We start from the raw sequence: 56,245 nt of genomic DNA on the forward strand, positions 1-56,245 counted from the left end.
TACCTGACCGCCACCCTGGTGGGGGTCACCGGCAGCTTCTGGCTGGCCGTGCTGGGCGCTGTGCTAGGCACGGCCCTGATCGGGATGCTGCTCGAGCTTAGCGTGCTGCGCCAGCTCTACCGGCGCGACCACCTTTCCCAGGTGCTGGCCACCTTCGCGCTGATTCTGATCATCAACGAGGTGGTGCGGATGATCTGGGGCTCCCAGCCCCTGCTGCTCTCGGCCCCGGAGGCGCTTTCGGGGCCGGTGGAGATTCTTCCCGGCCTGTACTACCCGGCCTTCCGGCTGGTAATTATCGGGGTGGGGCTGCTGGTGGCGCTGCTTTTGTTCTGGCTGGTAAACCGCACCCGGGTGGGTATGTGGCTGCGGGCCGGGGCCTCCAACCGCGAGATGGCCCAGGCCATGGGCGTCCCCATCAAGCCCCTCTTTACCCTGCTGTTTGGGGTGGGGGCCGGGCTCTGTGCCATTGCGGGGGCCTTTTTAGGGCCCATTCTGGCGGTGCAGATCGGGATGGGCGAGAGCATCCTGATTCTGGCCTTTGTGGTGATTGTGATTGGCGGCATCGGCTCTATTAAGGGGGCCCTGGTGGGGGCGTTGCTGGTGGGCCTGGTGGACACCGCTGGCCGGGCCTTCCTGCCGCTTTTGCTCTCGCGGGTGGCCCCGCCGGAGGTGGCTTCCAACCTGGGGCCGGCCCTGGCCTCAATTCTGATTTATCTGCTGATGGCGGTGGTTCTGTTCTTCAGGCCGCAGGGGCTCTTCCCGGCCCGCACCTAGGGGTAGTGGTGATGCGCTGGATTTTCCCGACTGTCCTGCTGGGCCTGCTGCTGGCCTTCCCCCCCATTGCGGCGGCGATGGGCCTCGAGTTCTACCAGGGCCTCCTGACCAAAATTATGATTTTCGCCCTGGCCGCCAGCAGCCTCAACCTGATTCTGGGCTACGGCGGCATGGTGAGCTTCGGGCATGCCGCCTACTTTGGGCTGGGGGCCTACACGGTGGCTATCCTGATGCGCGAAGGGGTAACCTCGGGCTGGGTCATCTGGGCGGTGGCGGTGGGGCTCAGCGCGCTCCTGGCCCTGCTGATTGGGGCCATCAGCCTCCGGACGCGGGGCATCTACTTCATCATGATTACCCTGGCCTTCGCCCAGATGATCTACTACCTGGTGGTCTCCTTCAAGCAGTACGGCGGCGAGGACGGCCTCCGGGCCCGGCGGCCCGAGTTTGGCCTGTTCGAGCTGAACGACACCACCCTGTACTACCTGACCCTGGGGGTGCTGCTGGCCGCGCTGTACCTGCTCTACCGGCTGGTGCACTCGAGGTTCGGGCGGGTCTTGCAGGCCATCCGGGAGAACGAGGCCCGCGCGCTGGCCCTGGGCTACCCGGTCTTCCACTTTCAACTGGTGGCCTTTGTGCTGGCCGGGGCCCTGGCCGGGCTGGCCGGGGTGCTGATGGCCCACTACACCCAGTACGCCTCGCCCAACCTGCTGGCCTGGCAGCAGTCGGGCCACCTGATGATGATGGTGATTCTGGGCGGGGTGGGCCAGTTCTGGGGCGGGGTGCTGGGGGCGCTGGTGCTTTCTCTGGTGGAGGAGATTCTGCAAGACCTGACCATCCACTGGCAGCTTGGGGTGGGCCTGATTCTGCTCTTCATCGTGCTTTTTGCCCCCAAGGGCCTGGCCGGGCTGATGCGGAGGGGATCGTGAGTCTGCTGGTGCTCGAGGGCCTCAGCAAGCAGTTCGGCGGCCTGGCCGCGGTGAACAACTGCAACCTGTGCATCGAAGCGGGTGAAATCCATGCCCTCATCGGCCCCAACGGGGCCGGCAAGACCACCCTGATCAACCTGATTGCAGGGATGCTCCCACCCAGCCGGGGGCAGCTTCGCTTCCAGGGGGAAAACATCACCCACCTGCCGGCCCATCAGCGGGTGCACCGGGGCCTGGCCCGCACCTTCCAGATCACCAACCTGTTCAAAAACTACACCGTGCGCACCAACCTCGAGCTGGCCGTGCAGGCCCGCGCGGGCAGCAGCTTCCGCTTCTGGCAGCCGGTCGCACGGGAAAAGCACCTGACCGAAGCCGCCCTGGCCGTGGCCGAGCAGGTGGGGCTGGCCGGGCGCTTCGAGCGGGTGGTGGGCCAGCTCTCCCACGGCGAACAGCGCCAGCTCGAGGTGGGCCTGGCCCTGGCCTCCCGGCCCAGGCTGCTGCTCTTAGACGAGCCCATGGCCGGCCTGGGGGCCGAGGAGTCGGAGCGCATGGTGGCGCTCATCGCCCAGCTCGCACAGCACCACACCATCCTGCTGGTCGAGCACGACATGGGGGCGGTTTTCCGGCTGGCCCGGCGCATCTCGGTGCTGGTCTACGGGCAGGTCATCGCCTCGGGCAGCCCCGCGGAGATAAGGGCCAACCCCGAGGTGCACAAGGCCTACCTGGGCGACGAAGGGGGTGCAAAGTGAGCGCCTTGCTGGAAATTGAGCAGCTCGAGACCTTCTACGGCCCCAGCCAGGTGCTGTTTGGCATAAGCCTGCAGGTGGAAGAGGGCCAGGTCGCCACGCTGCTGGGCCGCAACGGCATGGGCAAAACCACCACGGTGCGTTCGATTATGGGCCTGACCCCGGCCCGCAGGGGTCGGATTCGCCTGGCCGGGCGGCCCATCGAGGCCCTGGCCCCCGAGCAGATCGCGGCTTTGGGCGTGGCCCTTGTCCCCGAGGGGCGGCAGATCTTCCCCAACCTCACGGTGGAGGAGAACCTGATCGCCTTTGCCGCCAACCGCAACCAAAGCCCCGAACCCTGGACACTGGCGCGCATCTGGACGCTTTTCCCACGCCTGAAAGAGCGCCGCAACAACCTGGGATACCAGCTTTCCGGCGGCGAGCAGCAGATGCTGGCCATTGGCCGGGCCCTGATGACCAACCCCCGGCTCCTGATTCTGGACGAGGCCACCGAGGGGCTGGCCCCCCTTTTGCGGGAGGAGATCTGGCGGGTTTTGCGACTGCTAAAGGAAAACGGCCAGACCATCCTGGTGATTGACAAGTACCTCGAGCGCCTCTTGCCCCTGGCCGACCAGCACACCATCCTGGAGCGGGGGCGGGTGGTCTGGCAGGGCGACTCCCGCGCCCTGGCCCAGCGGCCTGAGGTATGGAAGCAGTACCTTAGCGTCTAAGGAGGCGCCTTGGCTATGCCCGAACCCGCCTGGTATGAGCAGCAGTACAACCCCCGGCTCTCCGTCCCCAACTTCGCCGATTTCTTCCAGCGCTGGGCCCAGGAGGCCCAGCAGGCCCGCCAGCACCTGGAATACCAAACCCTGCCCTACGGCCCCGGCCCCAAGGAAACCCTCGATTTATTTCCCGCCCCCCACAGCCGAGCGCTGCTGGTCTTCATCCACGGCGGATACTGGCGGGCCTTCGACAAGGACGACTTCTCCTGGATCGCACCCCCGCTGGTACGGGCCGGCTTCAGCGTGGCGGTTATCAACTATGCGCTCTGCCCCAGTGTGAGCATCGCCGAAATTACCGAGCAGTGCCGCCGGGCCGTGGCCTGGCTCTACCGGGCGCACCCCCAGCCGCTGATCATCAGCGGCCACTCGGCGGGGGGGCACCTGACGGGCGAGATGTTCGCCACCCCCTGGGCCGACTACGGCCTGCCCTCCAGGGCCATCGTGGGCGGAATTTCCATCAGCGGCCTCTTCGATCTGGAACCTCTGATTCAGGTATCGTTCAACAGCGACCTGCAGCTCGATGCCGCCAGCGCCAGGGCCTGCAGCCCCGCCTACAAGCAACCAACCGTCCAGGCACCCCTGGTGCTGGCGGTGGGGGCGCTCGAGTCGGATGAGTTCCACCGCCAGAGCCGCCTGCTCAAGGAGGCCTGGCCGGCGATCTGCACAGAGGTTATCGCCCTGCCCAACTGCCATCACTTCAACGTGCTGGACGCGCTCACCGACACCAATAGCCCGCTGTGGGAGCCCTTCCTAAGGCTTTGAGCCCAGCCGCAACTCAGAACGGCACCACCGGCCCCTGGTCGGGCCCCTTCTGGTTTCTAAAGCCGTTGCCCTCGGTCGGTTTGCCATAGCCCAGCAGCATCTCGCGGTCGGGGATCAGGCGGGCCTCGAGCCAGTCCAGATCCTTCAGAACCGGCAGGGCCTCCTCGGCGGCCCGCACCTCCCGGGCCTCCACCAGCGCCCAGCCGCCCGGCCCCCGCACCTTGAGCTGCACCGGCAACGGCCCGGCCACCTCGTCGAGCCGGCTGCGCAAGTCCAGGAGTTTTTCCTCGTCGAGCAGGGCCATGTCCAGCTCGAGCTCCAGCACCTTGGGCAGGCCCTCGAGCTCGTGGTAGGGAAACACCTCCTGGGCCACCACCCGCAGGGTCTCACCCTCGCCATCGGGCTCCACCTCCACCGCCACCAGCACCGCGGCATCCTCGGCGATGCGCGGGGATATTTTGTCGTAGGCCCGGCCAAAGGCCACCACCTCCACCGCGCCGGTCTCGTCGGCCAGGGTAAAGCGCACCAGCATCCCCCCCGACTTGGTCGGCTTGCGCACAATGCCCTCCACCATACCGGCCAGCAGCAGCCGCGCACGGTTGCGGTTTCCCTTGAGTTCGGCAAAGGCCTGGGGCAGCTCCTCTATCGTGCAGCTCGCGGCCTCGCGCAGGCCCTGGTAGCGCGAGAGGGGGTGCCCGGTCACGTAAATACCCAGGGCCTCTTTCTCCATGCGAAGCTGGGTGATGGCGTCCAACTGGGGCACGGCCGGGATCACCGGCTCGAGCGACTCGCCAAACAGCCCCATCATCCCCGACTGGGCCTGTTCGCGCTCGGCCTGGGCCCACTTGAGCAGGTCGTCGAGGGCGGCCAGCATGGGGCCTCGAGGCCCAAAAGCATCGAAGGCCCCGGCCTTGATCAAGGACTCCACCACCCGCTTGTTGGCCACGGTGCCATCGAGCCGCCGCAGGAAGTCCGGCAGCGATTTGTAGGGCCCGCCCCGCTCGCGTTCCCGCAAAATGAGCTCGGTGGGGGTCTCGCCCACGTTCTTAACCGCCGAAAGCCCAAACAGCACGCTCTTTTCCAGGGCCCGGAAGCTAAAACCCGACTGGTTGATATCGGGGGGCAGCACCTCCACCCCAGCCGTGCGGGCTGCCCGGATGTACTCCGCCACCTTGTCGGAGTCGTGGCGTTCCACCGTGAGCACCGCAGCGAAGAACTCCACCGGGAAGTGGGCTTTTACATAGGCGGTCTGGTAGGTCAGGATGGCGTAGGCCGCGGCGTGGCTCTTGTTGAAGCCGTAGTTGGCGAAGGCCTCGAGCAAATCAAACAACCGGTCGGCTTCCTCGGCGGGGATGCCGTTTTTGGCGGCCCCTTCCTTAAACTGCGCCCGCTGCTTGACCATCTCCTCCATCTTCTTTTTGCCCATGGCCCTGCGCAGCAGGTCGGCCTCCCCCAGGCTGTAGCCGGCCACCGCGGTGGCAATCTGCATGATCTGCTCCTGGTAAACCGGAATCCCGTAGGTCTCCTCCAGGATGGGCCGAATGAACTTCTCGGCGTTGGGGAACTGCGGGTAGCTCACCTCCTCCCGCCCGTGGTGGCGGCGGATGTAGGTGGGGATGTTCTCCATGGGGCCGGGCCGGTACAGCGCCCCCAGGGCGATGATGTCCTGGATGCGGCGCGGCTTGAGCCCCCGCACCGCGCTGGTCATGCCGGCCGAGTCGAGCTGGAAGACCCCCTTGGTCTCCCCCCGGCCCAGCAGCTCGAAGGTTTTGGCGTCGTCGATGGGCAGGTTGTCGTAGTCGAGCTCGACCCCCTTGGACTCCTTGATGATGCGCTTGCACTCGTCCAAAAACGAGAGCGTGCGCAGACCCAGAAAGTCCATCTTGAGGAAGCCCAGGGCCTCCACCGAGCCCATGTCGTACTGGGTGACCTTGGCCCCGGTATCCCCGGCCCGCATCAGGGGGATGTAGTCGCGCAAAGGCACGTCCGAGATGACCACCCCGGCGGCGTGTACGCTGCTCTGGCGCGAGAGGCCCTCGAGCTTCTGGGCCACCTCGAGCACCCGCTTCACCAGGGGGTCTTTTTCCATCTCGGCCCGCAGGTCGGGAATGGTTTCAATTGCCTTGTCCAGCGGCATCGGCTTGCCGAAGGTCACCGGGATGAGCTTGGCCAGCTCGTCGGCTTTTTTGACCGGCAGGCCAAACACCCGCGCCGCATCCTTGATGGCCGCCTTGGAGGCCAGCGTGCCGAAGGTGCCGATCTGGGCTACCATCTCGTCGCCGTAGCGCTGGCGCACATACTCGATCACCTCGCCCCGGCGCACGTCCGAGAAGTCGGTGTCGATGTCGGGCATGGAGACCCGGGCCGGGTTGAGGAAGCGCTCGAACAGCAGGTTGTACTCCAGGGGGTCGATGTTGGTAATGCGGGTGGCATAGGTCACCAGCGAGCCCGCCGCCGAGCCGCGGCCCGGCCCCACCGAGATGCCGTTGTTCTTGGCCCAGTTGATGAAATCGCTCACGATGAGCAGGTAGCCCGGAAAGCCCATGCGCTCCACCACGGTCAGTTCGTAGATGGCGCGCGAGAGAATGGCCCAGCCATCCCACTGGATGCCTTCCCTGAGCTCGGGCAGGTGGGCCCGGGTGGCCTCGAGGTCCTCGATGCGGGCCAGCTCGAGGGCCAGCACCTCCCCATCCCCATGCGGAACCGGTCGGCCTAGCTTGCGCAGGAATTCCCGGTAGAGCTCGGGGGTCACCCGGTCGGGGTAGCGCTTGAGCAAGCCATTAAAGGTGAGTTCGCGGAAGTAGACCACCTCGGTGCGACCCTCGGGCAAAGGGTACTTGGGGATGCGGTACTGCACCTTTTTGGGCACCAGCTCCACCTCGCACATCCGCCCGATGTTCACCGAGTTGTCGAACAGCTCATCCATGCGGCTGCCCCAGAGGTTTCTTTCGTCCTCGAAGGTCTGGCGCATCTCCTGGGGGCTCTTGACGTAGAACTCGTCGCAGGGAAACTTCCAGCGGTTGGGGTCGTCCCAGGTGGCCTTGGACTGCACCGCCAGCAACACCGCGTGGGCCTCGGCGTCGTCTTTCTTGACGTAGTGTCCGTCGTTGGTAGCCACCAGGCCCAGGCCGTACTTATCGGCGAACTCCTTCAGAACCCTGTTCACCTTGTGCTGCTCGGCCAGGCCGTGGTTCTGAATTTCGATAAAGTAGCGTTCCGGGCCGAAAATCGCGAGGTACTCCTGCAGGCGTTTTTCGGCGTCTTCGAAGCGCTCCTGCAGGATGAACTGGGGAATCTCGGCCCCCAGGCAGCCCGAAAGCGCGATGATGCCGGCGTTGTGTTCGCGCAGAATCTCGCGGTCGATGCGGGGTTTGCCGTAGAAGCCCTCGAGGTAGGCCCGGCTGGCCAGGCGGGAGAGGTTCTGGTAGCCCTCCATGTTCTGCGCCAGCAGCGTGAGGTGAAAGTAACCCCCATCCAGCCCCTTGCCCTGCTTGCGGTCGAAGCGCGACTCCGCCGCCACATAGGCCTCGTAGCCGATGATCGGCTTGACCCCCAGCTCGGTGGCGTATTTGTAAAACTGCACCGCCCCAAACATGTTGCCGTGGTCGGTCATGGCCAGCATGGGCTCCTCGGGCGAGACCTGCTTGACCCATTTCAGTAGGTCTTTGAGCCGGGCCGCCCCATCCAGCAGGCTGAACTGGGTGTGCTGGTGCAGGTGGGCGAATTTACAGGTTGGACAGGCGTTGGGATCGTGCGATTGCCCGGATGAATTAAGCTCGGTCGCCATTATGCGGGCATCATAACGTAAACCGAGAACCCAATGGTGAAGTCGGGCGCGGCCAAGCGAAGGGGGCGACGGGCTGCTGGCGCTCGTGATTAACCAGAGCGGGCTTTTATGGTTACAATCATCGGGTGCAAAGGGTTTTTATTGAGGAAATCGCAAAGTACGACGGGCAAGAGGTCATCATCCGGGGCTGGCTGACCGGCCGCCGCTCCAAGGGCAAGATCCACTTTTTACAACTGCGCGACGGCACCGGCTTCATGCAGGCTACCGCCTTCAAGGGCGAGCTGCCCGACGCCGAGTTCGAGGAGGCCGACCACCTACCCCAGGAAAGCGCCCTGGAGGTGAGGGGGCTGGTGCGAGCGGATAGCCGGGCCCCCGGCGGCTACGAGCTTTCGGTGCGGGGGCTACGGGTAATCTCCCGGCCCAGCCGGGAGTATCCCATTACCCCCAAAGAGCACGGAGTGGATTTCCTGATGGACCACCGCCACCTCTACCTGCGCCACCGGCGGGCCTGGGCGGTGCTGCGGGTACGCGACGAGCTCGAGCGGGCCATCCACGACTTTTTCCACGCGCGGGGCTTTGTTCGGCTGGATGCCCCCATCCTGACCCCCAACGCCGTGGAGGGCACCACCGACCTGTTCGAGGTGGATCTGTTCGACGGCGAAAAGGCCTACCTCTCACAGTCGGGCCAGCTCTACGCCGAGGCCGGGGCCATGGCCTTTGGCAAGGTGTATACCTTTGGCCCCACCTTCCGGGCCGAGCGCAGCAAAACCCGGCGCCACCTGCTCGAGTTCTGGATGATTGAGCCGGAGGTGGCCTTCATGACCCACGAGGAAAACATGCAGCTTCAGGAAGAGCTGGTGGTCTACCTGGTGGGGCGGGTGCTGGAAAACCGAAAGCTCGAGCTCGAGATGCTCGAGCGCGACACCCGTGTGCTGCAAACCACCGCCCAGGGCCGCTACCCCCGCATCTCCTACACCCAGGCCGTGGAGATGGTCAACCAGATCGCCCAGCGTAAGCCCGAGCTGGGGCTCACCCCCCTGCAATGGGGCGACGACTTCGGCGCCCCGCACGAAGCCGCCCTCACCGCGCAGTTCGACCGGCCCATTTTCGTGGAGAAGTACCCGGCGGCCATCAAGGCCTTCTACATGCAGCCCGACCCCGACGACCCGCGCCTGGTTAAAAACGCCGATATGCTGGCCCCCGAAGGGGTGGGCGAGATTATCGGCGGCTCGGAGCGCATCCACGACCCCGAACTGCTGCGCCAGAAGATCCGGGAGCACAACCTACCCGAAGAGGTGTTCGACTGGTACATGGATTTAAGGCTGTTTGGGACGGTGCCCCACGCCGGGTTTGGGATTGGCCTCGAGCGCACCGTGCGCTGGATCTGTGGAATTGAGCACATCCGCGAGGCCATCCCCTTCCCGCGTATGTACACCCGGATGCGGCCCTAGCCCTGGCCGCTGTTGCTGGGCCGCTGGGCGCGCTTAAAAATGAGGGCCTCCCCCACCCGGCCCTCGAGCATCCCCACCGCCGGCGAGGCCGCAATCTGGGCACAAAAAGGCACATCGGCCTCGAGGCCCACCTGGCGCAGGGCCTGGGCCGCGCCGGATAAGTGGAGGGGCTCGAGCGGGTCGGGGTAGGCCCGGCGCGTGGTGAGGGCCGTCAGGGCGCCGTCTTCCAGCTCATACGAGCCCATAATCTGCAAAAACTCGGCCAGCACCCCCGCCGTGTAGACGTCGTCCAGGCCGATCCGGCCCTCTTTGCCAGCACACAGGATGGCCACCTCCTCGGTGGCCAGTTGGTGGGCCAGGCGGGCGGCGGCATGGGCGTTGAAGAGCGAGGCCAGCAGCACGTGCTTGGCGCTGCGGGCCGCCAGGTGCGCGGTGCGGGTGCCGTTGGTGGTGCTCATCACCACAATTTTGCCGCCCACCGGCGCTTCCAGGGCCTCCCGCGGCGAGTTGCCATAATCGAAGCCCGCGGGTTTTAGCCCCCCTTCCTCCCCGGCCAGCACCACATCGGTATCGCGAAAAGCCCGGGCGCTCTCCACATCGGAAGTAAGGTACAGAGCCTCGGCCCCAGCCTCCAAGAAGGCCGTAGCGGTGGTGGTGGCCCGAATCACGTCCACCACCAAGACCACATCGGTGTAGCTCAGGTTTTCCTGGGGAACTAGATCAACCCGCAGACGCATATTTTTTCCTCATCAAGTGATGCCGCTTTGCAACGAGAAGGAGCAGCCCATTCCGGAAGTGGGATGTTCTTGGCTGAGGCATCCATGAGAACGAGGGGCATCATAAAGGATAACCCCGCGGTTATGAAAGAGACCTCGAGGATTGAAGTGCAAAAGGCCGATCCCAGCAGCAGCACAACGATACAGGCCTGGTCGTGCGCGATGAGCGTTATCGCAGGCCAAACAAGACTTCTTCCAGCCCCGCTGGATCGAGAATCTCCACGTAACCCGAGCCCACTTTTACCAGCTCTTCCTCGCGCAGGGCGTGCAGTACCCGGGTTACCGTCTCACGGCTGGTTCCGGAAAGCTGGGCCAGCTCCTGGTGGGTGAGTTTCATCTTGAGCCCATCGCCGTAGCGCTGCTTGCGGAGCTTGGTCAGGGCGTAGGCCACCCGGCCCCGCGCCTCCTCAAAGGAGAGCACCTCGAGCTCGAGGTCGGCCTCACGCAGGCGGCGGGCCAGAATGGTGGCCAGGTTGTGCAGGATTTCCGGCCATTTGCGCACCAGGCTCCAGTAGGCATCCTGGTACAGCACCAACAGGACTGAGTCCACAGTGGTCTCGGCCGAGGCGCTGCGGGGCTGATCGTCCAGCAGGCTCATCTCACCAAAGACCTCCCCGGGGCCCAGGTAAGCAAACATCCGCTCCCGACCATCCAGGTAGGTGCGATAAATCCGCACCTGTCCGCTTTGCACAATATAGAGCGCGGCCCCCATATCCCCTGCTTCGAATATCAGCTTGCCCGCGGGGTAGTTGCGGGTCACAAAGGCCTCTCGGGCCACCTCGATGGCCTGGGGAGGCACCCCCTGGAAGAGCGGGGTCTTGGCAAGTACCTGTGTGTCTGCCAGCATCAGGTACACTCTACAAGGGTGCGTAACGCTTTGCCAATAGTAGATAACACACCGGTGCTGGAAGTTTGCAATTTGAGCTTTTCCTACGGTGAGGTTGGGCTTTTTCAAAACCTCAGCTTCTCGCTCAACTCAGGGCAGGTTCGGGTGATCCTCGGCCCCTCGGGCAGCGGCAAAACCACCCTTTTGCACCTGCTGGCTGGTCTGTTGCACATCCAGCAGGGCGACATCCGCTGGCTCGGGCAGAGCATCCGCGGCCAGAACGAGGAGACCCTTGCCCAGCGCAGGCTACGCTTCACCGGTCTGGTTTTCCAGCACCACTACCTGCAGGCCGAGCTCACCGCGCTGGAGAACATCCTGGTTCCAGGATACCTGGCCGGTGCGGTGGATGTCGCCTGGGGCCGGGAGTTGCTACACCGCATCGGGCTGCTCGAGCGGGCCCACCTGCGCCCCAACGCCCTCTCGGGTGGTGAGCGACAACGCATTGCGGTGGCTCGAGCGCTCTACAACCGGCCCAAGCTGCTGCTGGCCGACGAGCCCACAGGCAGCCTGGATCGGCGCAACGCCGAGCGAATCTGGGCGCTGATGCTAAGCCTGGCCCAGGATCTGGGCACGGCGGTGATCGTCGCTACGCACGACGAGCATCTGGTGCAGGGGCTCCCCGAGCTACGCCTGGCCTGAACCTACAAACCAAGGTGCGAGAACGCGGGATCGCTCAAAGCACGGTATTAGTCCGACCGGGGCACCGAAAGGGCCATAAAGTTAAGCAGGCGCTGGGTCACCTGGTGGCTATGTGCAATCACCTGGTGGCTATGTGCAATCTGACGGGCCAGGCCGGGGCCGGCCAGATAACCCCCCGTGAGGAATAGGCCCGGGGCGTGTACCAGGGCCTGCTCGAGGGCTGCAACCCGGCGGGTATGCCCCGGCGCAAACTGCGGCCTAGCGAAAGGCTGACGGAACACCCAGGCGGCCCGGGGGTGGGTTGGGGCCTGTAAAAACTTGCACAAATCCTGCTGCGCTAAACGCGAGAGTTCGGCGTCGGCGGAGCGGGCCACCTCCCCAGCAAACTGTACGCGGGCCAGCACCAGCCCCGAATCGAGCGGGGTTTGTCGGAGGGCAGTTCCGGCGTAGCCTTCGGCTTTGGCCCAGTAGTAATCAACCGGCCCTTCCATGGGCTGGGCGGGGCGGTAAAGCAGAAACACCTTCGCGCTGTGCTGATAGGGAAACTGATTGAGCCAGGTGGTTAGCTGAGGGGATGAAGGTCGGAACACCCGGGCTGCGCGGGGCGCCGGGAGCGCGACCACCACCGCCTCGGCCTCGAGCCGCCCCCCCGGCAGGTGCACCGCCCAGCGGCCGGCCTGGTGGGTAATGGCCAGGGCCTCCTGCCCAGGGAGTAGGCGGGCTTTTTGTTGCAGGCGGGTAGCCAGCGCCTGCACCAGGCCACCCATCCCACCAGCCAGGTGCCACTGCCCCTGGGCCCGGAGCCTTCGGCTGCCGACCACCAGACCACCCCGACGCTCGAGCTGGGGCAGGGCTGGGCAGGCCTCCGGGGTCGAAGCCTCCCCAGCCGGCCCACCCAGCATCGCTTCCATATAGGGGGCCAGCACCTCCCAGACTTCCGGGCCCAGCCTCCGACAAAAAAAGGCGTCCACCGGCTCATCCCTGAGCGCAGCCGGGGCCACCCAGCGCTCGGTAGCCAGCCGCCACCTGGTTTTGCGGCTAAAAGGTAGGGTCGAAAGCCGGTGCAGGCCCAGGCCCGTGGCCGGGTTGAGGCCCGGAGGTAGCACCCAGTCCCGACCCCGCCAGCGCACCACCTGCGGCCGGTTGGGCTGGGGCTGGGGCTCGAGGCCCAGGTGCCTGCACAACCCCAACAGGGTGTCGGGCTCATCGTCAAAGTGTTCATCCCCCAGCTCGAAGGTCTGGCCCTCCAGCCGCACCGTTTGGTTGTAGCCCCCCAGGCGCTGGGTGGCCTCGAGCAGGCTCACCTCGAGCCCGGCCTCGGCCGCCCAGTAGGCCGCGGCCAGCCCCGACATCCCCCCACCAATAACGATCACCCGGCTCATCTCGCGGCCTCGCATCCATAGCCCAACCTGGGCCAGCCCCCGGTACCGGGTGAGGACAGGCCGCCCATCACCCCCCACAAAGAGCCCGAACCTGGCTTCATGGTAAAACCTCCGAACCTTCGCACACCGCTATCATCCTGCACACCCGCCGATTTTATACCGCCACCAGGCCCGTTCGAATCCGCGCCGAGGCATACCGTCGTAACAGGTGCAAGGCGTGCTAGCATAAACCCACAAGCAGTTTTGCGACCACCGGTTGGACGTGAGCTGCCCCAGAGGAGCCTGCATGAAGCTAAAACACCTGCTATTCCTGATAACAGCCCTAGGATCGCTGGCTGTGGCCCAGTCCGACCCCGTGGTCGCCACCGTCGCCAACACCACCATCACCAAAAGCCAGTTAGAGCTGCGTTTTGGCCTCTACATACGCGATTCCGAACGGCAGAACGGTCTGTCCTACAGCGAAGAAGCCCTGGCCGCACTCAAAAAGCGTTTTCTGGAGCTTGTGGCCCGCGAACGGGCCATTATTCTCAAAGCGGAAGCGGCGGGATTTGCCGCCTCCAAAGACGATGTGCAAGCGGCCGTTGCAGAGGTCAAGGCCGATTTTGATAGCGAAGAGGCGTTTACTCAGGCTTTGAAGGAAGCTGGTATTCCGAGCCTCGAGGTCTATCACACCTTGGTGTACGAGGCGCTCACCTACAACGCCTACCTCGAGCACCTCCTCAAACAACTAAAAACCAGTGAGCCAGCGCTGCGCCTGCTTTATCTCGTCTCCAAATCGCAGTTTGCTCTGCCCAAACGCTACTGCTCCGCACACATTCTGGTCGACACCGCCCAGGAGGCCTATCAGGTCATCGCCCGGCTGGGCAAGGGTGAAAAGTTTGCCGATCTAGCCAGGGCGCTTTCGAAAGACCCCGGCAGCAAAGAGGAGGGCGGCGATCTCGGCTGCGAACCCAGGGGCACCTTTGTAGCTCCTTTCGAGCTAGCCCTCGTCGCACTGCAGCCAGGCGAGAGTTCCAAAGTGCCGGTCAAAACCGAGTTCGGCTACCACATCATCCTGCTCAAGCGGGTCGAGGCCGCCGGCTTCCAGGGTTTTGAGGAGGTTCGGGCAGAGCTAGATCAAACCATCCGAAACAGTGCCGTATACCGGCTGCTTCTGTGGATAGAGAAAAGCACCCCCATCCAGCTCTTTCCGGAAAACCTGTAAGCAAACCACAGCCGGGGGTAGCCTGCTCGGGCCTTGCTCTGCTAAATACGACTCTTATACGCATTTCGGTAGTATCGGTCGCTTTGACAAGTCCAAACGATACTATCGAATTGCTTTTCTACCCCCTTCGGCCGGCTTGAATCCTTTACCTCTGACCACCTCCCCTGTTTTTAAGAGTCTTTTCCAGCAGCACCAGGCGCACAAAATGCAGCAGCCTTGGGAAGCGCCCCCAGCGCCGCCGATCCAGGGCAATTCGCACCAGCCATTCGATTTTAAGCCGCTGAGCCCAGACCGGCGCCCGCCTGACCTCTCCGGCCAGCACATCGATCATGCCCCCCACGCCGATGGCAACCTTGGCCGCCAGGCGGGCTTTGTTGCGGTGAATAAAGGTGTCCTGCCGCTCCCCCATCCCCACCACCAAGAGGTCGGGCTGGGCCTGCTGGATGGCCTCCAGCACCGCCCCCTCATCGGAAAAATAGCCGTCCTGAACCCCACACACCTGGATACCCCAGCGGGCCTGGGCGTTCCGGGCAGCCCGCCAGGCCACGCCAGGGGCGGCCCCCAGAAAGTAGACCCGCAGCCTCGAGCCAAAGCGTTCAAAAGCCGCCGGCAGAATCTCTGAGCCAGGCACCCGGTCGCGCAGGCGGTGTCCAGTAAGCAGCCGCACAGCCCAGACAATGCCGACCCCATCCGCCGTAATCAGCTCGCACTCCCGCAGGGCTTGCCGGAGGGCTGGCTCGGCCTGGGCCCGCACCACCGCCTCCGGGTTGGTGGTGATGATCTGGGCGCAATGGGGGCCCGGCTGGGCTATCCGGCTTTCGATCCAGTCCAGGGTCTGCTCGAGGTCAACCAGATCCACTGGCGTTCCCAGGATCTCTACCCGCTGCATCCTTACCCCACCTGGAAACAGAACCCAAACCTATCTTTGGTCAGGCCGTAGACTTTCGCCTCGAGCACGCGCACCTGCTTCAGCCTGGGCACCACCCCTTCCACGCTCACCAGGCTGGCCAGGGCCAGCTCTTCACTGCGACCCAAAAGGTAAAGCTGCCGGCCCATCTCAGACTGGAAAAGCGACTCTTGCGGATCTGGGAAGGACTTCAGCAGGGCCGTGGCCAGGTGCGCGCCCTCCCGCAAGACCCCCATCTTACCCAGGGCCTGGTGCAGGCGTTTGGCTATAAAGCCAGCGGCCACCGTGTTAGCCAGGCTGGGCTCGAGCCGGCGCTGGGTGGCCGCAACCACCGTCTCGATGCTGCGCTCGAGGGCCTGGGCCACCGCCGCTTTAGCGTTGCGGAAGTAGGCCAGCCCTGTTTCCAACGGCATCTGTTCCAGCGACTCGGCCAGCGGCGGGGCCAGCAGCACACAGGTTTTTCCCTCCACCTGAAGCCCCGGTAGGGCCTGCAGCGAGAGCCCCCCGTGAAAGCCCTCCGGCGGAACCCCCTCCTGTTCACCCAAAAGCAACGCCCCACCTTCAGCCAGCAGGCGCGCCGCTCGCACACTTTTGGCAACCCAGACCCCCCGGGCGCCAGCCGATAGCAGCGCACCCACCAGGCTGCCGAAAAAAACATCCACCACAAGCACCGGCTGGGGATACGGGGGACTGGGAATCAAATCTACCCGAAGCGTCACAACAAAAAAGCCTCCCTCGCGGCATTATAACGAAGGGTTAGCAGACAACCCCGGTTGCAACACCGCTTCACACAGCCCGTACACAAACTGCCAGCCCGCGTTCTGGATAAACCCTTAACCGCGCAAGAGCAATACCGGGCCTTCCCCCAGCGGGGGCAGGTCGGCCAGGCTTTCCAGCCCAAAAAGCTCCAGAAACCGGTCGGTGGTTCCATACAGCTTGGGTCGCCCGATGGCCTCCTTCTCCCCCACCACCCGCACCAGTTCGCGTTCCAGCAGGCCCTCGAGCACCCCCTCTACGCTCTTACCGCGCAGGGCTTCCAGCTCGGCCCTGGTCAGGGGCTGCTGGTAAGCAATCAGCGCCAGCACCTCCAGCGCAGCCTTGGAGATTCGCGGTGGGTTGGGACGCAACACCTGCTCGACCGCATTGAGGTGCAGGGGGTGCACCACCAGCCGCCATCCGCCCGCCACCCGCTCGAGCTGTACCCCCAGGTGCCCATCGGCCAGGTCACGCTCGAGGGCCACCACCGCCCGGGTCAGGGCCTCCTCACCCCCCAGCGGGCTCAGATCCTGCAGGGAAAGCGGCCGCCCGGCCGCGAACAAAACGGCCAAAAGCTGGGCTTTAAGCTGCTGCAGATCCATACCAAAGACGCTCCAGGACTCCACGGTGGATGTGGTCAATTCACCATCCTCCGGCCCCGCAAAGGCTATACTAGGGCCAGTATGCCAACCTATCAATATAAGGCCAGGGATCGCCAAGGGCGGCTGATCAATGCCGTCATCGAAGCCGATGACATCCGCACTGCCGCCCGCAATTTGCGCGAAAAAGGTCTGTTCATCGCCGAGATCAAGGAGCCGGGCAAGGGCCTGCAGGCCGAGATCAAGCTGCCGGGGCTGGATCCCAAGCCGGGGCTCAAGGATTTAGCCATCTTCAGCCGTCAGCTCGCCACCATGCTCAACGCCGGCCTGCCCATTGTCCAGGCCCTGGCTATTCTGGAACGGCAGACCGAAAAGAAGAAGTTTCAGAGCATACTCAAAGAAATCCGCACCGAGGTGGAAGGGGGGGCCAATTTCAGCGAGGCCCTGAGCAAGCACAGCCTGTTTACCCGCCTTTACATCAACCTGGTACGGGCCGGCGAGACCTCAGGCACGCTGGATGCCATTCTGGATCGGCTGGCCACCTTTCTGGAAAACGAGCTGGCCCTGCGCGGAAAAATCCGCTCGGCCATGACCTACCCCGCCATCGTATTTGTTTTTGCCATTGGGGTAACCTACTTCCTCCTGACCGGCATCGTGCCGCAGTTTGCCCAGATCCTGACCGGGCTCGGCTCCGAGCTGCCGCTCCTGACCCGGGCCCTGATGGGCATCTCCGACTTTTTGCGCCAGAGCACCATCTTCATCGCTTTGATCGCGGTGGCGCTGTACTTTGCCTACCGGGCCTACTACCGAACCGAGAAAGGGCGGCGCCAGATCGATCAGATCAAGCTCAAGCTGCCAGTTTTTGGCGACCTGATGAAAAAAAGCGCCCTGGCCCGTTTTTCGCGCACCTTTGGCCTGCTGATCTCGAGCGGCGTCAACATTGTGGAAGCCCTCGACATCACCAAAGGCACGGCGGGCAACGCCATTGTGGAAGATATCCTCGAGCAGACCAAGATCGCCATTCAGGCAGGTGAGCCCGTCTTCACCACCATCCAGGCCCACCCGCAGGTCTTCCCGCCCATGGTCAGCTCGATGATTGCCATCGGGGAAGAGACCGGGGCCCTCGATACCATGCTGCAAAAAATCGCCGACTTTTATGAGCGAGAAGTAGACGAGGCCGTCAGCGCGCTCACGGCAGCCATCGAGCCCCTGATGATTATCTTCCTGGGCCTGGTGGTGGGCGTGATTGTGGCCGGGATGTTCCTGCCGCTCTTCAAAATCATCGGCACCCTTTCATCGCAATAATCCTTTCGGCCACCTCCGCAGCCACCGGCATCACCGACAGCCTGTTGCCCCGACGAAGCAGGAGCAGTTCGTCGGGGCTAAATTTCGCCCGCAGCACCCCCAGGGTGATCATGCGTTCGAATTTCTCCACAAAGCCCACCCGCACCGTCCACCAGCGGGGGTTGTCCTTTGAGCTGCGGGGGTCGTGGTAGGGCGACCGAGGGTCAAACTGGCTGGGGTCGGCAATGTGGGTCTCCAGCACCTGGCACAGCCCCACGATGCCGGGTGGCTCGGTGCTGGAGTGGTAGAAAAAAGCCAAATCCCCCACCTGCATGGCCCTCAGGAAGTTGCGCGCCTGGTAGTTGCGCACCCCGTCCCAGAGGGTGGTTTTTTGCTTCTTAAGGTCGTCTATGCTAAACACATCGGGTTCAGATTTGAGCAGCCAGTGGTTCATACCGGGACAGTCTATCTTTATCCGGAATTTAGATTACGCCGTTCAGGCCACCAGACTAAACCCCTGTTAAGCCTTCCCTTATGCGGGTGGGGGGAACTCGAGCCAAGATTCAATCATGAAAAGATGGCTCCTGGCTTCTATGCTGGCAACGGCGCTAGCAGGCTGCATCCCCATCGGCACCAACCCTTCCGACGCTCTACTCATCTCCGACCTGCGCTACGAGAGCAACTTCCGCGATACCAGCGGGCGCTCGTACATCTGCGATAACCAACCCACCACCCTCACCTATAGCTTCCGCTACAACGACTTTGCCCGGATTGCCTACTGGGATTCCAGGCTGGTAGGCGAAGCAACCGGTCAGGCCACCCATACCCTCCGCATGAACCGCGAGAGCGGGGGCTACACCAACCAGAACAACCGCATCACGGTGAACTGGGTTTTGAGCCCGGGCACCGCCCCCTTGAGCGTGGCGCCCCAGGGCATTGTGGTCACCCCGGTGCCCCAGCCCCGCCCGATCGGGGCCACCCGCCTCGAGCTCACCGTTGTCGCGACCAACGGCAGCTCGGCCCGGCTGGTCTTTCCCGGTATTCCGGTGATTGACAACTGCCCCTGAGGCCGCCCTGATAAGCTATAGGCGTGACCCTCAACCTCGGGAAAAAAACCCTCAAACCCTCGCCCCGCCCCAGCTACACCCAGCCGGCCCAGTCCGTCCAGGAATTGCAGGCGCGGCTGGGCCGGGAGAAGGTTTTGCTCGAGCGGGCCCAGCGGCGCAACTACTCCTACGACGGCATCGCCATGGGCGTAACCCCGGCCCTGGTGGTGCTGCCAACCTGCACCGCCGATGTGGTGGAGGTGGTGCGCTTCGCCAACCGGGTGGGGCTGCCCATCGTGGCCCGGGGGGCGGCCAGCGGGCTCTCGGGGGGGGCGGTTCCGGTTCAGGAGTCCATCGTGCTCTCCTTTACCCGCATGACCGGGCTGCACATCGACCCCCAGGCCCGCACCGCCACCGTGCAGCCGGGGGTGGTCACCCAGCAAATCAGCGAGCAGGCCCGGCCCCATGGCCTGTGGTACCCCCCCGACCCGGCCTCCTTTCGCACCAGCACCATCGGGGGCAACCTGGCCGAGAACGCCGGGGGGCCGCTGTGCTTCAAGAAGGGCGTGACCGGCGATTATGTGGAGGCGCTCGAGTTCGTCGACTTTGCCGGCCAGGTGCACCGCCTGGAGCGCAAGGCCTACGACCTGGCGGGTCTGCTGGTGGGCTCCGAAGGCACGCTGGGCCTGATCACCGAAGCCCGGCTGCGCCTGGAGCCCATCCCCCGTTACACCCGCACCCTGATGGCCATCTTTGGTGAGGTGGGGCAGGCGGCCGAAGCGGTCTCGGAAGCCATTGCAGCGGGTGCGGTGCCGAGCAAGCTCGAGTTCATGGACAACGGCTGCATCAACGCGGTGGAAGACTACCTGCGGCTGGGCCTGCCCCGCGAGGCTGCGGCGATCTTGCTGGTGGACACCGACGGCGACAATCCCCTCATCGTGGAAGAGGAGCTGCAATGGGTGGCCGAGGCCTGCCAGCAGCACGGGGCCGCCGTGCGGGTCGCCCAGGATGCCGCCGAGAGCGAGGCCCTCTGGAAGGCCCGCCGCTCGATCTCGCCAGCGATTGGCGCCATCAAGCCCAAGCGGCTGAACGAGGACATCGCCGTACCGCGCTCGAGCCTGCCCGCGGTGGTGCGGGCCATCGAGGCGCTGGGCCGGCAGTACGGCCTGCAGGTGGTGCAGTTTGGACACATTGGCGATGGCAACCTGCACCCCAACGTGCTCTTCGACCCCAGGGTGGACGCCGAGGAGAAGGTCTGGGAACTGCTGCACGAGATCGCCCGGGTGGCCTTGCGGCATGGGGGTGTGCTCTCGGGGGAGCACGGCATCGGCCTCATGAAGCGCGACTTTATGAGCGAGGCGGTAGACCCCGAGACCCTCGAGGCCTTAAGGCGGGTCAAGGCTGCCTTCGACCCGCACAACCGCCTGAACCCCGGCAAAGTGTTGCCCGAGCCCCACTCGCCGGCACACTGAGCGGCGAAGCTGGAGGCATGCGCAGAGGCCTCTGGTTTTCACTTTTGGCCTGCTTGGCCTTTGTGGGGCTGGCCCAGGCGCAAAACCCCTTTTCGGTGGGAATGGCCTATGCGGCGGAGGCCCAGCAACCCGAACGACCCTCCTGGGATCGGCTGCTTTTTGGCCCGGCCCCGGAGGGCTACCGGGGGCTGGCGATTTCCGCCCGCCTTCTGGCCTGGAGCGTGCCCTGGACCCTGGTGGGCTCCAGCATCGGGCTCACCAGCGATGACCCCTGGCAGCGCTCGTTCTGGCTCACCAACTCGGTCTGGGCGGCGGTTAACTCCGGCATTGCCCTGGTGGGGCTGCTGGGGCCCGAGCCGGGCAAGGATAGCCTCCGCAACCTGCTGTATATCAACGCCGGTCTCGATCTCCTTTACATCGCCGGTGGTGTGGTGCTGGCCCTGCAGCCCGACCCCCGCAGCCAGGGGGCCGGGTGGGCCATCGCCTTGCAGGGGGCCTGGTTGTTGCTGTTCGATCTGTTCAACACTTTGGCCCTGGAAAGCCCATAAGCACGGGCTAGGCGTATCCCAGAATTTCTTTGCGCTTCTGGCCCCAGGCCAGGGCGCTGGCGATGCCCTCGTCGATCGAGTGTTCGGCCTTCCAGCCCAGGAGCTCCAGGGCCCGGTCGGCGTTGGCGTAGGCCCCGGCCACATCGCCGGGGCGGGGCGGGGCCTCGCGCTTGGGGATGGGCCGCCCGTAAACCCGCTCGAACGCGGCCACCAGCTCCTTGACGGTGACGCCGTGCCCGGTTCCCAGGTTGATGACCACGTAGGGACTGCCCACTTTTTCAATGACCTGGTCAAACTGCTCCACCGCTTTGACGTGGGCCATGGCCAGATCCCACACATGGATGTAGTCGCGGATGCCCGAGCCGTCGCGGGTGGGCCAGTTTACGCCGGTGATGGTGAACTCGGGTAGTTTGCCCAGCGCCACATCCACCATTTTGCCCAGCACGTGGCTGGGTTCGCGCACGTGGATGCCCGAGCGCAGCTTGGGGTCGGCCCCGATGGGGTTGAAGTAGCGCAGGGCAATCCCGCGCAGACGGGTGGCTTTGGACAGGTCTTCCAGCACCATCTCCATCATGTACTTGGTGCGGGCGTAGGGGGAGCTGGGCTTGAGCGGCGAGGTCTCGGTGACTTTGAACCCCGGCACCGCGTCGTAGATGGAGGCCGAGGAGCTGAACACCACTCGAGGGTAGCCGAGTTCTTCCAGGTTTTTGAAGAGCTCGAGGCTCTTGCAGACGTTTTCGCGGTAGTAGAGGTAGGGCTGCTCCACCGACTCCGGCACCACAATCCGCGCGGCGCAGTGAATGGTGCTGTGAATATCGGGGTGCTCCCGGAAGATGCGCTCCAGCAGGGCCCGGTCGGCGATATCGCCCTCGTAGAAAATTTTGCCCTCGGTAAAGACCCGGGGCCCGGTTACCAGCGAGTCCAGGAGCACCGGGGTATGGCCGGTGTCGAGGAGTGCGTGGGCGATGGTGCTGCCGATATACCCTGCTCCACCTGTAATCAGAACCTTCATGCCGCCGATTCTACCCATAAAAGCTTTAGTATCTCGAGCATGAGCGCGCTGGATGGTCTCAAGGTACTCGACCTTTCGCGGATTCTGGCCGGCCCCTTCTGCACCCAGATGCTGGCCGACCTGGGGGCGGAGGTCTGGAAGATCGAACCCCCCAGGGGCGACGACACCCGTGGCTGGGGCCCCCCCTTCTTGTCAAAACGACAGCCACCCCCTTCCCCCCTGGCGGGGGATGAGGGAAACCTGGCCGAGCCCGATGAGCACCCTGGCTGGGAACTGGGGCGGGAGGGGGAAAGCGCGTACTATCTCTCCTGCAACCGGGGTAAAAAGAGCCTGGTGGTCAACCTCAAAGACCCCAGGGGCCAGCAGGTGGTGCAGGAACTGGCCCGGCAGGCCGATGTGCTGGTGGAGAATTACAAAACCGGCGACCTGGCCCGCTACGGGCTGGACTACGCCAGCCTATCCAGGCTAAACCCACGGCTCATCTACCTGTCCATTACCGGCTACGGCCAGACCGGCCCCCGCGCCCAGGAACCCGGTTACGATGTGGCGGTGCAGGGTTTGTGCGGCATCATGTCGGTCACGGGGGCGCCGGAGGGCCCGCCCATGCGCGTACCAGTGGCCTGGATTGACCTGATGACCGGGCTGCATGGGGCCGTGGCGGTGCTGGCTGCCTTGCAGGAACGGGCCAGGAGCGGGCAGGGGCAGCACATTGACCTGGCCCTGTTCGACGTGGGGCTTTCGGCCATGGTTAACCTGGCCCAGAGCTACCTGCTGACCGGTCAACTGCCCGAGCGGCTGGGCAACGGCCATCCCCAGATTGTGCCCTATGGGGCCTTTGAAGCGGCGGACGGCTGGTTCATGCTGACCATCGGCAACGACGAGCAGTACCGGCGGGTCTGCGAGGCCGCCGGACACCTGGAGCTGTGGGAAGACCCGCGCTTTCAGACCAATGCGGGCCGGGTTACCCACCGCGCCGAGCTTTTGCCGAGGCTCGAGGCCATCCTACGGGCCCGTCCGCGTAAGGAGTGGCTCGAGCGCTTCACCCAGGCCGGGGTTCCGGTCACGCCGGTGAACAATCTGGCCGAGGCCCTGGCCGAGCCCCAGGCCCAGGCCCGGGGTATGCGCCAACAGGTGCAGCACCCCTGGCTGGGGACGGTTCCGCTGCTGGGCTCCCCGCTGGCCCACTTCTCGCGCACCCCAGCCCAGATTCGTTCACACCCCCCGCTGCTGGGGGAGCACACCCAGGAAGTGCTGCACGCAGCCCTGGGCCTTTCTTTGGAGGAGATAAGCGCGCTGGAAGCCGCCGGGGTGGTCAAGACCCACCAGGGGCGTTCGACAGGCCCAACCAACACCGCAGCGATTCCATATACTGAGGAGTAACTATGCACAGGCGGCTTTTGTGGCTTATGGGTTTGCTGGTGCTGGCTTCCTGCGTGCCGGTCAATCAGGTACAGCAGGTGCAGGGGCTTGTGGGGCCGGTGCGCATTACCTTCGACCGCTGGGGGGTTCCGCACATCCGGGCTCAGGCCAGCGATATGGACGTGTTTTTTGCACAGGGCTACGTGCACGCGCGCGACCGGCTTTTTCAGATGGAGCTGGGCCGCCGGGCCGCGCAGGGGCGGCTAGCCGAAATTCTGGGCAGCGGGGCCATCGAGCAGGATCGCTTCTTCCGCACCTGGGGCTTCTACCGGGCCGCTCAGGCCGCCCTTCCCAACCACAGCGAGTTCACCCGCCGAGCCCTCGAGGCCTACGCCGCGGGGGTCAATCAGTTCATCCGCGAGGGCCACCTGCCCCTTCCCTTTGCTCTGCTGGGCTTCACCCCCGAGCCCTGGACCCCCGCCGACACCCTGGCCTGGGGCAAGCTGCAGTCCTACGACCTGGGGCAGGTCTGGCAGGACGAGATAGACAACACCTTCATCCTGAACAAAGTGGGCCTCGAGGGCTTCAACGACCTGCGCGGGGCCTATCCGCAGGGCTGGCCCACCATCCTCCAGCCCGAAGACCTCCGCAGCCTGGACGAGCGCGCCCAGAGCCGCCGGGTATACCAGCCAGCCGCACTCTCCCCTGACCTCCTGGAGCGGCTCGAGCGGGTGGCCGCGTTTTCCAGGCAGCTCAGCCTCGCACCCCAAAACCCCGACCAGGGCTCCAACAACTGGGTGCTGAGCGGTGCGCGCACCACCACCGGCAAGCCGATGCTGGCCAACGACCCCCACCTGCGGCTGCAAAACCCCGCGCTGTGGTACATCGCCGACCTGCGCGGCCCCACCTACCACGCCATTGGGGCCACCATTCCAGGGGTGCCGGGGGTGTTTCTGGGGCGCAACGACCGGGTGGCCTGGGGGGCCACCAACGTGCGGCCCGACGTGATGGATCTGTTTGTGCTGGATTTGGAAGGAGGGTCGTACCGCACCCCGCTGGGCCTGGTTCCGCTACGGGTTCGGCAGGAGACCATCCGGGTGCGGGGGGCCGACCCGGTGACCATCACCGTGCGGGAAAGCGAGTACGGCCCGGTGATCTCCGACCTGGGCCCGGCCTTCCTGCGGCCCGGCCTCACGGCGGGCGCCGCCATCGCTACGGAAAAGCAGGCGGTTGCGGTGCGCTGGACGGGCCTCGACCCGCAGGACACCACCCTGGACGCCTACCTGGGCATGAACCGCGCCCAGAACGCCGAGGAGTTCCGCCAGGCCCTGAGGCGCTACGTGGCCCCCATGCAGAACTTCGTGTATGCCGATGTGGAGGGTACCATCGGCTATTTCGCACCGGGCTGGGTTCCCATACGCGACTGGGACGGGCGCTTCCCGGCCAGCGCCAGCAAGGGGCAGCAGTGGAAGGGTTACCTGCCTTTTGAGCGGCTGCCCCAGGTGGTCAACCCTAAGGAGGGGTTTGTTGCGAGCGCCAACAACCGGGTGCTGCCGCACGGCGGGCCGGACATCTCCAGCTACACCACCGAGGTCTTCCGGGCCCAGCGCATCCGCGAGCTGATTCTGGCCACACCCAGGGCCAACCTCGAGGACATGGCCCGCTGGCAGGGCGATACCTACTCCATCATTGCCCGTGAGCTGCTACCGGGATTGCTGGCCCTACAGCCCCAGAGCGAGGCGGCCCGACGTCTGCAAAACGCGGTGCGCAACTGGGACTTGCGGGCCGAGCTGGACTCGGTGGGGGCCACAGCCTTTGCCTTCTACTACCGCGAGATCTCCCGAATGCTGGAGGATGAGCTGGGCCTGCGCTACCCGCCGGTGCCCTATACCTTCATCAAAACCCTGCGCGAGGAAGGCCGCTGGTGCCAGGATGCCCGCGCGGGCATTCGGAACTGCGCCCAGTTTATGGCCCAGGCCCTGGAGAAAGCCGGCGCCGAGCTCGAGCGCCGCCTGGGCCCCGACCCCTCCGGCTGGCAGTGGGGCCGGCTGCACCAGGCCAGCCTGACCTCCCCCCTGGCCTCCGCGCCGCTTGTTGGCGGCCTGTTCAACCGCACCATCCCCACCCCCGGCTCGATGCACACCGTGAACGTAGCCAACTACAACCAGGACACCTTTCTGCACACCTCGGGGGCCAGCCTGCGCACCCTCTTCGACCTTTCTGACCCCGACAACAGCCGCATCATCTACCCCATGGGCCAGTCTGCCGACCTGTTTAGCCCCCACTTCGACGACCTGCTCTGGCTCTGGCGCGACAAGCAGTATATTCCCCTCAGCACCCGTCCGGCTGACTGGGGGCCCACCTGGACGCTCGAGCTGAGGCCGTAGACCCCTCCCGTACAATCAGGGTGTGCAAGCCCTCCCCCATCCGCACATCCCCTTGCAGGCCTCCGAGGGCGCGCTGTTGCGGGCCAGGGCCATGCAGGCCTATTTGCTGGCCTTGCGCCAGGGCCTGGCCCGCTATGCCGAGATACCGCCCGTGCACCTGATGGTGCTGAACGAAGCCGACTGGGCCGCCCGGGTCAAGCACCCCTATGGTTTTCCCTTCCAGCGCACCAGCCTGCGTGAAGGGCTGTACCTGTTTCTACCGGCCCGCTACCCCGAGCGCCTGATCTGGCGGCTGCGCGAGGCCCTGGTTCCGGCCATCCAGCGAGCCGGCAAACCGCCAGGCCAGCCGGGTGATTTCCTCGACCTTAACCTGGGCCACGAGTATGCCCACGCTGTGGCCGTGGCCTGGAAGCTGCGTACCCGGGTTCGCTGGGTAGATGAGTTTCTGGCCAACTACCTCTATCTTCTTGCGCTTCACCTGGCCTTGCCGGAGCTCTACCCCAAAGCCAAGCAGTGGGGCCTGCTGCTGGCCCAGCTCACGCCCAGCGAGCCCAGCCTGGGCAGCTACGAGACCAGGCCCAAGCGGCTTTCCGATCAACTCTGGTTTCAGGGGCAGTTCACCACCGAGGCCGCGCGGCTGGTGGAAGAAAGGGGCGATGCCTTGCTGTGCGGTCTGCTAGAAGCCGCTCCTCTCAAGAAATCGACGGTGCACAAGCTGCTGGTGGGCCTCGAGCCGCGCCTACGCGAGTGGTTTGTCAGCTTTGCCCCCCAAAAGCGGCCCGGTTCTAGCAAAGCCGAGCTGGGGTGGGAGGAGGTGGGCGATTCGTTTTGAGCGAGCCATCAACGGTTAGCACGTTGACAACCCGCATCTGGCCCAATTGCAGCCGGCCCTGTGTTTACCTGGGCGGGGCCACATCGCCGGGCCTGCCGTTCGACACCAGCCTGCTCAGCCAGTCCACAAAGCGCACATCCCCCACCCTGGTGCTGTAAAACTCGGGCCGCCCGATGATGCAGTGCTGGGTACCGGGGGCCAGGTAGCTATAGAAGTTAGGGGCTGCTTGTTTAATGGAAGCCAGGTTGGCCAGCGCGCCCTGCACCCACTGCTGAGCGATTTCGGGGGTGGGGCGCGGCTGGCCCACAATCAGGCTGTAGAAGAAGATCTGCACCTCATCGGCCAGGGTGCTGTACTGAGCAAAGCTGCGGTTGGGGTAGGCCCTGGCAAAGATCTGGTACAGGTCGTTGGAGCCCAGTTGGGCGGGCTCGAGGCCCCCAATCCAGCCAGGAAGCGCACTTTGAATACCCCAGGCCCTCGAGGCCACCGGGAAGAACGAGGCCGGGGCCACCCCCAGGGCGGCATCCCCTAGCTGTGTCACCTGCGCGTTGGGGTAGCGGCGCATAAAGTAGGGGGCCCACATAATCGAGCCATAGCCGCCCGCGCTGCAACCGGTAACAAGTATGTTCTGCGGATTGGGGATGTTGTTGAAAACCCAGAGCACCGCCTGGCGGGCGTTGACGGCCCCTTTATGCTGAATGGTCAGATCGCCGTAGCGGGCCGTGTTGTTGCCCCAGTGCAGGTCGGCAGTGCAGTAGGGCACGAACACGTGCGTCCAGTCGCGGAAGGGGTTTTCGGGGTTATTGCGGTTGAAAATGCCCTGACCGGCCTGCAAGTCCTGAAGCTGCAGGCGGGTGGTGTAGAGGCGGGACTGGGGGTTGCAGGTGGCAGCATCCCAGCAGGCCCCACCCCCCTGAAAATTGACGATCACCTTATCGGCAGCCCCCGGAGCCACATAAAAGCGCCAGGGCGAGCCATCCGAGCAAACCGCCGCACCCCCCGGTCGAATTTCCTGCCAGCCTGCCGGGGCCTGGGCCAGGGCGAACCCAATAACCACAACCAACGCCGTCAACCAACGTTGCATACTGCCTCCTTGGTATAAGCTTATCGCAATTTGGGCCAAATGCTTTAAACTCTGCTGGGACGGCCTTCTTGCAGGGCCGTCTGGAGGTGAAAGGTGAAAAAACTACTCGTCTTGTTCGTAGCCATGGTCTTAGGTGGGGCTTTTGCCCAAGGACGGTTCTTCGGCGAGGTGGCCGGCGGGAACGTCAACCTGGTGCCCAACTTTAGCCTGAGCGCCTCTGCCCGCATGGGGGCCGAGAACGTGCTAGGCCCACTGGCCCTGCGCGGCGGGTTCGGGCTGCAAACCAACAGCGGGGGCACTGTTTTTGTTATCGGTGCAGACGCACTCTACTTCCTGCGCAACCCTGGGCTGGACTTCTACTTTGGGGGTGGGCTGGGCCTGCAAGCTGGGGGCAACACCGTGTTTGTTCTCTCCGGCGCGGCCGGCCTCGAGCTCCCCGTAAGCGGCAGCTTCAACTTCCTCGTTGAGCTGAAGCCCGCAATTTATTTTGCCGGTGGCAGCAGCCAGTTCGGGCTCGGCGTGGAGTTTGGGCCCCGGCTGTACTTCCGCTAAACCCAAAGACCCAACCCATAACCAGGGATCCCCAATCCCTGGTTTTCTTATTCGTAGCGCAGGGCCTCGATGGGGTCGAGCGCCGCCGCCCGCGCCGCCGGCCATACCCCAAAGAACAGGCCCACCAACGCGCTCACCGCCAGGGCCAGCAGCACCGTCGCTGGGTTGAGGATAAAAACTTTGAAGAACGGCACCGTCGCGGTAATCACCAGCAGCAGACCCGCAGCCAGCACCACGCCCAGCAGTCCCCCCACCAGCGTGAGCACCACCGCTTCGATCAGAAACTGCTGGCGGATCTGGCTCGAGGTCGCGCCCAGCGCCTTGCGCAGGCCAATCTCGCGGGTACGCTCGGTTACCGAGACCAGCATGATGTTCATAATGCCAATCCCGCCCACCAGCAACGAGAGCCCGGCAATGGCCCCCAGCAGCGCCTGCAAAATTAAGGTGATGGAGCGCAGGGTGTCCTGGAAACTCTCGGTGGAGGCAATCTGGTATTTGCCCTTACCGTAGCGGCCCTCGAAGATGCGCTGCACCTGGCGGGTGACCTGCCTGGCATCGGCTCCTTTTTTGAGGGAGAGCACCACAAAATCGTACTGGCCCTTGCGGGCGGTGGGCGAGGTGTTCCAGATCAGCTCGTTGGGGACGTACACGGTTGCCGCCGCCCCCAGACCCCCAAACAGCCCCCCGGGGGGCTGCAAGACCCCCACCACGGTGAGCTCGAGGCGGGCCCCGTTCGGATAGTACAAACGGGCCACCTGGCCCACCGCCTCGCGGCCAGGAAACAGATCCCGGGCCGCCCGGTCGGAGAGCACCGCCACCGCCAGCCCGCCCCGCGCTTCGGCCTCGCTGAAGTAGCGCCCTTTAGCCAGCTTGTTGGTGGGGTCGAGCCGGGGCAGGTCGCCGGGGGTGCCCTGGAGCTGGATGGAGCGCCGCGTGCCAGGCCGCACCTCGTACTGCGCGCTGGTGAAAAGCTGCGGAATGACCGCGGCGGGCAGGGTTTGCAGGGCCAGGATGTCCTCCTGGCGGATAGGCGCGGTGCTGAAGTCCTGGCCCTCGTTGAAGTTGGGCTGTACAAAAATCGAACGGCCCGCGATGGCCTCGAGGTCCTGGGTGATGCCTGCCGTGGCCATCTGACCCAGCGAGATCATGGCCGTGACAGCAAACACCCCAATCACAATGCCCAGCAAGGCCAGAAAGCTGCGCAGTTTGTTGCCCCACAGCGACTCGAAGGCCATGCGGAAGTTCTCGAGCGGGTTCATGCCCATGGGCCCAGCCGGAGCCGCGGGGGTCGGTCTGGCTGGGTTCATGCCACCCCTCCTTCGGCCACCCGGCCATCGCGCAGCCGCACGATGCGCTGGGCCCGGGCCCCCACATCCGGCTCGTGGGTCACCATCACGATGGTCTTGCCCTGGCGGTGCAGGGCATCGAACAGCCCCAGAATCTCGTCGGAAGACCTGGAGTCGAGGTTGCCGGTGGGCTCATCGGCCAGCAACAGGTCGGGCTCCTGCACCAGGGCCCGCGCGATGGCCACCCGCTGCTTCTGCCCCCCTGAAAGCTCGGAGGGCAGGTGGTCGAGGCGGTCGCCCAGACCCACCGCCTCGAGCGCCGCTCTGGCCCGCTTAAGCCGCTCTGCCAGCGGCAGTCCCCGGTAGACCAGGGGCAGGGCCACGTTGTGCAGCGCGGTCAGGCGGGGTAGCAGAAAAAACGCCTGGAACACAAACCCCACCCGCTGGTTGCGGATGCGGGCCAGTTGGGCCTCGCTCAGGCCGCGCACCGGCTCGCCCCCCAGGCGGTACTCGCCCTCGGTGGGCGTGTCGAGCAGGCCGATGATGTGCATCAGGGTAGACTTGCCCGAGCCCGAAGGCCCCATCAGGGCCACATACTCGCCGGGGTAGATGGTCAGGTCGACGCCCGAAAGTGCGCGCACCTCCACCGTGCGGGTGCTCGAGCCCGAGCGGTAGACCTTGGTTACGCCCCGCATCTCCACCACCGGCACTTTTTCACGCTGGGAAGCAGCCATCTCTAACCTCACTCCTGCCGCCTGGCATCAGCGCCCCCCGGCCCCGGGCAGGCGGTAGCTGACCTTGCTACCCTCTTTAAGGGTTTCAGGCGGCAGCGAGACCAGCAGGCTGTCCTCGGCCAGCCCCTCCACCGCGGCCTGGGTCAGGTTGCGGGCCTTGAGCACGATGGGCTGTTTGCGCACTGTGCGGCTCTGGGTGTCCACCACCCAGACAAAGCGCTGCCCCTGCTCCTCGACCAGGGCCTCGAGGGGAATCTTGAGCGCGCTGGGCAGGCGCAGGGTGGTGATGTTGGCGGTAGCGGTCAGGCCGGGCCGGGCCAGCGCCTCGGCCTGCGGGTCTAAAAACCGTATAAACACCGGCAAGACCGCGCTCCCCCCGCCAGCGGCCACCTCGGCCTGCACCCCCAGGCGATCCACCTTGCCCTGCAAGGGCTGCTCCGGGGCGGCGTCGAGTTCGATCCGCACCGGCTGACCGGGGCGCACGAAGGGAATCTCGGCCTCGGATAAGCGGGCCTGTACACGCAGGCTCCCCGCCTCCACCAGGCGGATGGCCGGGGCGCTGGGCGAGGTTCCACTGCCGCCGGGCGCGGTGGTCTCGACCCCCACCAGGAAGCCCACGCTCGAGACCACGCCGGCCACCGGGGCCCGCAGCGTGGACTGGGCAATGGTTCGCTCCAGGGCCGCAAGCTCGTTCTGCCGGGCCTGAAGCTGGGCTTGCAGTTCGCGCTGGGTGCTGAGGCGGTTTTGCAGCAGGCTGGTCAACTGGGCCTCGAGGTCTTTCACCTGGCGTTCGGCCTGGCGTACCTCGTTGGCGGCCACCCCACCGGTGGCCAGCAGCGCTTGCAGCAGACTCAGGTTGCGCCGGGCCTCCTGGAGCTGGTTTTGCAAACGGGTGCGGTTGCTGGCAAACTCGGCCTCCTGGGCCTGGATCCGCGCCCGCAGGGCTTGCAAATTCTCGGCGGCGACCCGGCGTTGCGCGGTCTCGTTGACGGTCTCGAGCACCGCCAGCACCTGCCCGGCCTGCACAGCCTGGCCCTCCCGCACCCGCACCTCGGCCACCCGGCCCGGCCTAGGGAAGGTGAGGGTATAAACCCGCGCCTCCACCGTCCCACTAGCCCTTACCTCCCGAATAAACTCACCCTGCTCCACCCGTACCACATTGACTGCAAGGCCCTGCTCAGCCCTCGGGCGCAGCAAACCGAGCAGGGTCAAACCCAGCGACAGGGCCACCACAAGAGCCCAGAACCAACGTTTCATGCTTATTGCCTCCAGTTATAGCCCTAACCCTGGGCCAGGATACCCCACAAGGTAAAAGCCAGCGAAACAGCAGCCACTGCCAGCGTGGCCCAGAGGGCTCGAGCCGGGGCCAGCACCCGCAGGCCCGACCAGATAATCCAGAACGACCAGATGGAACCTAGCATTCCCAGACCCTGCAGCACACGGGTGCCCACCGCAGAACCCACCACCTGCTGGTACTCCCGCTGCCAGGCCCGCACCGCTTCGGCATCGGTCATGGGCGGCACCGGGGGCAGATCGGCGGTTACCGGGAACAAAGCCCCAAAGGGTATCAGCACCAGCCCTACCAGCAAGGCTGGAACATTGGCCCAGCCATACACCTCCCAGGCCCGGCTATCCGGCCCGGCCAGCAGGCGCACAATAAGCCCGCCCAGCCCCCAGAGGATCATGCCAACCACCACCCCGCCCACCAGGGCCAGCACCATCTGCACCACCCAGCCCCCAGGCAGCAGGCCGGGCAGTAATCGGAGTAGCAACACCTGCCCCAGCGAGGCCGCCGTGGTGGCCGCAATCACAATGAAAAAGGGGGCTACCAGGTTGGGCTTGCGCTCGGCCAGGGCTCGAAAAAAGTGGGTGGGTTGCAACAGGACGTCCAGCATAATCACCTCACCTCACAGTCTAAGCCTGCATCAAAACCACTGGGTGGGTTGCGCCGTCGGCCCCAGCTAGTTCGTGCAGCTAGCCCCTGGGCCCACCTCGAGCACCACCCCGCTGGCGCCGTCGAATTCCAGCCGGGTTTCTTCGGAGATAAAACCCCTGGTGCAGCCGGGCTTCAAGGGGGTGTCCTCGAGGCGCGCCTCACCGCCTTGGTACCCAAGGGCATAGGGCTGGGTTCCCTGGGGGCGCAGGGTGTACTGGCCAGCGACCCAGCGCCCGTGCAAGCGGTACTTGCCTCCTTCCAGGCTGCGCTCGCACCCAATACAGACCCCACCGCCGCTCACCTCCACCACCCCACGCACCACCTCGGTGGTGGCTGAAACCACCCCGGCGTCCACCGACCGGCGGTTCAGATCGAACAGATCCTGGGTCAGCCCCAAGGCTGCCAGGGCCACAAAACCAACCCCTACCCAGCGGGCCGTGGGGCTGAAGGTGCCCGTCCACAGGCGATAGCCCGCATAGGCCAGCCAGGCGAATACCAGCCCAAACACCACCCGTTCGAAAGTTCCAAAATGCGCATTGGGCATCTCAGGCCTCCACTTCCTGCCACAAGCGGCTGGCCGCCCAAAAGAGCGGCACCATCAGCGCCAACGAAAGCACAAAGCCTTCGGTCGGCAGACCGGGAAAGCTCTCCCACAACCCCCGCACCGCGGGGTTCTGCTCGAAGGTGGGCGCCGGCAGCCGCCACGGTGGCAAAAGCTTGTAAAACAGGTCGCCAAAAAGCCGCACACTCCACTCCAGCACCTGGCCCATACCCACCACACCCATCACCAAAGCGATCAGGGTGGCTTTACCCGGGGTATAGGCCGTCACCCAGAGCCCCAGGAAAAGCGCCGGAACCACCAGCGCCAGCCCCCCCAAAGCGTAAAGCCAGAGGCTAGCCCCCAGGCCCAGGGGCAGGCCCATCCCCACCTGGGCCAGCCAGAAAGTCATAATGAGCCACACCGCCCCGTTAAAGAGGCTCAGTACGGCCCCACCAAAAACCGCCTTGGCGGCCAGGTGCAGCCAGGCCGGCTGAGGCGAGCCCAGCAACAACGACCAGCGACCCGCGCGGTATTCACGCCAAAAATCCTGGGCCAGCCCCACCAGCAGCACAGTGTTTACACACATAGCAAAAAACGCCGTCGTAGAGACCACGGCGATGGCCGACTCGAGGTTGCTCCCTGTCCAGGCAAAGATCTGGCGGGCCAGCAAAAACCAGGCCGCCACCCCCAGCAAGAGCCCCAGTCCAAATACACCAAACTTACGCAGCTCGAGCCAGATCAGAGTCGAAAACGTGTTGATCAAGTGAACCTCCTCCTAAGGTTGGGGTTAGGCCCCGCCCATGCGCCAATCCGCGTCTTCCACACCCTCAAGCTCATTCTTGGCAGCTCCGTCAGGCCAGCACCTCGATAAAGGCGTCCTTCACGCTCTGCCCCCGGGCCCGCAAGTCCTCGGCCAGGGCATCCAGGGCCAGGCGGCCCTCCTTCAAGAGCAGCACCCGCTCAAAAATCCCCTCGGCCTCGCTCACCTCGTGGGTTGAGAGCACCAAGCAGGCCTCCTCCCGCCACTCCAGCACCAGGCTTTTGAGGATGCGGTCGCGCGAGATCACGTCTATGCCCGAGAGCGGTTCGTCGAGTAAGAACAGCCGGGCGTCGCGGGCCAGCACCATGGCCAGTCGCAGACGGGCCCGTTGCCCCCGCGACATCGCGCGGTAGCTCTGCTGCGGCACCTCCAGGAAGGCCAGCAGTTCGCGGTAGCGCCTGGGGTTGAAGTCGGGGTACAGCCCCCGCATAAAACGTTCGGCATCGCCGGGGGTCATCCAGGCGTACAGGTTGTCGGCGTCGGAGAGATAAGCAATCTGGCCCCGGTTCTCGCGTGGGCTTTTTCCCAGCACTTCCACCCGGCCCTGGGTGGGAAAGAGCATCCCGGCCAGGAGCTTGAGGGTGGTGGTCTTGCCCGAGCCGTTCAAGCCCAAAAGCCCCACCGCCTGCCCTGGGTAGAGCTCGAGGCTCAGATCGTGCACCCCCTCGGTTTTACCGTAGCGCTTGGTCACGCCAATGAGTCGGGCCAACATCACCGCACCTCCCCGCCGCTGTTGGCGCCCAGGCTTCTAAGGGCTTTTAGGGCCTCCTCGAGGCCCAGCCCCAGGCTCTGTACCTCCGACCAGAAGCGCTGGGCGGCCTCTTGCAGAATGCGAAGCCGGATGCCCTCCACGTTTACATCCTCCCGCACAAAAGTACCCAGGCCCCGCCGGGTCTCGGTGATCTGGGCCATCTCGAGCTGGCTGTAGGCGTGTATCACCGTGTTGGGGTTGACCTTCAAGGCCGCCGCCAGCTCCCGCGCCGAGGGCAGCTTATCCCCTGGCTTCATCTTCCCACTAGCCAGCATCCGCTCCACCCCCCGCACGATCTGCGCATAAATCGGCCCTGCTTCCACGTCCAAGTCCCACAATCGAGCCACCTCCTTAGTGCACTAGCTATCTAGTACACTAAAACTCAAGCAACAATATGTCAAGCCCCAAACCCTGCTGCCCTAACGCAGGGGCTCGAGGGTCTGGCGCGTCCTGAAACTGGTCTCGCCCATGCGCATGGGCAGGTACTGCCCGCCCGCCCATTTAGCCAGCAGGTTGTCGTACCCACCGGACAGAAGCGCCCCGGACTGGCCCATGGGGATGATGAAGAGGGAACGCTCGAGGTCGGCGAAATCCAGGATCTGCCGGTAGCTGCTCCCCACGGTCATGCGGAAGGTGCTGGGGTCGTAGGAGGCCCGGTTCAGGGTGTAGCGGTCGCCCCCGTGGGGCACGGCCCGGTCGGACAGGCGGTTGAGCGGCGGAACATTGGTCAGAATGGCGTGGGGGAAGGTGGCCCGGTGCACCTCGCCCCAGCGCGGGGGGTTGTTGCCAAAGCGGTCGAGGGCCTTATCGAGGGCGAGGGCAGCAAATTCCAGGCAGGTCTGGGTATCGGGGGTCTGGCAGGCCGGGTCGCCCTGGCGCATGGCGGCCAGCAGGTAGCGGGGCTGCTCCCAGAACTCCTGTTCTACCTCCTGGCTGGGCAGGCGGGTCAGCTCGGTGTACCAGGCCTGGAAGACCGTGGGCTCGACCTGCTCAGCCCGCATCACCCCATCCCAGGCCAGCAAACGGGCCTTCCACTGGCGCGCGTTCTCCGAAAGCGGGTTGAGCAGCTCCAAAACCGGCTTAAACTCCCGGTACAAGAGGCTGGTAATGTCCTGTTGCATGGCGACCATGTCTTCCAGGGAGAGTTTTTCCTTAGCCAGTATCAGCTCGCGGATGCGCTGGGCCCGGTAGGGTTCCTCCCACTCCAGCGAGATGGTGTGCGGGTAGTTGGGGGCGGTGACCTTGTTGTTGGCGGTGACGATAAAGCCCTCTTTGGGGTTATAGACTTGCGGCCACTGATCCTGGGGCAGGTAGCCCTGCCAGTCCCAGTTGCCGTCGCCCGGCACCGGCATCAGGCCGGAGTGGCCGGGCCGGCGGATGGGAAAGCGGGCCGGGGCCATATAGCCGATGTTGCCGTCCACATCGGCATAAACAAAGTTCTGGCTGGGCGCGTTGTAGAGGGCCAAGGCCGCCTTGAACTCTTCCCAGTTCCGCGCACGGGCGATCCCCAGGAAGGCCTCGATGGTGCGGTCGGTGGGGTCGAGGCTGGTCCAGCGCAGCGAAAGCGGCCTCGCACCGGGGTTTTTGACCACATCGTTGATCACCGGCCCGTAGCGGCTTTCCCGCACCTGTAGGGTCACGTCGGGCTCGCCTTTGACCTTGATCACCTCGGTGCGGGTACGCCAGGGCTCAACCCGCCCCTTGTAGCGATAACCCCCGGCAACCTCTTCCATGATGTACAGATCCTGCACGTCGGCCCCAACGGTGGTCACCCCCCAGCCGATGCGCTCGTTGCGGCCAATCACCACCGCCGGAAGCCCCGGAAAGCTGCTGCCGATGGCCTTGTAGGTAGGGGCCTCGATGTGCACTAGGTACCAGACCGAAGGAGCGCCCAGCCCCAGGTGGGGGTCGTTGGCCAGCAGGGGCTTTCCGCTCACGGTGCGCGCGGGGCCGATCACCCAGTTGTTGGAGGCCCGGGCCATCAGCTCGCCCGGCAGGTGCAGGGCCTGGGGCAGCCGGGCTGCCAGGCTGAGCAGGGAGCGGGCCGACTCCCCGTCCGGCCTGGCCGGCGGAGGAAGCTGTAAGTCTTCGGCCTGGAGCACGGTGGGCGCATCGGCGGGGTAGGGGGGTTTGAGCTGGGCCATGCGGGCCGGGGTCATGCCCTTGGCCGCCCATTGCAGGCGCTGAAGCTCGCTACGCCAGTTGCCCGAGAGGTCATAGGACATCATCTTGGCCCAGACCAGCACATCGGCGGGCTTCCAGGGTTCGGGCTTGAAACCCAGCAGGCGGAACTCGAGCGGCAGCGGCGGGTTGGTAGCCAGGTAGGCGTTGATGCCAGCCACATAAGCGTCCACCACCGCCTTGGCACTGGGCGATAGGCTCCCATAGGCCTGCTCGGCAGCTTTGTAGAAGCCCCAGATGCGTAAGAAGCGGTCTTGCTCCAGGGTGGCCTTCCCGATCACCTCGGAAAGCCGCCCGGCCCCCACCCGGCGCTGGAACTCCATCTGCCACAGCCGATCCTGGGCGTGGGCCACCCCCAGGGCAAAGAAGGCATCCTCGTCGGTCTGGGCCTTGATGTGGAGCACGCCCTCGGCGGTGCGGCTCATCTCCACCGGCGCCGAGAGGCCCTTCAGGGCCAGCCGCCCCGAATGCTGTGGGATGGTGGCTGCCCGCAGCCAGAACCAGCCCCCCACGGCCAAAACCAGCGCCAGCCCCACCACCACCAGTAACAAGCGTCCTAGCAAACGCAACAAGCGCACAGCTCCTCCTTGCTTTGGCCCCAGTATAAGGTCTTTTGAAGGGTGCGCCCTGGGCCCACCACCCTGCACAACACGCGCTTGCCGAGATCAAAGCCCCCTGGCGGGCTCTAGCGCCCCCTCAGATCGGAGTGCCCTCACCGCGCCAGAAAGCCCGACCCCCCGATTTACGGCGATCCAGGAAGAGTTCCACCGTGTTGCCATCGGGGTCTTGCAGGCTCAGTACCCAGGCGATGCCGCGATCCTCCAGGTGGAAGGGCACCCCCTCGAGCCGCACAAAATCCTGGGCCGCTCGGAAGTCCTCTTCGGATCGGACGGCAAACCCCAGCACCACCGAGCCCGATGGCGTGCCCTCGCTAAGGGCCAGCTCGTAGTGGGCCAGGTTCTCCGAGGAAACCAGCAGGGCAGTTTTGCGGAAACGCTCAGAGAGTTGCAAGTCCAGGAAGCGGGTGTAAAAAGTGACGGCGGCCTCGAGGTGCCGCACGGTCAGGTGTACATAGGCCAGACGGGTGGTGTACATCCAGAGTATTCTGGAATGCCGGAGCCCCCAGGTCAAACCCAAGCTTTCTAACACGCAGCAGGCGCGGTTAGAATTGCATCCATGAAAATCGAGTTTCGCGAGAATGGCTCCATCGGTATCGAAACCGGCGGCAGGTACGTCTTCCGTCAGGGCGACCAGGAGGTGGTCATCGAGAAGCCCCGGGTCTCGCTGTGCCGCTGCGGGCACTCGAGCAATAAGCCCTTCTGCGACGGCACCCACAAGTCGGTGGGCTTCGTGGCCCCGGCTGCGGTCATCGAGCTCGAGGAGCCGAAGTAACCCAAGTCCCAATCGCGCTGGTGCTCCAAGATAAGATGGCGGGCGGAGGTTAATATGCCCATGCGCTATCGCAAACTTGGTCAGTGGGGCTTGAAGGTTTCGGAAATTTCGCTGGGGGCCTGGGTCACCTACGGCGATGCGGTGCAGGACCTCGAGCGCATCAAAACCATCACCCGCATCGCCTACGAGGGCGGGATTAACTTTTTCGACAACGCCGATGTCTACGCCAAAGGGCTGGCCGAAGAGCTGATGAGCAAGGCCCTGCTGGAGCAGTTCCCCCGCCACGAGCTGGTTTTGTCGAGCAAAGTTTTCTGGCCCACCAGCGACGACGCCAACGGCCGGGGCCTCTCGCGCAAGCACGTGCGGGAAAGCCTCGAGCGCAGCCTGAAGCGCATGGGCACCGACTACCTCGACCTGTACTTCTGCCACCGCTACGACCCCGAGGTGCCCATGGAGGAAATCGTCAGCACCATGAGCAACCTGGTAGACCGGGGCCTGGTGCTGTACTGGGGCACTTCCGAGTGGCCGGCGGCCCGCATCGTGGAGGCCGTGCAGTTTGCCCGCCACAACGGCCTGCACCCGCCCGTGGTGGAGCAGCCGCAGTACTCGATGCTCTACCGCGAGCGGGTGGAGCAGGAGATCCTGCCCGAGACCGAGCGCTTCGGGATGGGTATGGTGGTCTGGAGCCCGCTGGCCATGGGCATGCTCACCGGGCGCTATGACAAGGGTGTCCCCAAGGACAGCCGCTTCGAGCGCTACCCGCAGTTTGGCAACCGCTTCCTGACCGAGGAAAACGTCAAGAAAGTCAAGGCCCTCAAGAAAGTGGCCGCCGAGCTGAACCTCACCCGCACCCAACTGGCCCTGGCCTGGGTCTTGCGGCAGCAAGGCGTGAGCAGTGCCATCACTGGCGCGACCAAGCCCGAACAGCTCGAGGAAAGCCTGGGCGCCGCCGGGGTAGACCTGCCCCAGGAAGCGCTGGAAAAAATCGAAAAGATTCTGGGCGAAAAGCCTAAAGCCTGAGGATATACTCGGCCAGCCGCACGATATCGTTTTGCAGGTTAAGGGTTTTGCGTTCGGGGGGCCGGTCTTTGAGTTCCCGGATTTTCTCGGCAATCTTGCGGGGATGGCGGATGTAGTACCCCAGCTTCTCGTGCCGAATTAGTTCGACGTTGCCGTGCTCCTGCGGCCACACGTAATCGCACACGATCAGATCTTTGCCCTGGGAGAGCACCTCGGCGATGGTCGCAGGGCCGGCTTTGGAAACCACCACATTGGACACATTGATGAGCTCGTACATCTGGTAGGTAAAACCGAACACAATCAGGTTGGATAGCCGGTTTTTCTGTTTGAAGGCCTCGAGCTGCCGGTAGAGCTTCTGGTTGTATCCACACACCACCACCACGTTGATACCCTCGATCCTGACCAGCTCCCGCACCAGCTTGAAGCTGATCTTGAGGCCGGCCCCACCCCCCGTCACCAGCACGGTGTAGGGATGAACCAGGCCCCACTCCTCGCGCAGCCGGGCTACCTCGGCGGGCTCGAGGGATTTGTTGTACTTGGGGTCTATAAGGGTCTGGAAGTAGTGCAGGTTTTCCGGGGGCACCCGGTAGCGGCGGGCGATGCTGTAAGCCTCCGGGCTGGCCACCACGTACTGGTCTTTGGTGTCTATGAACCAGTACAGGTGCGGGCTGAAAATATCGCTCACCACGGTGAGGGTCTTGGGCCTGTGCTTGCGCACGTAGGGCAGCCGGCGAAAACCGTGGTTCACCGGGTAGCAGTAGATGATCTTATCGGGGCGAAACTCCTCCAGGTACTCGTTGATGGCCGGGGCCAGGCGCATCCCCAGCACCCGCGCAAAGGTCTGGATGGCGGGCCGGGTCTGGTAGAAGGCCTGAAAAACCGTAAAGAGCCAGCGCTGCTTATTGACCGAAAAGTTGTAGCCGTCCTGGATGGCCTGGGCAATCCAGCGCGGCCCCACATCGAAAAAGTTGAACAGGCGAACCTCGGACTCGGGCTCGAGCTCGGTCAGAAGTTTGTGCAAGTTCTGTGCCAGGGCAAAGTGCCCGCCCCCGGCCTTGGTGTAGACCAGCAAAATTCGTTGCGGCATAACCCGCGCAGCACAGGGCCACGCTTCTCCAGCTTAGGGCATTTGGAGGCAAATGACGAATATACGTTCAGGCCAGCGGCCGGTGGCAGAGCCAGACCTCGCTCTTGGCCCGCCAGCCCTCGGGCAGCTCGATAAACCGGCTGGGCGGCGGCACCGCCAAAACCTTGTGCCCTACAATGCTGAACTCAATCGTGGTAAACAGCCGATCGAGGGCCTGCCCCAGCGAGCGGGTCTCCAGCGGGCTAAAGCGCAGGCGCGGTAGCCTGGCCTCGAGGCTCTTGCAACCAGCATAGGGCAGCAGCTCGGCGGGATCGCGCCAGCGCCGCGGCGGCCCCACCAGCAACTCAGCCAGCACCAGCGAGAGCCCTGGATAGCGCCGCAAGAACTCCTCGGGGTCAAACTCCAGCGAAAGCTCGAGGTTGACCTCCACGTCCTGCCATACTTCTCGTCTAGCAGCACTCGCCATACCTCAGCTTGCAACAAGCAAAGCCTTCAGGTCAAGCGCAAATAACCCGTTCCAGACAGCAAAACGAGCGAAAATGTGTCTGACAGTTAAGAGCGTCCAGCGTCAATCGGCGAACCAGCGCAACCAGGTTGCCCGGGCCAAAAACTCAGCCTGGCGCTTGAAGCGATCCGCCACCGCGTGGGTCTCGAAGGCCTGGACGGTATCCCCGGCGTAGCCCCAGGCCAGGCCAATAGCCTTAAGGCAAGACCACTGGCCCTCTTCGTCGCCCAAAAAGCGGTAGACGGCCAAAGCCCTCGACAGCAAGGTAATGGCTTGGTGGGTTTCGCCCTCGTATAAGCTGGCCACCCCCCAGACAAACAGGCTCTGGGCCCAGGCCCGGTTCTCCCCCGTGCAACGCGCCAGGTGTTCGGCGCGCTGCGCCGGTGCGCTGGACTCCAGCGGTTGCTGCTCTAGCTTGTGCCAGGCCTCGCGCAGCAGTCGTTGTAGGTTCTCGCGTACGGTAGGTTGGTGTGTGTTCGTCAGAGCGCTCATCACTACCCGCCAGGGTATCAGTTTGTGCCGACTTGCTCGGCGCATCCGTCACCAGCGGTTTTCACTTAACGCTCATCGGCTGTTCATGGGCCAAAAATCACCGCGCTCGAGGGTCTTGTCCACTTCCCACTTCCTTCGGGTAGGCTAGAGCCATGGTGGAAAGCCTCCAACGCCGCTTACCCCAAAAAGTCAGCACCGCCCCCGCCGACCTGGAAACCCATGGCAGGGATGAGGGCTACCCAGCCCACCACCCGCCCATCGCGGTGGTCTATGCCGAAGGCCTCGAGGACATTCAAGCCACCCTGGCCTGGGCCCGCGAACACCGCATCCCGGTGGTGCCCTTTGGGGCCGGAACCAGCATCGAAGGCCATGTGATCCCACAGGGGCCGGCCCTCTCACTGGACCTCTCGCGCATGAACCGGGTGCTGGAAGTGCGCCCCGAGGATTTCCTGGCGGTGGTGGAGCCCGGCGTAACCCGCAAAACCTTGAACGAAGCCCTCAAGGGCACGGGCCTGTTCTTTCCGGTGGATCCCGGGGCCGACGCCTCACTGGGCGGGATGGCCGCCACCAACGCCTCGGGCACCACCACCGTGCGCTATGGGGGCATGCGCCAGAACGTGCTGGCGTTGCAGGTGGTGCTGGCCAATGGCGAGGTGCTGGAGCTGGGCCGGGGGGTGCGCAAGACCAGCGCCGGCTACGACCTGAAAGACCTCTTCATCGGCTCCGAGGGCACCCTGGGTATCATCACCCGCCTCACCCTGAAGCTGCACCCCATCCCTGAACACATCCACACCCTGCGGGTCTTCTTCGAAAACCTGACCGACACCGCCCAGGCCGCCTACGCCGTGATGGCCAGCGGGCTGCCGGTGGCCCGCCTCGAGCTGGTGGACGAGATTGGCATAAAGGCCATCAACCGCTACCTGGGCCGCAATTACCCGGAAAAACCCGTCCTGTTCCTGGAATTCCACTCCTCCACCCGCGCGGCCCTCGAGGCCGAGTCCCGCCTGGCCCTCGAGCTCATGCAGGAGGCCGGGGCCATCAGCATAGACGCCGCCCACACCCAGGAAGAGCGCACCGCCCAGTGGGAGGCCCGGCACCAGTCTTACTGGGCCCTGGTCAACCTCTTTCCCGGTAAGGAGTACCTCTCCACCGACACCGCCGTGCCCATATCCAAGATGCCCGATCTGGTGACCTATTCCAACCGCTTGCTGCGCGAGCTGGGCCTGACCGGGAATATCCTGGGGCATGTGGGCGACGGCAACTTTCACACCCTGGTGGTCTGCGAGCCGGGCGACCCGCGGGCCGAGGAGTTCTCCCTTCGGCTGGTGGAGCACACCCTGGCCCTGGGCGGCACCTGCACCGGCGAGCACGGGGTGGGCCTGCGTAAAAAGAAATACCTGCCCAAAGAGCACGGCCCGGCCCTGGCCTGGATGCGCCAGATCAAACAACTTTTCGACCCCCACAACCTGCTCAACCCCGGAAAAATCTTCGACTAGCGCAAGGTCGCACCTGCCCATTGCGCCGGTCTGGGCTGTAAGGGGAAGCGTTGCGTAAGGTCGGCTTCGACCAGTCCCGGCCGCCAGCACCGGATCATACCGTTTTTGCTTGAATCCTTCGCCACCCTGCGCAGCCAGAGGTGAAGGATTCAAGCCGACCGAAGGGAGTAGAAAAGCCTTTCGGTAGTATCGTTTAGGCTTGTCAAAGTGAACGATACTACCGAAATACGTATCAGGACGGGAGCCCTCCATCTAGTGGTGCCATCGGCTACCGAAAAACGAGCCTGCGCCCCGTAGCCAGAGGCTGGATTAGTTTTTCAGCCCCAGCCCAGGCGCACAGTGTTTGCTGATCAGTTTGAACTGGTTCTGGAAGCCATCCGAACGCTGCGACATCCAGATGCCCACATCATCGTGGCGCGAGACCAACTGCCGGATGGGGCCACCGGGCCGCCCAAAGGCATCGGTATAGAAGATCTCGGGGCCGTTGCGGTTGTACCAGTAGACCGGGCCGTGGTAGGCCTCGCGGTCACAGCCGCGCAACCCGCTAAACCCGCTGAAAACCTGCTCGGTGTAGTGCAGCTCGGAGAGGTTGGCAGGGTTCATGGTGGTGATGGGGTCGAAGACGGCGGTGGAGGCCACCACCTCGACCTTATCGGCCAGGCGGAGCCTGAAGGCCCAGATCTCGTAGAGCGAGCCGGGGCTGTTGCCATGGCAGCCGGTTCCCGGAAGGGTCATGACGGTGCGGCCAATGTCGTTGCTGGGGTCGGCGTCGCCCAGGGTGAGGTCACGCTGGCAGATGGAGCCCACCAGGCCGGTGTCGGCCATCCCCTGCACGCTCACCCGGTGCCCGCTGGGGGCCACCAGATCGAACATTAAGGAGTGCTGGCGCACGCTGTAGCGGCGCACCCCGCCGGTGCCCATGTGGGCCACGATGCGGGTGCTGGTCAGGGCCACCCGGTCTTCGTCGTTGCGGGTATTGCGGTTGGCCACGAAGACCTTGAAACCCTCGTGGGCCTCCGGCATACCCGCCAGCTTGCCCACGTAGCCAAAGGGCGGCAGCTCGGGGTTGGCCAGGCTGGTGCGGGGGTCGTCGCCGTGGTCGTGGTCGAAGTAGCACCCGTACTCGGGGTCTACCTGGGGGTGCCAGGTGGGGTACAGCTCGCCATCGGGGCCTCTGACCACGTGGCGGTTGTGCACCCAGTCGGGGCAGGCCTGCCCCGCAACGGGTGTGGGTTGGTTGGGGGGTACGGCCTCGGGGGCGTTGCAGGCCAGCAGCAACCACACCAGAACCGAGAACTGGGCGGTTCGTTTCTGCATGGAATCCCTCCAGGTTTTTAAGAGTATCAAGATCGCTTGGCCCCAAGTGCAGAAGGTTCTTTAACTTCGCTTTACTTAACGCGGAAGCGCTCGAGCCTCCAGGCGCACCTCCACCGGGTCGTTGACCCGCAAAAAGAGCAGGCTCGGGGGGGTCAGCCTCCATTCCGAGAAGCTGGTGTTGAACCCCCCCACAAAGCGGTAGGCGCTGCCCTCGCGGGTGAGTTTGCCGGCTATGCGCACCGGACGACGGGTTCCGCTAATTTCCAGCGTTCCCAGCAGCACGGCGTCCTCACCGGTCTGGGTCAGGCGCTCCACGTCCAGGCAGCTCAGGGGAAAGCGGTTGACGTCGAATACCCCCCGCGCGTCGGCATCGCGCAAGGGGTTGCCCGAGTCGAAGCGGCTTAGCTCCACGCAGACCTGGCCCGAGGCCTCGCCGGTCTGGGGGTTCCAGCGCACCGTACCGCGCACGCTGGTGTTGCTGCCCTCCCAGCGGCCCAGGTTGTAGCTGGCCGCATAGGTCACGCGCCCCTCGATGGTGAACTGGCTGGTCTGGGCCTGCGCACCGCCCGCCAGCAAAGCCAGCCAGAGCAACACCAGCCAATTGCGCATCTTCCTCCCCTACCTGATCTCGAGCACTTCCGGCATGGGCTCGCTCAGAACACCCTCTAAGATACGCGCCGCGGCCTCGTCTGGATGCAAGGCGTTTTTGGGCGCACCCCCCAGGGGGGCCCAGAGGCCGGTGGCCACCGCGGGCAGCCGCACCAGGCAAAAGCGCACCCCTTCGCGGCGGAATTCCTTGCGGGCCACGTTCAAAAGCCCCTCGGCCCCCAGCTTGGTCGCCGCATACCCCGACAAACCCGGTACGGCAATCAGCTCCGGGTAAACCCCCAGCAGCACCCCCCGGGCCTGCGGGTTAAAGGCGGCGTATTTGAGCACCCGGGCCAGGCCCGTAAGGTTGGCGGCGGAGAGGCGCTCGAGGTCGCCCATCCCCTGCTCGCGCAGGCTGGCTTTCTGCACCGCACCCGCCGCGTAGATGAGCAAGTCCAGCGGCCCCACCTCCTGGGCCAGCGCCTGCACCTCGAGCTCGTGGGCCAGCTCGGTGGGCACGGCCAGGGCCCCCAGGTCTCGGGCCAGAGCGGCCAGAACCGCACCATTGCGGCCCGAAAGCCACAACCGGCCCACCCGCCCGGCCAGCCCCCGCGCCAGAGCCTGCCCAATGCCCCCCGTCGCGCCCAACAGCAAGGTATTCATGGTCTCAAGTTACGTGTGTTTGCTGCCAAACACCGTGAGGCAGAAGCAAATCCCGCAAGAGGCTGCTCTTCTACAACGGGCTAAAGTTCCTCACAGCCCCAGAGGGCAAATCAACCCAGCGGTGGCTCCCACCAAGTTGCTACAATGAACCCATGCGCAAGGAACAGATTCTCGAGCAAGCGCTGCAACTAGACCTGAAAGACCGGGCCGAGTTAGCCCAGCAGCTCCTCTCGAGCCTTGAACAGATCAGCCCCGAAGAGCACGACCGCCTCTGGACAGAGGTGGCAGCCAGACGTGCCGAGGAGTTGCAAAACGGCAAAACCAAGGGTTACTCCTGGGAAGAAATTAAACAAGATGCCCTCTCCCGACTTGGATAAAATCTTCCATCCCGAGGCCAGGTTGGAGTTTGTCCAGGCAGCAGAGTATTACAGTCGGTATCGCCCGAGTTATCGCGCAAGTTTGTGGTGGCCTTCGACGAGTTGCTAGAGCACCTTAAACAGTTTCCCGAGACCGGGGTTCAGGTTCACCCAATAGGGGTGCGCCGCCTGGTCATGAAGAAGTTTCCGTACAAAATCTTCTACATAGCTGACCCAGACGCAATTTTCGTCGTCGCTGTGGCCCACGAAAGACGTCATCCCGAGTACTGGCTGCACCGACTGGATGAGCCAGGGCAAAAGTAGGCTCGAGGGGAAGTTCCAGCGAAACAACCCAACCAATCCCAGAGGTCCAAACCACATTGGGTGTGGTTCAAGTCAATAGGCTTTGGTAAAAGCAGCCTCGACCGCCTGCTCCACCGCGACCGGCAGGCCGATGTAGTAGCCCTGGGCATAGTGGCAGCCGTGGCGGGCCAGCCACTCGAGCTGGGTTCGGTTCTCCACCCCCTCGGCCAGGGTCTTGAGGCCAAAGGCGCTGGCCAGTTGCAGCATGGCCCGCAGGATGTCCTCCGAGGTCTGGCTTAGCCCGATCTCTGCCACAAAGCTTTTGTCAATTTTGATCAGGTCTACTGGCACCTGCTTGAGGTGGGCCAGCGAGGAGTAGCCCATGCCAAAGTCGTCCAGGGCCACCCGCACGCCCAGACCGCGCAACGCCACCAGCCCCCCCAGCCACTTTTGCCGCTCGGGCAGCAGGGCCGACTCGGTGATCTCGAGCCACAACAGGCTGGGCTGCAGGGCCTCGTCCACCAGGGCACGCACCACTTCCCGCACCCAGTTGGGGTGGGCCAGCGTGACAGCTGAAAAGTTGATGGTCAGCTCACCCCCCAGCCGCTTCTGATCCTGCACCGCCTGTTTCAGCACGGCCAGATCCAGTTCGCCAATCAGGCCCGACTCCTCGGCCAGCGGCACGAACTCGGCCGGGCGCAGCAGGCCGCGGGTGGGGTGCTCCCAGCGCACCAGGGCTTCCCACTTGTTGATGTAGCGCTCAGCGATGTTCAGGATGGGCTGGTACTGGATGAGGAAGCGGCCTTCTTGAATGGTTTTTCTGAGCCGCTGAATGGTCTCGAGGCGCTCGAGGGAGTTGATGTCCTGGGCGGGGTCGTATACGGCCACCTGGGTCTGGGCTTGCTTGGCCTGGTACATCGCCACGTCGGCCGCACGGGCCAGCTCGTCCAGGGTCTGGCCGTGCTCAGGGTAAAGCGCCACCCCCAGGCTGGCCCGCGCGTGAAGGACGTGTTCCCCCAGATTGAAGGGATGGTCAAAAACCTCAACGATGCGCCTAGCAGCGGCCATCGCCGAATTGCGGTCAGCAGAGGGCAGCAGCACCGCGAACTCGTCCCCGCCCATGCGGGCCAGCAGGTCGTCCTGGCGCAAGGTACCTTTGATGCGCAAGGCCAGTTGGCGCAAGAGTTCGTCGCCCACCTGGTGGCCCAGGGTGTCGTTGACCAGCTTGAAGTTGTCGAGATCGAGGTAGATCAGGGCCGGGGTCTCGCGCTTGCGCCGGTCGGCCACAAAAATACTCTCGGCCACGGCCCACAGCTTGCGGCGGTTGGGGAGGTCGGTGAGGGGGTCGTGGTAGGCCAGGTACTCGATGCGGGCCTGCTGGCGCTTGCGCTCGCCCACATCGCGGATGGAGATCAAAACCTGCTCGTGGCCTGCAATCTGCACCCGCACCCCCTGGGCTTCAACCTCGAGCACGCGGCCATCGCGGGTAACGAGGCGAACCTCCTCGAGGCCATCGCGCTCCCCTCCCAGAATGCGCTGCACCCGCTCGGCCACGCGCGGCAGCGAGTCGGGATGAACAAATTTGGTGAGGGGCTGGCCCACCACCTCCTCCAGGCGTTCGTAGCCCAGCCCGCGCAGGCCCACCGGGTTGAGGTACAGCACCTTAGAGCCGTCGTAAAGAGCGACTGCATCGGGCAGGGTCTCCATCAGGGTGCGGTAGATGGCCTCCTGCTCGCGCAGAGCCTCGTAGACCTGGGCCCGGTCAATAGCCAGGCTGAGCTGCCCCGCCACCCCCTCCAGAAAACGCACGTCGCGCGGCTCGAGGTCGGTATGGGCACTGCCCACCACCAGCACCCCCACCACCTTGCCCTTGACCGGCAACGGAACCGCCACCAGGCTGCGCTCGCCCAGCAGGCCGGCTTTGCTGCGCTCCTCGGTGCTGTACATCACCACCGTTTCGGCCAGGTGGGCCGCCCGGTGCACGATCTCGTGGGTGGGCTCAAACTGCTCGGGTAGGGTTTGCTTGCCCCCGGCCCAGAGCAGGCGCAAGCAGGCCTCTTCGGGCCGGTAGGCGGCGACGCTGTCGAAGCGCGGGTGTTCCTGCAGGGCATCCACCACCCCGCGCATCAGGGCCAGCGGCTCGAGGTCGCGGGCCAGCCCATCGCGCACCTTGGAGTAAAGGGCCAGCTCGAGGTTACGCGCCTCGGCCTGGGCCTGGCTCTCCTGCATGGCCACCTCGGCGGCCCAGCGGCGGTCGTACTGGAATCGAAACAGCCCCACCACCAAACAGGTCAGCAAGCCCACCGCCCCTACCACCAGCACCACGTCCTGATTTGCATTCCACGGCACCCCCACCAGGTCGAGCAACGCGATGTGCAAGAGGGGCAAGGCCAGGCCCACCCCCAGCGCACCCCACAGGCCCAGCCCCCAGCTCAGCAGGGCCACCCCTGGCAAAGCCAGGTGCAGCGCCCCGTGGCCGAGGCTTCGGTACAGGAGGGGAAACGCCAGCACATACACCAGCATGAATCCCAAGCCCACCAGCAGCTCGAGCCTGCGCGGCCTTAACCAGGTACTTATCTGCACGTACAAGTGCCAACCTCCAACATCTGCTCGTGCTCTAAGGCAACGGAACGACCCCAGCGGGCTAGAGCGGCTCTACCGAAGTTACTTCCGTACTCGGTGATTGTACCCGCAACAGGGCTGCTATGTAACGTTAATCACACAGACACCCCTCGTTACGTCCATACCCTGGGGCATTTACGTTAGCAAAGCCCGATCCCAGCAGGCTTTATCGCCAGTGCCATACCTTTGGGCACGCGATAGGTAACGCCCAGGCCGGGCAAGCCCTACAGCTCCCCCCGGGCCATGCTGCGGCGCAGCACCTCTGCCCGCTGGCGAATTGCCGCCTGCTCTTTTGGGGTGCGCTTATCCCAGCTTTTGTACAGCACCCCCAGGCGGGGGTTGGCCTCGAGCAGGGGGCGGTGCTGGGCCATAAAGTCCCAGTACAGGCTGTTGAAGGGACAGGCCCGCTGGCCCAGGGTCTCCTCTACCCGAAAGCTGCAGCGCTGGCAGTGGTTACCCATACGGGCGATGTACTTCCCGCTGGCCGCATAGGGCTTGGAGGAAAGCACCGGCGTGGCAAACACCCCCATCCCCAAGACGTTGGGAGCCATCACCCAGTCGGCGGAGTCCACGAAGGCCGCGATGAACCAGGCGTTGAGCGCCTGCGGATTAACCCCATACAGCAGAGCAAAGTTGGCCAGCACCATCAGCCGCTCGATGTGGTGGGCGTAGCCGCGCTGCCGCACCCGCTCGATGACCGTAGACAGGCAGCGCATCCGGGTGGGGGCCCCCCAGAAAAGCGGGGGCAGAGGCCTATGCGCATCGAGCTGGTTGGCTTGCCCCAGCCCCGGCATCTCGCGGCGGTAGACGTGGTAGATGTACTCCCGCCAGCCGATGATCTGCCGCACAAAGCCCTCGATGCTGGCCAGCGGGATGCCCCCTTTTTCGTACTCCAAAAGCGCCCGCTCCACCACTTCTTGGGGGTGCAGCAACCCCAGGTTGATAACCGGCGAGAGCAAGGAGTGGTGCAGGCTCCAGCTCTGCTCCAGCAGGGCATCCTGGTAGGGGCCAAACTGGGCCAGCCGGTGCTGCACAAAATCCTCCAGGGCTTGCAGGGCCTCCTGGCGCGTGACCGGCCAGTCGAAGCCCTCCAGCGCCCCGAAGTGGCGGGTGAATTTCTCCTGCACCGTCTGGATAGCCTGTCGGGTGAGCGCATCCGGGCTGAAGCGCAAAGGGGGCGGGGGCCGGTAGTCCGGTGGGGGGGTTTTGCGGTTCTCAGCATCGTAGTTCCAGGCCCCTCCCAGCGGCTGCCCCCCCTGCATCAGGTAGCCGCTGCGCTGGCGCATAAAGCGGTAGAAGTACTCCAGGCGGTAGGTTTTGCGGCTGCCCGCCCAGCGGTCGAATTCCTCCGGCTGCAACAGCCACAGCGGATTGGGCACCAGCCGGTACACGCCCCCCAGCCCCTCCACCAGCGCCTGCGCGCGCTCGGCAAACCCGTGGTCGGCGGGCTGCATCTGGGCCAGGGTCTCGCCCGGGTGGGCGCGGAAAAAGGCAGCCAGGGCTTCCGCCAGGGTCTCGGCCTGTAGATAGGTGACCTCGAGGCCGCCCTCGCGCAATTCCTGAGCAAAGTGGCGCATGGCGCTGAAGAACAGCACCAGCTTCTGGGGGTGCATGGGTGGAGTGCGCCCCAGTTCGTAGGCTTCGACCAGCAAGACCCGTTTTGCAGCAAGCCGCCGCACCGCTGCGTGGTTAAGCTGGTCGCCCAGCACCCAGAGCGTCACGGGCTAGCGCACCCCCTGCAGGTACTGGGCGATGGGGCCCACCGCATCCCCCCTGCGGCTGGTGAGGATGTCCAGGTGGGTCAGGCCGGGCAGGATGCGAAGATCCAGGCTGGAGTTGGGGAATACCTCTCCTACGCTGCGAAAATTGCTCACCTGCGGCAGCAAACCCCGCCCCGCCCCCAGGGCCAGCACCGGATACGGCACCGAGCGCGGCTGGAGCTCGGGCATGGCGGTGTCATAGGCCGCGATATCGAGCAAAAGACGGTAGGGAAAGAACCACTCCGAGAAGCCCGTAACCGGGTTGGCATAGGCGCTTATGAACTCCAGCGGATCGGTGGCCTCGCCGGTATCGCGCCACTCCACCCGCCCACCGCGCGGGCCCCGGATGGTATAAACCAGGCTGCCCACCGCCAGGCTCAGCAGGTTGATGCCCTCGCGCCCGGTGGCCTGCCCCACCGAGACGGCAAAGATAGGCGAGAGGGCGTAACGCTCGTCCACACGGTACAGGGCCGCGGCCAGCCGGCTGGCCCGGAAGGGCGCCCAGCCGGCAGGGGCGTCGGCCTGGGGGTTCTGTGCGGTCATGAAAGCCTGGGCCTCGGCCTGGGCAAAGCCCCGCGGGTTTAGCCCGAAGGCGTTGATGTAGGGGGGCGCTTTACCTTCCAGCAGCTCGTTGAGCCCGGCCAGCCGGCCAAACCCCCCTTCGGTGCCGCCCAGATACTGCTCGCGCGTGAGGGGAATCAGGCGGGGCGCGCCGTCGAGCAAAATCAGGCCGTGGATGGTATCGCCCCGGTACAAGGCGTAGAGCGAGACCAGGCTGGCCCCCAGCGAGTGCCCGGCCAGCACCACCGGGCCGCTTGAACGGGCCTGGCTTACCACCCGCTCGAGATCCTCCAGGTGTACCCGCAGCCCCCAGTCCTTGAGGAAGGGAAACTCGGGCAGTGGGTGGTTCTGGTAGTAGGCCCAGGGGTCGGGCGTGGTGAAGCCCCGGCGGTCCTCGAGGCCGTTGGCCCGCCGATCCCAGGCCCAGACCGCCCAGCCCGGCGCGGCCAGCACCAGCCGCCGGGCCAGAATATCAAAGTTGGTGGCGCCTCCAAGGAAACCCGGAACAAAGATCACGGTGCCGCGCGGGGTGCCCTGGGCCGGATAGACCAGCACGTAGCTTTTGTCCAGGGTAGCCCCAGCGGAAGTGGTCGCCCCCACAATAGCCCGGTATTCGGGCTGGCCCTCCCAGCGGGCTGGCTGGGCCAGGCCCAGTCCCAGCAGCCCCATCATTAGCAGAATCCATGCACGCATGGCTCTTATCCTGTCGCCACCATGGCTTTTTGACATAGCCGGAGCACACAAAAAGGTGGGCCGAAGCCCACCCGGCCGGATGCTAAGAAAGCTATGGACTGCCGAAGCTGTCCTCCACCACGACGACCTCGAGGGTTTCTCCAGCCAGCAAGCCCACCGCAAACACACTGTAGACCTTGCCCCCCTCAAAGCCCACCCCCTCGAGCGGTAGCGCAACGGTGCGGGCGCCGGTGGGGCGCACCTCGAGGTTGTACACCCCCGCCGGAACCGTGCCATAGCCCGAAAGCTGGTTGAAAGCCAGGTTGCGGAAGAGCACCGGCCCGCCTTTGAGGGCCACGTCCACCGCGGGCGCATCCGGCGAAGCATGGATCACGCGCACCTTGGCCACCCCCTCGGCGGGGGCGATGCGGTCTTCGACCAGGCGGGCCTGGAGGGTGGAGGCCGTGCCCAGGGCCATCACCGTGTAGTACTTGCCTGCCTGCACCCGGATGGCCACATCGGCCACCTTGGCGGGGTTCTGCCCGGTGGTCTGCACGGTCAGGGTCAGGCTGCCCGCAGGCACCTCGGCGTAGTAGGTGACGTCTTTGAAGGCCTGGGCTTCAAACACCTTGTTTCCGCCCGATAGGATGTCCACCGCCGGTGCATCCGGTACCAGGTGGGCGAAGCGCACATAGGCTGTACCCTCCTGGGCCAGCGCAAAACCAAGTACCAGCACCAAGCCTGCAATCCACCTTTTCCAAAGCATAGCCTGCTCCTTTCTTCCTGCTGGACTTTCTTCCAGGGCATGGTATCCCGCGACAGATGGTTCGGAAACCGATCTGGATTACAAACCAACAACCTCAGGACAAAAACAAAGCCCCTGCCAGGCGACAGGGGCTAAAAATTCGGCTCTGCTATTTGGGTAGCAAAACCGTATCAATCACGTGAATAATGCCGTTGCTGGCCTGGATATCCACCACAGTAACGGTCGAGTTACCGTTCAGGATCACCTTGCCATCCTTGACCTCGATGGTCACGCTCTGGCCCTGCACGGTTTTGGCCTCCTTGAGCGTGACCACCTGGCTCGAGGGCACCCGCCCCGCTACCACGTGGTAGGTGAGCACTTTGGTAAGGGCGGCTTTGTCGGCCAAAAGCTTGTCCAGGTCGGCCTTGGGGATCTTGGCAAAGGCTTCGTTGGTGGGCGCAAACACCGTGAAAGGGCCTGGGCCCGAGAGGGTTTCCACCAGGCCCGCCGCCTGCACCGCGGCCAGCAGGGTGCTGAAGTTGGGGTTGGTGGCCACTATCTGGGCAATGGTCTGGTTCTGGGCGGTGCTCTGGGCGTTGGTCAGGGTGAGGCCCAGCGCGGCCAGGGCTAGGCTACCGACTACCAGCAGGGTTCTTAGCTTCATACGTGCCCTCCTGTACTGAAGTTGAGCGGCAGACCCAGGAAGCAACCGCCGAACGAACCTACCCTCAACCTCGAGGTTTAGGGTATCTGTTCAGCATCAGTACAATATTTGTCCAAGATACGTTTAGATTTGTAGGGCGTGCAACAGGTCAAAGAAAAATAAGAATAAGCCTTGGATGGCGATAGCAAGGCCAAAACCTTTGAGTATCGGCTTTGGACGCATCCACAAACCCAGACCCACCGCCACGTACAGCACATCCAGAGCGGCATTAATCCAGAGCAAACGGCGAAGGTTGGCCAGGTCGGGCTCGGCCCCCAGCCAGCCCACATAGGCGATGATATCGAGCAACTGTGATGCGAGGCGGAACTTTTTACAGTGCAGTAGTTGACAAAATTGTGTTACCAATCCCCTGTAATGTGATTCCAGCCCCGTTCATGAAAGCATTTCCAGGGATAATCTGAATACGAGATGAGTGCGCTCAGCGAAGCCCAGGTACTGGAAACCCTTAAAACCGTCCACGACCCCGAGCTACACAAGGATCTGGTATCGCTGGGGATGGTTGAGCAAATTGCCGTGCAAGGCACCAAGGCCGCGATCAAGATCAACCTCACCACACCAGCCTGCCCGCTCAAAGAAAAAATCGAGGGGGATATACGCCTGGCCCTTAGCAAGATCGGTGCGACCGAGGTCGAGGTGCACTTTGGCGCCCAGGTACGTGGGCCGCAAAACCTGCCCCTACCCGGCATCAAGCACATCATAGCGATTGGCTCGGGCAAAGGGGGCGTGGGCAAAAGCACGGTCGCGGCCAACCTGGCCGTGGCACTGGCCCAGGAAGGGGCTCGAGTAGGCCTACTGGATGCCGATATCTACGGCCCCAGCCAGGCCCAGATGTTTGGCACCCAGGGCGAAAAGCTGCGCGTGGACGAGCAAAAGCGGATGGTGCCCTTGGAGCGCTACGGCGTTAAGCTCATCAGCATCGCCAACATCGTGCCGCCGGGCCAGGCCATGGTCTGGCGCGGCCCCATTTTGCACGGCACCCTCAAGCAGTTCCTGCAGGAGGTGGCCTGGGGCGAGCTCGACTATCTGATGGTGGATCTGCCCCCTGGCACGGGGGATGTGCAGCTTTCGCTTGCGCAGCTCACCCGGCTTTCGGGGGGTGTGATTGTCACTACCCCGCAGGATGTGGCTCGCATTGATGCCGAGCGGGCCCTGGACATGTTCAAGCGGGTGCAGGTTAGCATCCTGGGCGTTATCGAGAACATGTCGTTTTTCGAACAAAACGGGCAGAAAACCTACATCTTCGGACAGGGTGGGGGCCGCAAGATGGCCGAACAGCACAACACCGCCTTCCTGGGGGAAATTCCCATTGCGCTCTCGGTGCGCGAGGGGGGCGACAGCGGTGTACCGGTGCTGATTGGGGCACCCGATTCGCCCGAGGCGTTGGCTTTCCGTCAGGCGGCGCGGAATCTGGCGGGTCAGCTGTCGGTGCAGTCCTACATGCTGCTGCCGATGGCATAGGAGCGTTATGGCTTTGGGGATGGGCGAAACCAAGCTGCGGATTCTGGAAACCCTGCGCTCGAGGGCCTGTTGCGCGGGTTCGCTGGCTGAGTCGCTGGGCATCTCGAAGGTAGCCGTACACCGCCACCTCGAGGATCTCGAGCGCGAAGGGCTGGTGCGGGCCCGCCTGGAAAAAAACGAGGGCCGGGGCCGTCCCAAGCAGGTTTACCAGGCCGTAGACGAGCAGGCCCCTTACGCCCAGATGTGCGCCGATGTGCTGACCCATCTCAAAGAGCTCTTCGGGGAAGGGCTGGTGCTGGAGGTGCTGACCCGGCGCAACAACAAGCTGCTCGAGGAACTGGCCCCGCATATGGAAGGCCTGAGCCTCGAGCAAAAGATTTACCGCCTGGCCGAGTTTCTAACCCAGCAAGGCTATCAGGCCAGCTTTTACCAGGAAAACGGGGCCTGGTACCTGGAGCAGGCCCGCTGCCCCAAACTGGCGCTTTCCCTCGAGCACGGCGAGCTTTGCCAGAGCGAGCTCGAGCTATACCAGCAGCTCCTGGGGGTGCCGGTGATCCGCGAAGAGCGCATCTCAGCGGGGGGCCAGTGCTGCCGCTACCGCATCGAGGCCCAGGGTTAGACCGCCCAATCGAGCAAAGCTTTTTGGCAGGCCAATATAACCAGATGCCCATCGGTTGAAAAGCCTCGCAAGGGTTTTTGGGTTTCCTATAAAAAATGTTCAGATTCGGTTATTGATGGGAAATCGCTGGTTTTTCCCAAAAAATGCCCTGTGGCTGGCGCCTCTGCAAACATCGCTGCGCGGCTTCTGCAACGGTTCAGATAACCGAAGGGGCGTCATGGGTTTTGCTATCGTTGGATTAGCAGGGGATGGGTTGCATGGCAGCTGCAAGAATGAGGGGCGTTCAGTATGCCTGATTTGAATTTTCACATTAAGGCGAGCCCGGGCCTGGAACCGCTCGACCTATCCCAGGGCATTATGGTGCTACAGACCGACCTCGAGGGGCGTTTTGTCTATGCCAATCGGGCCTACCTGCAGTATATGGGGCTGCAAGCCCTGCCGATTGGGGCCAGCGCGCTGGAGCATACCGACCCCAGGGACGTACCGACGGTTATAGAGGTGGTGCATCGGGCCCTGGAGAACCCCCACCAGACCTTCTGGGTAGAGTTCAGCAAGCCAACCCGCAAACCCTGGAACCGCAGCCGCTGGGAGTTTATGGCGCTGCTGGATCAGCACGGAAAGCCGGTGGGCATACAGTGCATCGGTTTTGATATCAGCGATGCCTACCGCCGGGCCCGTTTCCAGGGGGCCTCGCTCGAGCTGCTGGCCTCGGGGCTCAAGGAGACGCTTTCCCCCGAAGAGGTGCTGCAACGGGCCCTGGAGGCTGCTTTCAAGGTTGTGCCGGTCGCCCAGGCCGGCAGCGCCACCCTGCTCCAGCCCGACGGATGCTTCCGCTTTGTGGCGGCCAAAGGCTACGACCTGGAAGCCCTGCAAAAGGTCTATCTGCACCCGCGGGAACCCCTTTCGCTGAGCCAGCACATCCAGGCCCGGGTGTTTACCCAGATCGACATCGCCCGCTTCAACCAACAGCTCGACCCCGAGCGGCGGGCCATCATAGAAGGCCCTGGGCGCGTCGGTAGCATCCAGGCCATGCTGGCAACCCCGGTGGTGGTTAAAGGGATGGCGCGCGCCTACCTGTACCTCGACCACTTTGAACGCCCCGACGCTTTCGACGAACTCGACCTGCGCCACCTGGAGGGGCTGGCCCACCACGTGGCCTGGCTGCTGTACGGGAACGAGCTGCGCAACGAAGTCCAGTACAGCCGCCAGCATGACCCCCAGACCGGTCTGCTCAATCTGTATGGTCTCAGAACCACGCTGGCCCTTTTATCGCCCGCCCCTCGAGCCCTGCTGGCGCTGCACTGCCGCTCCCTGGAACGCGTCCGGCGGCTCGAGGGCGAGGCCACCTGGCTGGCCGTGATTCACAGCCTCGCCGAGGCGATGCAGGCCGAGCTGCGGTCAACCGATCACCTGGCCTTCGAGCGGGGCATCTTCTGGCTGGTGCTGGAGGGGGTTGATAACCCCACCACCACCCAGGCCGTGCTAACGCGGCTACAGGTGCGCGTGCGCGAACAACTGGCGGCCCGCTGGCCCCAGCTCGACTTCAGCCCACGGGTGGGGGTGGCTTTTGCCCAGCCGGGCAGCACCCCGCTCGAACTTCCTCAAGCCGCCGAAATCGCCCTGGAGCAAGCCCAGCCCGGGCAGGTACGCTTTTACGATCCCGCGCTGGTAAAGAGCACCC

At 64.5% G+C, this 56,245-nt stretch carries 55 protein-coding genes and 1 pseudogene (2 of these 56 cut by a window edge); 24 read left to right on the forward strand and 32 right to left on the reverse strand.

The annotated features are described in order from the left end of the window. The 5 genes in view from MRUB_RS10705 to MRUB_RS10725 are tightly spaced (at most 15 nt apart) and all read left to right on the forward strand, a layout consistent with a single transcriptional unit that may run on beyond the window. A protein-coding gene (locus MRUB_RS10705) for a branched-chain amino acid ABC transporter permease (protein ID WP_013014373.1) crosses the window boundary here: on the forward strand, positions 1-774 show its 3' portion. Its footprint begins 147 nt before the window's first position; the window shows 774 of its 921 coding nt (coding positions 148-921); its start codon lies beyond the left edge, outside the window; its stop codon occupies positions 772-774. A gap of 11 nt (positions 775-785) precedes the next feature. Next, a complete protein-coding gene (locus MRUB_RS10710; RefSeq protein WP_013014374.1) occupies positions 786-1,700 on the forward strand; it encodes a branched-chain amino acid ABC transporter permease in 915 nt (304 codons plus the stop codon). Beyond that, positions 1,697-2,449 (forward strand): ABC transporter ATP-binding protein, encoded by a 753-nt coding sequence (locus MRUB_RS10715; protein ID WP_013014375.1) that lies wholly within the window; start codon positions 1,697-1,699, stop codon positions 2,447-2,449. The genes MRUB_RS10710 and MRUB_RS10715 overlap by 4 nt, the downstream gene beginning before the upstream one ends. Next, a complete protein-coding gene (locus MRUB_RS10720) occupies positions 2,446-3,156 on the forward strand; it encodes an ABC transporter ATP-binding protein (RefSeq protein ID WP_013014376.1) in 711 nt (236 codons plus the stop codon). Before MRUB_RS10715 ends, MRUB_RS10720 begins: the two co-directional genes overlap by 4 nt. 15 nt (positions 3,157-3,171) lie before the next feature. Then, positions 3,172-3,972 carry an alpha/beta hydrolase gene (locus MRUB_RS10725; protein WP_013014377.1) on the forward strand — a complete coding sequence of 267 codons (801 nt, stop codon included), beginning with the start codon at positions 3,172-3,174 and terminating at the stop codon, positions 3,970-3,972. 13 nt (positions 3,973-3,985) lie between these two features. Here MRUB_RS10725 and dnaE read toward each other — a convergent pair whose 3' ends face one another. Further along, entirely contained in the window at positions 3,986-7,759 is a 3,774-nt protein-coding gene (gene dnaE, locus MRUB_RS10730; protein ID WP_013014378.1) for a DNA polymerase III subunit alpha, read from the reverse strand. Between the two features lie 125 nt (positions 7,760-7,884). On the opposite strand from dnaE, the gene asnS reads away from it, so the two are divergent. Continuing rightward, positions 7,885-9,210, forward strand: coding sequence for an asparagine--tRNA ligase (asnS, locus tag MRUB_RS10735; protein ID WP_013014379.1), 1,326 nt, complete (start codon positions 7,885-7,887; stop codon positions 9,208-9,210). Here the strand turns inward: asnS and MRUB_RS10740 are convergent. Next, complete coding sequence (locus tag MRUB_RS10740; RefSeq protein ID WP_013014380.1) at positions 9,207-9,947, reverse strand: 2-phosphosulfolactate phosphatase; 741 nt, start codon at positions 9,945-9,947, stop codon at positions 9,207-9,209. The genes asnS and MRUB_RS10740 overlap by 4 nt on opposite strands. 208 nt (positions 9,948-10,155) lie before the next feature. Beyond that, positions 10,156-10,833 (reverse strand): Crp/Fnr family transcriptional regulator, encoded by a 678-nt coding sequence (locus MRUB_RS10745; RefSeq protein WP_013014381.1) that lies wholly within the window; start codon positions 10,831-10,833, stop codon positions 10,156-10,158. Between the two features lie 18 nt (positions 10,834-10,851). Here MRUB_RS10745 and MRUB_RS10750 point away from each other — a divergent pair, with 18 nt between their 5' ends. After that, positions 10,852-11,511, forward strand: coding sequence for an ABC transporter ATP-binding protein (locus MRUB_RS10750; RefSeq protein ID WP_235438214.1), 660 nt, complete (start codon positions 10,852-10,854; stop codon positions 11,509-11,511). Between the two features lie 47 nt (positions 11,512-11,558). Here the strand turns inward: MRUB_RS10750 and MRUB_RS10755 are convergent, their stop codons facing one another. After that, positions 11,559-12,971 (reverse strand): protoporphyrinogen/coproporphyrinogen oxidase, encoded by a 1,413-nt coding sequence (locus MRUB_RS10755; protein ID WP_015586800.1) that lies wholly within the window; start codon positions 12,969-12,971, stop codon positions 11,559-11,561. 208 nt (positions 12,972-13,179) lie between these two features. Between MRUB_RS10755 and MRUB_RS10760 the strand changes: the two genes are divergently transcribed. Then, positions 13,180-14,097: a peptidylprolyl isomerase gene (locus tag MRUB_RS10760; protein ID WP_013014384.1), complete on the forward strand. Its 918-nt coding sequence runs from the start codon at positions 13,180-13,182 to the stop codon at positions 14,095-14,097. 145 nt (positions 14,098-14,242) lie between these two features. Here MRUB_RS10760 and MRUB_RS10765 read toward each other — a convergent pair whose 3' ends face one another. The 3 genes from MRUB_RS10765 to scpB all read right to left on the reverse strand — a co-directional run bounded on the left by MRUB_RS10765 (position 14,243) and on the right by scpB (position 16,362). Continuing rightward, positions 14,243-14,986: a WecB/TagA/CpsF family glycosyltransferase gene (locus MRUB_RS10765; protein WP_013014385.1), complete on the reverse strand. Its 744-nt coding sequence runs from the start codon at positions 14,984-14,986 to the stop codon at positions 14,243-14,245. Positions 14,987-14,988: 2 nt separating this feature from the next. After that, the gene (locus MRUB_RS10770; RefSeq protein ID WP_013014386.1) at positions 14,989-15,723 is read right to left on the reverse strand and encodes a 2-phosphosulfolactate phosphatase; all 735 of its coding nucleotides are present in this window, start codon (positions 15,721-15,723) and stop codon (positions 14,989-14,991) included. A gap of 114 nt (positions 15,724-15,837) precedes the next feature. After that, a complete protein-coding gene (gene scpB, locus MRUB_RS10775; protein ID WP_013014387.1) occupies positions 15,838-16,362 on the reverse strand; it encodes an SMC-Scp complex subunit ScpB in 525 nt (174 codons plus the stop codon). 81 nt (positions 16,363-16,443) lie between these two features. Here scpB and pilC point away from each other — a divergent pair, with 81 nt between their 5' ends. Continuing rightward, positions 16,444-17,664, forward strand: a complete 1,221-nt coding sequence (gene pilC, locus MRUB_RS10780; RefSeq protein WP_013014388.1) for a type IV pilus assembly protein PilC — start codon at positions 16,444-16,446, stop codon at positions 17,662-17,664. Here pilC and MRUB_RS10785 read toward each other — a convergent pair. After that, the gene (locus MRUB_RS10785) at positions 17,639-18,097 is read right to left on the reverse strand and encodes an EVE domain-containing protein (RefSeq protein WP_013014389.1); all 459 of its coding nucleotides are present in this window, start codon (positions 18,095-18,097) and stop codon (positions 17,639-17,641) included. The genes pilC and MRUB_RS10785 overlap by 26 nt on opposite strands. 115 nt (positions 18,098-18,212) lie before the next feature. Here MRUB_RS10785 and MRUB_RS10790 point away from each other — a divergent pair, with 115 nt between their 5' ends. From MRUB_RS10790 to MRUB_RS10800, 3 genes are read left to right on the forward strand one after another with little or no spacing between them, the layout of a single operon-like run. Further along, positions 18,213-18,710, forward strand: coding sequence for a hypothetical protein (locus MRUB_RS10790; protein WP_024050372.1), 498 nt, complete (start codon positions 18,213-18,215; stop codon positions 18,708-18,710). A 23-nt stretch (positions 18,711-18,733) separates the two neighbouring features. After that, positions 18,734-20,161, forward strand: a complete 1,428-nt coding sequence (locus MRUB_RS10795; RefSeq protein WP_013014391.1) for an FAD-binding oxidoreductase — start codon at positions 18,734-18,736, stop codon at positions 20,159-20,161. A 17-nt stretch (positions 20,162-20,178) separates the two neighbouring features. Next, positions 20,179-20,709, forward strand: coding sequence for a DUF6992 family protein (locus tag MRUB_RS10800; RefSeq protein ID WP_013014392.1), 531 nt, complete (start codon positions 20,179-20,181; stop codon positions 20,707-20,709). Positions 20,710-20,716: 7 nt separating this feature from the next. Here the strand turns inward: MRUB_RS10800 and galE are convergent, their stop codons facing one another. Next, positions 20,717-21,721 (reverse strand): UDP-glucose 4-epimerase GalE, encoded by a 1,005-nt coding sequence (galE, locus tag MRUB_RS10805; RefSeq protein ID WP_013014393.1) that lies wholly within the window; start codon positions 21,719-21,721, stop codon positions 20,717-20,719. A 39-nt stretch (positions 21,722-21,760) separates the two neighbouring features. Between galE and MRUB_RS10810 the strand changes: the two genes are divergently transcribed. The 3 genes from MRUB_RS10810 to MRUB_RS10820 are packed head-to-tail and all read left to right on the forward strand — an operon-like array spanning position 21,761 to position 26,299. Then, a complete protein-coding gene (locus tag MRUB_RS10810) occupies positions 21,761-23,101 on the forward strand; it encodes a CaiB/BaiF CoA transferase family protein (protein ID WP_013014394.1) in 1,341 nt (446 codons plus the stop codon). Positions 23,102-23,103: 2 nt separating this feature from the next. Continuing rightward, positions 23,104-25,467 carry a penicillin acylase family protein gene (locus tag MRUB_RS10815; protein ID WP_013014395.1) on the forward strand — a complete coding sequence of 788 codons (2,364 nt, stop codon included), beginning with the start codon at positions 23,104-23,106 and terminating at the stop codon, positions 25,465-25,467. Between the two features lie 22 nt (positions 25,468-25,489). Beyond that, on the forward strand, positions 25,490-26,299 hold the full coding sequence (locus MRUB_RS10820) for a hypothetical protein (RefSeq protein WP_013014396.1): 810 nt from the start codon (positions 25,490-25,492) through the stop codon (positions 26,297-26,299). A gap of 64 nt (positions 26,300-26,363) precedes the next feature. Here the strand turns inward: MRUB_RS10820 and MRUB_RS10825 are convergent, their stop codons facing one another. Beyond that, the gene (locus MRUB_RS10825) at positions 26,364-27,383 is read right to left on the reverse strand and encodes a pectin acetylesterase-family hydrolase (RefSeq protein ID WP_013014397.1); all 1,020 of its coding nucleotides are present in this window, start codon (positions 27,381-27,383) and stop codon (positions 26,364-26,366) included. Positions 27,384-27,476: 93 nt separating this feature from the next. On the opposite strand from MRUB_RS10825, the gene MRUB_RS10830 reads away from it, so the two are divergent. Continuing rightward, positions 27,477-27,935 (forward strand): hypothetical protein, encoded by a 459-nt coding sequence (locus MRUB_RS10830; protein ID WP_013014398.1) that lies wholly within the window; start codon positions 27,477-27,479, stop codon positions 27,933-27,935. 47 nt (positions 27,936-27,982) lie between these two features. Here the strand turns inward: MRUB_RS10830 and MRUB_RS10835 are convergent, their stop codons facing one another. The 10 genes from MRUB_RS10835 to MRUB_RS10880 form a co-directional block, all read right to left on the reverse strand. Beyond that, positions 27,983-29,242, reverse strand: a complete 1,260-nt coding sequence (locus MRUB_RS10835; protein ID WP_013014399.1) for an ABC transporter permease — start codon at positions 29,240-29,242, stop codon at positions 27,983-27,985. Next, complete coding sequence (locus MRUB_RS10840; RefSeq protein WP_013014400.1) at positions 29,239-29,955, reverse strand: ABC transporter ATP-binding protein; 717 nt, start codon at positions 29,953-29,955, stop codon at positions 29,239-29,241. The genes MRUB_RS10835 and MRUB_RS10840 overlap by 4 nt, the downstream gene beginning before the upstream one ends. Before the next feature lie 27 nt (positions 29,956-29,982). Beyond that, positions 29,983-31,212, reverse strand: coding sequence for an efflux RND transporter periplasmic adaptor subunit (locus MRUB_RS10845; RefSeq protein ID WP_013014401.1), 1,230 nt, complete (start codon positions 31,210-31,212; stop codon positions 29,983-29,985). Positions 31,213-31,235: 23 nt separating this feature from the next. Further along, entirely contained in the window at positions 31,236-31,850 is a 615-nt protein-coding gene (locus MRUB_RS10850) for a YIP1 family protein (protein WP_013014402.1), read from the reverse strand. A gap of 66 nt (positions 31,851-31,916) precedes the next feature. After that, entirely contained in the window at positions 31,917-32,435 is a 519-nt protein-coding gene (locus MRUB_RS10855; RefSeq protein ID WP_013014403.1) for a hypothetical protein, read from the reverse strand. A gap of 1 nt (position 32,436) precedes the next feature. After that, entirely contained in the window at positions 32,437-33,195 is a 759-nt protein-coding gene (locus tag MRUB_RS10860) for a hypothetical protein (RefSeq protein ID WP_013014404.1), read from the reverse strand. 88 nt (positions 33,196-33,283) lie between these two features. Beyond that, the gene (locus MRUB_RS10865; RefSeq protein WP_013014405.1) at positions 33,284-33,964 is read right to left on the reverse strand and encodes an ABC transporter ATP-binding protein; all 681 of its coding nucleotides are present in this window, start codon (positions 33,962-33,964) and stop codon (positions 33,284-33,286) included. After that, on the reverse strand, positions 33,964-34,350 hold the full coding sequence (locus MRUB_RS10870; RefSeq protein ID WP_235438215.1) for a GntR family transcriptional regulator: 387 nt from the start codon (positions 34,348-34,350) through the stop codon (positions 33,964-33,966). The genes MRUB_RS10865 and MRUB_RS10870 overlap by 1 nt, the downstream gene beginning before the upstream one ends. A 72-nt stretch (positions 34,351-34,422) precedes the next feature. Next, positions 34,423-36,762, reverse strand: a complete 2,340-nt coding sequence (locus MRUB_RS10875; protein WP_013014407.1) for a penicillin acylase family protein — start codon at positions 36,760-36,762, stop codon at positions 34,423-34,425. Positions 36,763-36,880: 118 nt separating this feature from the next. Next, the gene (locus MRUB_RS10880) at positions 36,881-37,279 is read right to left on the reverse strand and encodes a VOC family protein (RefSeq protein WP_013014408.1); all 399 of its coding nucleotides are present in this window, start codon (positions 37,277-37,279) and stop codon (positions 36,881-36,883) included. A gap of 81 nt (positions 37,280-37,360) precedes the next feature. Here MRUB_RS10880 and MRUB_RS10885 point away from each other — a divergent pair, with 81 nt between their 5' ends. After that, positions 37,361-37,576 carry a CDGSH iron-sulfur domain-containing protein gene (locus MRUB_RS10885; RefSeq protein WP_013014409.1) on the forward strand — a complete coding sequence of 72 codons (216 nt, stop codon included), beginning with the start codon at positions 37,361-37,363 and terminating at the stop codon, positions 37,574-37,576. A 60-nt stretch (positions 37,577-37,636) separates the two neighbouring features. Further along, positions 37,637-38,596: an aldo/keto reductase family protein gene (locus MRUB_RS10890; protein WP_036198654.1), complete on the forward strand. Its 960-nt coding sequence runs from the start codon at positions 37,637-37,639 to the stop codon at positions 38,594-38,596. Here the strand turns inward: MRUB_RS10890 and MRUB_RS10895 are convergent. From MRUB_RS10895 to MRUB_RS10905, 3 genes are all read right to left on the reverse strand, one after another. Then, entirely contained in the window at positions 38,586-39,683 is a 1,098-nt protein-coding gene (locus MRUB_RS10895) for a glycosyltransferase (RefSeq protein ID WP_013014411.1), read from the reverse strand. The two genes, MRUB_RS10890 and MRUB_RS10895, sit on opposite strands and share 11 nt — an antisense overlap. 67 nt (positions 39,684-39,750) lie before the next feature. After that, on the reverse strand, positions 39,751-40,149 hold the full coding sequence (locus MRUB_RS10900) for a hypothetical protein (RefSeq protein ID WP_013014412.1): 399 nt from the start codon (positions 40,147-40,149) through the stop codon (positions 39,751-39,753). Between the two features lie 102 nt (positions 40,150-40,251). Beyond that, positions 40,252-40,680 (reverse strand): hypothetical protein, encoded by a 429-nt coding sequence (locus tag MRUB_RS10905; RefSeq protein WP_013014413.1) that lies wholly within the window; start codon positions 40,678-40,680, stop codon positions 40,252-40,254. A 152-nt stretch (positions 40,681-40,832) separates the two neighbouring features. Here MRUB_RS10905 and MRUB_RS10910 point away from each other — a divergent pair, with 152 nt between their 5' ends. Further along, positions 40,833-42,176, forward strand: a complete 1,344-nt coding sequence (locus MRUB_RS10910; RefSeq protein ID WP_013014414.1) for an FAD-binding oxidoreductase — start codon at positions 40,833-40,835, stop codon at positions 42,174-42,176. 309 nt (positions 42,177-42,485) lie between these two features. Here the strand turns inward: MRUB_RS10910 and MRUB_RS10915 are convergent, their stop codons facing one another. The 3 genes from MRUB_RS10915 to MRUB_RS10925 form a co-directional block, all read right to left on the reverse strand. Continuing rightward, positions 42,486-43,493 carry a hypothetical protein gene (locus MRUB_RS10915; protein WP_013014415.1) on the reverse strand — a complete coding sequence of 336 codons (1,008 nt, stop codon included), beginning with the start codon at positions 43,491-43,493 and terminating at the stop codon, positions 42,486-42,488. A gap of 75 nt (positions 43,494-43,568) precedes the next feature. Then, positions 43,569-44,102, reverse strand: a complete 534-nt coding sequence (locus MRUB_RS10920; protein WP_013014416.1) for a YceI family protein — start codon at positions 44,100-44,102, stop codon at positions 43,569-43,571. A gap of 9 nt (positions 44,103-44,111) precedes the next feature. Beyond that, positions 44,112-44,744, reverse strand: coding sequence for an SDR family NAD(P)-dependent oxidoreductase (locus MRUB_RS10925; protein WP_013014417.1), 633 nt, complete (start codon positions 44,742-44,744; stop codon positions 44,112-44,114). Between the two features lie 152 nt (positions 44,745-44,896). Here MRUB_RS10925 and MRUB_RS10930 point away from each other — a divergent pair, with 152 nt between their 5' ends. Together MRUB_RS10930 and MRUB_RS16355 are read left to right on the forward strand one after the other, a co-directional pair. Continuing rightward, positions 44,897-45,121, forward strand: coding sequence for an addiction module protein (locus MRUB_RS10930; protein ID WP_013014418.1), 225 nt, complete (start codon positions 44,897-44,899; stop codon positions 45,119-45,121). An 81-nt stretch (positions 45,122-45,202) separates the two neighbouring features. After that, positions 45,203-45,424: pseudogene (locus tag MRUB_RS16355) on the forward strand (type II toxin-antitoxin system RelE/ParE family toxin); the annotation flags it as partial. Positions 45,425-45,496: 72 nt separating this feature from the next. Here MRUB_RS16355 and MRUB_RS10940 read toward each other — a convergent pair. The 6 genes from MRUB_RS10940 to MRUB_RS10965 all read right to left on the reverse strand — a co-directional run bounded on the left by MRUB_RS10940 (position 45,497) and on the right by MRUB_RS10965 (position 52,775). Beyond that, positions 45,497-47,986 carry a putative bifunctional diguanylate cyclase/phosphodiesterase gene (locus MRUB_RS10940; protein ID WP_244403978.1) on the reverse strand — a complete coding sequence of 830 codons (2,490 nt, stop codon included), beginning with the start codon at positions 47,984-47,986 and terminating at the stop codon, positions 45,497-45,499. A gap of 263 nt (positions 47,987-48,249) precedes the next feature. Continuing rightward, complete coding sequence (locus MRUB_RS10945; RefSeq protein WP_013014421.1) at positions 48,250-49,746, reverse strand: cryptochrome/photolyase family protein; 1,497 nt, start codon at positions 49,744-49,746, stop codon at positions 48,250-48,252. Positions 49,747-49,749: 3 nt separating this feature from the next. Then, positions 49,750-51,039: an alpha/beta hydrolase gene (locus tag MRUB_RS10950; RefSeq protein WP_013014422.1), complete on the reverse strand. Its 1,290-nt coding sequence runs from the start codon at positions 51,037-51,039 to the stop codon at positions 49,750-49,752. A 91-nt stretch (positions 51,040-51,130) separates the two neighbouring features. Next, complete coding sequence (locus MRUB_RS10955) at positions 51,131-51,784, reverse strand: DUF4397 domain-containing protein (RefSeq protein ID WP_013014423.1); 654 nt, start codon at positions 51,782-51,784, stop codon at positions 51,131-51,133. 148 nt (positions 51,785-51,932) lie between these two features. Continuing rightward, on the reverse strand, positions 51,933-52,427 hold the full coding sequence (locus MRUB_RS10960; protein WP_013014424.1) for a fasciclin domain-containing protein: 495 nt from the start codon (positions 52,425-52,427) through the stop codon (positions 51,933-51,935). A 123-nt stretch (positions 52,428-52,550) separates the two neighbouring features. Further along, positions 52,551-52,775: a DUF6992 family protein gene (locus MRUB_RS10965; protein ID WP_013014425.1), complete on the reverse strand. Its 225-nt coding sequence runs from the start codon at positions 52,773-52,775 to the stop codon at positions 52,551-52,553. A gap of 120 nt (positions 52,776-52,895) precedes the next feature. On the opposite strand from MRUB_RS10965, the gene MRUB_RS10970 reads away from it, so the two are divergent. The 3 genes from MRUB_RS10970 to MRUB_RS10980 form a co-directional block, all read left to right on the forward strand. Next, complete coding sequence (locus MRUB_RS10970) at positions 52,896-53,945, forward strand: Mrp/NBP35 family ATP-binding protein (RefSeq protein WP_013014426.1); 1,050 nt, start codon at positions 52,896-52,898, stop codon at positions 53,943-53,945. Positions 53,946-53,952: 7 nt separating this feature from the next. After that, on the forward strand, positions 53,953-54,564 hold the full coding sequence (locus tag MRUB_RS10975; protein ID WP_013014427.1) for a helix-turn-helix transcriptional regulator: 612 nt from the start codon (positions 53,953-53,955) through the stop codon (positions 54,562-54,564). Positions 54,565-54,852: 288 nt separating this feature from the next. After that, a protein-coding gene (locus tag MRUB_RS10980; RefSeq protein WP_013014428.1) for an EAL domain-containing protein crosses the window boundary here: on the forward strand, positions 54,853-56,245 show its 5' portion. The gene runs 788 nt beyond the window's last position; the window shows 1,393 of its 2,181 coding nt (coding positions 1-1,393); its start codon is at positions 54,853-54,855; its stop codon lies beyond the right edge, outside the window.

Origin of the sequence: Meiothermus ruber DSM 1279 (assembly GCF_000024425.1) — a bacterium.
GTDB lineage: Bacteria > Deinococcota > Deinococci > Deinococcales > Thermaceae > Meiothermus > Meiothermus ruber.

Coding starts and splice junctions, on each gene's coding strand:
- MRUB_RS10900 (WP_013014412.1), bottom strand. CDS start 40,149: ATGGCGAGTGCTGCTAGACGAGAAGTATGGCAGGACGTGGAGGTCAAC.
- pilC (WP_013014388.1), top strand. CDS start 16,444: ATGCCAACCTATCAATATAAGGCCAGGGATCGCCAAGGGCGGCTGATC.
- MRUB_RS10950 (WP_013014422.1), bottom strand. CDS start 51,039: ATGCGTGCATGGATTCTGCTAATGATGGGGCTGCTGGGACTGGGCCTG.
- MRUB_RS10725 (WP_013014377.1), top strand. CDS start 3,172: ATGCCCGAACCCGCCTGGTATGAGCAGCAGTACAACCCCCGGCTCTCC.
- MRUB_RS10845 (WP_013014401.1), bottom strand. CDS start 31,212: ATGAAACGTTGGTTCTGGGCTCTTGTGGTGGCCCTGTCGCTGGGTTTG.
- MRUB_RS10745 (WP_013014381.1), bottom strand. CDS start 10,833: ATGCTGGCAGACACACAGGTACTTGCCAAGACCCCGCTCTTCCAGGGG.
- MRUB_RS10710 (WP_013014374.1), top strand. CDS start 786: ATGCGCTGGATTTTCCCGACTGTCCTGCTGGGCCTGCTGCTGGCCTTC.
- MRUB_RS10865 (WP_013014405.1), bottom strand. CDS start 33,964: ATGTTGGCCCGACTCATTGGCGTGACCAAGCGCTACGGTAAAACCGAG.
- MRUB_RS10925 (WP_013014417.1), bottom strand. CDS start 44,744: ATGAATACCTTGCTGTTGGGCGCGACGGGGGGCATTGGGCAGGCTCTG.
- MRUB_RS10975 (WP_013014427.1), top strand. CDS start 53,953: ATGGCTTTGGGGATGGGCGAAACCAAGCTGCGGATTCTGGAAACCCTG.
- MRUB_RS10790 (WP_024050372.1), top strand. CDS start 18,213: ATGAAAAGATGGCTCCTGGCTTCTATGCTGGCAACGGCGCTAGCAGGC.
- MRUB_RS10970 (WP_013014426.1), top strand. CDS start 52,896: ATGAGTGCGCTCAGCGAAGCCCAGGTACTGGAAACCCTTAAAACCGTC.
- MRUB_RS10785 (WP_013014389.1), bottom strand. CDS start 18,097: ATGAACCACTGGCTGCTCAAATCTGAACCCGATGTGTTTAGCATAGAC.
- MRUB_RS10815 (WP_013014395.1), top strand. CDS start 23,104: ATGCACAGGCGGCTTTTGTGGCTTATGGGTTTGCTGGTGCTGGCTTCC.
- MRUB_RS10960 (WP_013014424.1), bottom strand. CDS start 52,427: ATGAAGCTAAGAACCCTGCTGGTAGTCGGTAGCCTAGCCCTGGCCGCG.
- MRUB_RS10810 (WP_013014394.1), top strand. CDS start 21,761: ATGAGCGCGCTGGATGGTCTCAAGGTACTCGACCTTTCGCGGATTCTG.
- MRUB_RS10800 (WP_013014392.1), top strand. CDS start 20,179: ATGCGCAGAGGCCTCTGGTTTTCACTTTTGGCCTGCTTGGCCTTTGTG.
- MRUB_RS10890 (WP_036198654.1), top strand. CDS start 37,637: ATGCGCTATCGCAAACTTGGTCAGTGGGGCTTGAAGGTTTCGGAAATT.
- MRUB_RS10825 (WP_013014397.1), bottom strand. CDS start 27,383: ATGCAACGTTGGTTGACGGCGTTGGTTGTGGTTATTGGGTTCGCCCTG.
- MRUB_RS10850 (WP_013014402.1), bottom strand. CDS start 31,850: ATGCTGGACGTCCTGTTGCAACCCACCCACTTTTTTCGAGCCCTGGCC.
- MRUB_RS10895 (WP_013014411.1), bottom strand. CDS start 39,683: ATGCCGCAACGAATTTTGCTGGTCTACACCAAGGCCGGGGGCGGGCAC.
- scpB (WP_013014387.1), bottom strand. CDS start 16,362: ATGGATCTGCAGCAGCTTAAAGCCCAGCTTTTGGCCGTTTTGTTCGCG.
- MRUB_RS10840 (WP_013014400.1), bottom strand. CDS start 29,955: ATGGCTGCTTCCCAGCGTGAAAAAGTGCCGGTGGTGGAGATGCGGGGC.
- galE (WP_013014393.1), bottom strand. CDS start 21,721: ATGAAGGTTCTGATTACAGGTGGAGCAGGGTATATCGGCAGCACCATC.
- MRUB_RS10955 (WP_013014423.1), bottom strand. CDS start 51,784: ATGCTTTGGAAAAGGTGGATTGCAGGCTTGGTGCTGGTACTTGGTTTT.
- MRUB_RS10765 (WP_013014385.1), bottom strand. CDS start 14,986: ATGCAGCGGGTAGAGATCCTGGGAACGCCAGTGGATCTGGTTGACCTC.
- MRUB_RS10855 (WP_013014403.1), bottom strand. CDS start 32,435: ATGCCCAATGCGCATTTTGGAACTTTCGAACGGGTGGTGTTTGGGCTG.
- MRUB_RS10880 (WP_013014408.1), bottom strand. CDS start 37,279: ATGTACACCACCCGTCTGGCCTATGTACACCTGACCGTGCGGCACCTC.
- MRUB_RS10835 (WP_013014399.1), bottom strand. CDS start 29,242: ATGAACCCAGCCAGACCGACCCCCGCGGCTCCGGCTGGGCCCATGGGC.
- MRUB_RS10915 (WP_013014415.1), bottom strand. CDS start 43,493: ATGCAGAAACGAACCGCCCAGTTCTCGGTTCTGGTGTGGTTGCTGCTG.
- dnaE (WP_013014378.1), bottom strand. CDS start 7,759: ATGGCGACCGAGCTTAATTCATCCGGGCAATCGCACGATCCCAACGCC.
- MRUB_RS10930 (WP_013014418.1), top strand. CDS start 44,897: ATGCGCAAGGAACAGATTCTCGAGCAAGCGCTGCAACTAGACCTGAAA.
- MRUB_RS10885 (WP_013014409.1), top strand. CDS start 37,361: ATGAAAATCGAGTTTCGCGAGAATGGCTCCATCGGTATCGAAACCGGC.
- MRUB_RS10910 (WP_013014414.1), top strand. CDS start 40,833: ATGGTGGAAAGCCTCCAACGCCGCTTACCCCAAAAAGTCAGCACCGCC.
- MRUB_RS10760 (WP_013014384.1), top strand. CDS start 13,180: ATGAAGCTAAAACACCTGCTATTCCTGATAACAGCCCTAGGATCGCTG.
- MRUB_RS10740 (WP_013014380.1), bottom strand. CDS start 9,947: ATGCGTCTGCGGGTTGATCTAGTTCCCCAGGAAAACCTGAGCTACACC.
- MRUB_RS10920 (WP_013014416.1), bottom strand. CDS start 44,102: ATGCGCAATTGGCTGGTGTTGCTCTGGCTGGCTTTGCTGGCGGGCGGT.
- MRUB_RS10905 (WP_013014413.1), bottom strand. CDS start 40,680: ATGAGCGCTCTGACGAACACACACCAACCTACCGTACGCGAGAACCTA.